We start from the raw sequence: 57671 nt of genomic DNA on the forward strand, positions 1-57671 counted from the left end.
GGATCTCCGGTGGATTCACAATGTGCATCGAGCGCAGTTCCTCTGTGGGAGCTAGCCTGCTAGCGATGGCGATCTGTCAGGCGCCCAATCAACATCAACCAATAATTATCGGCTTCCCCCGTAGGCCATTTCCCACTGTTACCCGCCACCCTTCAAGTAACCGAATGTGTAACCGCTCGCGCCGATACGGGGCATTGAGAAACGCCATAAGCCTGCAACGGTGCGTTTCAGCTCGGAAAAAAAATAAGAACCCACGCTACGCTTGCCGGATTAGAAGGCTTTGCCAATAATAGGCCCGCAATTTGCAATATAGATCGGTTCACTGTCTTTTGCTCTTGCATGAAATTGCAAGGCTGTCAACGTGCCCAAACGGCTTTCTCGGTGCTTCTGTAATTTGTTGTCGCATTGAAGAAATATCGGCTTCGGGCCTGTCGTTAGAATGCCGATCACTCGCTCGTCGTTGCCTGTGTTGAAAATTCGCACACGCACTGTAGGACGCAGCAACGCTTTCCGGTTCCACTCATCCGCATATTGGGCTGTCGCTCACTCTGCCGTTTTAGCCCTTTACCGATGGAGTCCCAAGATGAAGAAACTCGTGCTGCTTGGCGCCCTGGCACTGTCCGTGCTGTCCCTGCCAACCTTCGCCGATGAAAAGCCTCTGAAAATCGGTATCGAAGCGGCTTACCCTCCGTTCGCTTCCAAGGCGCCGGACGGCAGCATCGTTGGTTTCGACTACGACATCGGCAACGCCCTTTGCGAAGAGATGAAGGTCAAGTGCACCTGGGTCGAGCAAGAGTTCGACGGTCTGATCCCGGCACTCAAAGTGCGCAAGATCGACGCGATCCTGTCGTCCATGTCGATCACTGAAGACCGCAAGAAGTCCGTGGACTTCACCAACAAGTACTACAACACCCCGGCTCGCCTGGTCATGAAGGCCGGCACTCAAGTCAGCGAAGGCCTGACCGAGCTCAAGGGCAAGAACATCGGCGTGCAACGTGGTTCGATCCACGAGCGTTTCGCCCGCGAAGTCCTGGCCCCGCTGGGTGCCGAGATCAAGCCGTACGGTTCGCAGAACGAAATCTACCTCGACGTGGCTGCCGGTCGCCTCGACGGCACCGTGGCAGACGCTACGCTGCTGGATGACGGTTTCCTGAAAACCGACGCCGGCAAAGGTTTCGCCTTCGTTGGCCCGGCCTTCACCGACGTCAAATACTTCGGCGACGGCGTAGGTATCGCGGTTCGCAAGGGTGACTCGCTGAAAGACAAGATCAACACTGCGATCGCCGCCATTCGCGAGAACGGCAAGTACAAGCAGATCCAGGACAAATACTTCGCCTTCGATATCTACGGCAAGTAACACGTCCAGGCGACAAGTCCGAAATGGCGCAAGCAGCAGGATCTCTGAGGTTTGCGCCATTTTTTCATCCCAACTTTCGAGGACCTGAATCATGTTGAAAGGCTACGGGGCTGTCATCCTCGATGGCGCATGGCTGACGCTTCAGCTCGCCTTGTCGTCCATGGCCCTGGCCATCCTTCTGGGGCTGATCGGCGTTGCGCTGCGTCTTTCCCCGGTGCGCTGGCTGGCCTGGCTGGGCGATCTGTATTCCACGGTCATCCGCGGGATTCCCGACCTGGTGCTGATCCTGCTGATTTTCTACGGTGGTCAGGACCTGCTCAATCGCGTCGCGCCGATGCTGGGCTATGACGATTACATCGACCTGAACCCGTTGGCCGCCGGTATCGGCACCCTGGGCTTCATCTTCGGTGCGTACCTGTCGGAAACCTTCCGTGGCGCGTTCATGGCGATCCCGAAGGGGCAGGCAGAGGCCGGCATGGCGTACGGCATGAGCAGTTTTCAGGTGTTCTTCCGGGTGTTGGTGCCGCAGATGATTCGTCTGGCGATTCCGGGCTTCACCAACAACTGGCTGGTGTTGACCAAGGCCACCGCGCTGATTTCGGTGGTGGGACTGCAAGACATGATGTTCAAGGCCAAGCAGGCGGCAGATGCCACCCGCGAGCCTTTCACCTTCTTCCTCGCAGTGGCGGCGATGTACCTGGTGATCACCAGTGTCTCGTTGCTGGCATTGCGTCACCTTGAGAAGCGCTACTCGGTAGGCGTAAGGGCGGCTGATCTATGATCTTCGACTACAACGTCATTTGGGAGGCCTTGCCGCTGTACTTCGGCGGCCTGGTGACCACCCTCAAATTGCTCGCACTGTCGCTGTTTTTCGGTCTGCTGGCGGCCTTGCCCCTGGGCCTGATGCGCGTCTCGAAGAACGCAGCCGTCAACATGACGGCCTGGCTCTTCACCTACGTGATCCGCGGCACGCCGATGCTGGTGCAGCTGTTTTTGATCTACTACGGGCTGGCGCAATTCGAAGCGGTACGCGAAAGCTTCCTGTGGCCGTGGCTGTCCAGCGCGACGTTCTGTGCGTGCCTGGCCTTCGCGATCAACACCAGCGCCTACACCGCGGAAATCATCGCCGGCAGCCTGCGCGCTACGCCGAACGGTGAAATCGAAGCGGCCAAGGCCATGGGCATGTCGCGCTTCAAGATGTACAAACGCATCCTGCTGCCGTCGGCCCTGCGCCGTGCGCTGCCGCAGTACAGCAACGAAGTGATCATGATGCTGCAGACCACCAGTCTGGCCTCCATCGTGACCCTGATCGACATCACCGGTGCCGCGCGCACGGTCAACGCTCAGTTCTACCTGCCGTTCGAGGCTTACATCACCGCTGGTGTGTTCTACCTGTGCCTGACCTTCATTCTGGTGAAGCTGTTCAAACTGGCCGAGCGCCGCTGGCTGGGCTATCTGGCCCCGCGGAAGCACTGATATGGAACGCATCGATCATCCATTGCCGTGGAGCCACCTCGGAAGCGAACGCCAGATTTCGGTGTTCCGCTTCGGCAGCGGCGAGCGCAAGGCTTACATCCAGGCCAGCCTGCACGCCGATGAACTGCCGGGCATGCGCACCGCCTGGGAGCTGAAAAAACGCCTGACCGAACTCGAAGCCAAGGGCTTGCTCAACGGCGTGATCGAGCTGGTGCCGGTGGCCAATCCACTGGGCCTCGGTCAGCTGCTGCAAGGCAATCATCAAGGACGTTTCGAAGCGGGCAGCGGCAAGAATTTCAACCGGGATTTCGTCGAGCTGAGCGCGCCGGTGGCCGCTGAGCTGGAAGGGCATCTGGGCGACGATCCACATGCCAATATCCGCTTGATCCGTCAGGCCATGAGCGATCATCTGGCCGCATTGCCTGAGGCGAGCAGCCAGTTGCAAGGCATGCAGCGCGTGCTGCTCAGCCACGCCTGCACCGCCGACGTCGTGCTGGATCTGCATTGCGACGCCGAAGCTGCGCTGCATATGTACGCCTTGCCGCAACACTGGCCGCAATGGCGTTCGCTTGCCGCGCACCTGAATGTGAAAGTGGGCCTGCTGGCGGAAGATTCCGGCGGCAGTTCCTTCGACGAAGCCTGCTCGTTGCCGTGGCTGCGTCTGTCGCGTCAGTTCCCGGACGCGCAGATTCCGCTGGCCTGCCTGGCGACCACCATTGAACTGGGTGGTCAGGCCGACACCGGTCGCGCTGATGCCGAGGCTTACGCCGAAGGCATTCTGGCGTTCCTCGCCGAACAAGGCTTGATCAGCGGCGAATGGCCGAAACCGGCGCAAGAAGCTTGCGAAGGCATGCCGTTCGAAGGCACCGAATTGCTGTTCGCGCCGCATCCGGGCGTGATCAGTTTCTTGCGTAAACCCGGTGAGTGGATCGAAGCCGGCGACGAGATTTTCGAAGTGATCGATCCGTTATCGGATCGGGTCAGCACGGTGTGTGCTGGTACGTCCGGGGTGCTGTTTGCCATTGAACGGCTGCGTTATGCCCAACCCGGTTTCTGGCTGGCCAAGGTGGCGGGGCGCGAAGCGCTGCGTCACGGGCGCTTGCTCAACGACTGACTGACTGTTTTTGTGAGAACCGACCGCATGTACAAACTTGAAGTCCAAGACCTGCATAAACGCTATGGCAGTCACGAAGTGCTCAAGGGCGTGTCCCTGAAAGCGGCGGCTGGTGATGTGATCAGCATCATCGGCTCCAGTGGCTCCGGCAAAAGTACTTTCCTGCGCTGCATCAACCTGCTGGAGCAGCCGCACGCGGGCAAAATTCTGCTCAACAACGAAGAGCTGAAACTGGTGGCCAACAAGGACGGCGCGCTGAAGGCCGCCGACCCGAAACAGCTGCAACGCATGCGTTCGCGCCTGTCGATGGTGTTCCAGCATTTCAACCTGTGGTCGCACATGACCGCGCTGGAAAACATCATGGAAGCGCCGGTTCACGTGCTGGGCATGTCCAAGGCCGAGGCCCGTGAAAAAGCCGAGCACTACCTGAACAAGGTTGGCGTGGCGCATCGTAAGGATGCCTACCCGGGCCACATGTCCGGCGGCGAGCAACAGCGCGTGGCGATTGCCCGTGCCCTGGCGATGGAACCCGAGGTGATGCTGTTCGACGAACCGACCTCGGCCCTCGACCCGGAACTGGTCGGCGACGTGCTGAAGGTCATGCAGGCCCTGGCGCTGGAAGGCCGGACCATGGTGGTGGTCACGCACGAAATGGGCTTCGCCCGTGAAGTGTCGAACCAACTGGTGTTCCTGCACAAAGGTGTCGTCGAAGAAAGCGGCAACCCGCGTGAGGTGCTGGTCAATCCACAGTCCGAACGCTTGCAACAATTCCTCTCGGGCAGCCTGAAGTAAACCGAACTCCCGTTGCGCACCGGGATAGTGCATGCTTCGCAACCTGAAGGCCGGCTCCGATCCCTGAGGGAGCTGGCCTGCCAGCGATAGCGGTGGGACAGTTTACATATCTGGCACCGACACGCCGCCATCGCTGGCAGGCCAGCTCCCACAGTTTGATCTGTGCTGGTTTTGAGATATGCGTTCATTTACGGGCTAGCATTGGCCCATGCCTTCATCACTGTTTTCGTTTCGGATTGCCCGCCATGACTGCCCATCGAATTGGTTTCCTGATTTGGCCCAGCACTAAAGCACTGACGCTTGCGCTGGCTGAGGAGGCCTTGCGTGTTGCCCAGCGTGTGCATCCGGACGTGGTCTACGAATTGTCGTTCTTGCAGGCCGAACCGCCGACCGAGGGCGCCTGGCAATTGCCGGGTGAACCCTGGGCCGGCAAGCTCGAACATTTCCAGAAGCTGTTCCTGCTCGCCGATGAGCCGCCGACCGCACTTGCGCCGGCGCTCAGCAGTTCGCTGAAACAATTGGTGCGTGCCGGTTGTGTGATTGGCGGTCTGTCGGCCGGTGTCTACCCATTGGCCCAACTCGGTTTACTCGACGGTTATCGCGCTGCCGTGCACTGGCGCTGGCAGGACGATTTCGCCGAGCGTTTCCCGAAAGTCATCGCCACCAGTCATCTGTTCGACTGGGATCGCGATCGCCTGACCGCGTGCGGCGGTCTGTCGGTTCTCGATCTGTTGCTGGCCGTGCTGGCCCGTGATCACGGCGCCGAACTCGCTGGCGCCGTGTCGGAGGAGCTGGTGGTCGAGCGCATTCGCGAAGGCGGCGAGCGCCAACGCATTCCGCTGCAGAACCGCCTCGGTTCCAGCCACCCGAAGCTCACCCAAGCGGTGTTGCTGATGGAAGCCAACATCGAAGAACCGCTGACCACCGACGAAATCGCCCAGCATGTGTGCGTGTCCCGTCGGCAGCTGGAGCGCATCTTCAAGCAATACCTCAACCGGGTGCCGAGCCAGTACTACCTGGAACTGCGTTTGAACAAGGCCCGGCAGATGTTGATGCAAACCAGCAAGTCGATCATTCAGATCGGCCTGTCGTGTGGCTTCTCTTCGGGGCCGCATTTCTCCAGTGCCTACCGCAACTTCTTCGGCGCCACGCCGCGGGAAGATCGCAACCAGCGGCGCAGCAGCAGTCCGTTCGAGTTGTCGTCGGTGCCATCGGAACGAGGCTGACGGCGGCCTTACTCGTCGACTTCGGACCCCTCCGTGGATGAAACCTGAATCTCACCTCGATTGATCACTTCTTCCACACCGAAATCCGTGCCTGTGCTCTGGTAGTAGTCGATCAGCCGTAACACGCTTTCCTCGGAAAAAGGATTGCCTCGAAGACTGATGTTCTCTGCCACTTCCACGGGCACTTCCATGATGTCGCTCGGGATGTCGGTGATGGCGTTATCGCTCAGGTCGGCCCAATCCAGTTCCTCCAGCTGCAGCAGGCCACGGGGCAATTCGGTGATGCCGGTCTCGGCAAGGAGGACGGTGGAGAGCTCCTTCATTTGACTCAGATCGGGTGCTCGACCCAAAGGGTTGAGGCTCAGGTCCAGATAGTCCAGCTGCTCCATTCCCGCCAATGCGTTTGCCGATTCCGCTGACAAAGTGATGCGGCAGTCAGACAGTGACAGTGACCGCAGTCGACCCATCTTGAACACGGCCTCGGGAAGGGTGCCGAGGTCACACTCACGCAGTCTCAGGCTTTTGAGATTGGGGAAGGCGTCGAGAAAGTGGCCGATCCGGGTCACGCCATCGACACTTTGCAGTTCCAGCGTCGAGACATGGCTGAAGTCGGCGCTGAGGGTGGGCAGCTCTCCCGTTATCCGGGAACTGATGATCAGATCAAACGTGGGCTCGAGCGCTTCATTGAAGTCGTCCAGTTCGCTCTGATGCCGCCAGCATTGCTGCAGCGTTTGCATGAATTCATTGCGGTTGGTGTGCTCGACAGATACCTGGCGTTCGTTGAACGGTTCGCCCGTGCGTGGGTGACGCGGCGGCAGGTCGGTGGTCCATGCCGCCAGGTCGCTGCTCAATTGAGCGAGCTCTGTTTCCAGCCTGGTCAGTTCTACCCGGCCATCCTCCAGGGTTCCCGGCAATTCGTAGACGAAATCGCTGGCCTGCTCGATCTCCATGTTCGGGTATAGCGCCCTGACACGCACGATATCTGCCTCGGGGGCATAGACACCCAGATCGTATGAGGTTTCGAGGTAATGCAGCTTGATGAGATGTCGATCGCTGTCGACGAGCGGATTGTCCGCGAGGTGGATGCCACGCTTGTCGTAGACCTTGCTGTCGAACAACCCGGCAGGCAGCTCGGTGATTCGGTTGCCGATCAGCATGAGCGCGTCGAGCCCGGGGTGCGTGATGGCGCTGGCGGGGAATTCCGTCAGACCTGTTTCGCTCAGGTCCAGGTGCACCAGTTCCGGCATGAACTCGATGCTGGGTGTCGTGGTGAATGGGTTCCGGAACAGGTCCAGCATCACCAGTTTTTTCAATGACGTCAGCCTTGTCCAGGTGGCGGCGTCGAACGTGATTGCACAGTCGTTGAGCAGCAACGCATCGAGGTTGGCCATCCGTGGAATCGCCTCGGGCAGGGTGGTCATCGAAAACTGGCGCAAATCGAGGCGACGAAGGTCATTGAAACGTTGCAGAAACCCGTGAATGCCTTGCTCTGCACGACTGCCTTCAAGGGCCAGCAGGGAAACGTGGCTGAAGTCCGCCGTCAGAACCGGCAGATCACCCAGAATCGGTTCCGCGAACCGCAGTATGTATCGGTCACTGCTGTCCGCAGCGCCCAGGTCCCGGTCTGACTGCCTGCGCCAGCTGCGCTGGATTTCATGGGCCAGCAACCGTCGGTTGTGCTGCTGGGCCTGTTGTTCCAACTCGCTCAGTGGAAGCCTGGTTTCGGGGTGCACGGTGGGCGCTTCGTTTATCCAGCGGCCCAGATCCTCGTGCAGCCGTTCCATTTCATTGCGCAGGCGCGAAAGCTCCACGCGAGCACCATCGGGGTGGCGTTGCAGGCGGGCAACGATGGCGCTGAGTTCATCCTGGGGCAGGCCTGGATACACCTCGCGAACCCTGTCATTGAGTGTCGGTGTCGGGCGACCGATGCGTTGGTAACCCGCCGTTCCTCCGGGCAGGCGCATGGTCGTCGGGTCATAGAAGGGTTTTCGGTTGGGGTGCTTGGCCAGAAGCGCGCGCAACTCCGGTTTGTGCTGTGCTTGCCGGACAATGCGTTGTTTGAGTATCGGCCCGTCGTCGACAGAAAGGCCCATCGCGTTGCGCTCCGTTTCAGGCAATGCCTGAAGGATGGCCTGATAAAAGTCGCCCGGCAGTTCTGTGTTGTCATGGACCTTGTAAGTGCCGTCCTCGGCGTACACCAATGTCCTGAGGAGGGGCGCGTCGGGTTCGCCGATGCTGTCGCGCAACGTCCCTTCATGGGAAAACTCCCTGACCTCGATGCGCAGGCGAGCGGGCCAGCCGGGCAGTGACTCAAGCGTGTGCAGGGCCAGACGATGGGTATCCGCCGTTTCCATGCCCTCCAGATAAAACCCCTCGTAGGCTCTGGCGACACGCACCGCGTCCATGGCTTTCAGTGCTACATCCTTGAGCCGTTGCGGCAAGCGCCCGCTGTGCATTTGTTTCAGCTCGGTGCCGGTTGCGTTGCTCACCAGTTCTTGCGCGATATCCGTGGGCAGTCCGCGCACTTCGCCTTGCAGCAGTTGAACATGGCGGTCGTCGGTTTTTTCGAGTTCGCGGTAGCGAGACTGGAACAACGATGAGCGCTGATTCAACGCCTGATAGCGATCGGGATGTTCGCTGCCGGTCTGCTCGACCAGTGCCTGAATGTCGCGGTCGATGTTGAGGCGCTTGATCGTGTCGGTCAGAAGCGAAGGCGGGCGCTGATTCTCGACATGCATCTCGCGCAGCACGTTGTCGTGAAAACCGCTGATCTGCAGGATTTGCTCGCGCTCGGCAGTGTTGAACGACTCGACGCTCTGGCCAAGTCGGCGCAGTACGGTTTCCCGGTCCCATGTCAGCGGTCGCTCCAGCAGGGTCTGCCAGGCGCCATGATGGTTGTGGCGCAGAGCGGGCTGATAGGCATCGGCCCGGTTCGGATGTTGAATCTGAAAGCGGCCAGTCTTGCTGTCCAGCTTGACCGAGTAGAGCTTGTCTTCAACGCGAGCCAGGGTTTTGCCCTCGTGCTGATATAAACCGAGATGATCGCGTGGGGCAGGGGCCGGCAAATCAACGGATTGTTCGTAAGGGGTCAGGTCCTGTTTCCAGTATCGGGTTTTGCCTGGGGCTGTTTCGACCGGTTTGAGCGGGGAAATCAGCGTCACCGCCTCGCGAGACATAAGGCCGTTGAACGCATTGGCTGCCATGGCGCCGCCCACCACGAACGTGCCGAGTTCCACCACCGTCTCAACGATCGTCATCAAGTGCCCGAACGCTTCGGTTTTCAGGCCTTCGGCCCAGTCAATGATGCCTTCGAAGGCGTCGTCGAGCACTTGGTAGGCCATGTAGCCCAGCATTATCTCGCCCAGAAACGGAACAAAAGGCAGGGCAGCGAACGACGCCACTTCAAGGATCTTTTTGGCGACATTGCTGAAGGCGTCCCATGCCGCCCACCGTGCCGCTCGGTCGGCACTGGCGGTAGAGACCGCAAGCGTGCGCCCGTCATTGAGGATCTTGTTCAGTTGCTGCTGGTAGAGGTGTGTCCCCAGGTCGTGACTGATCTGACTGACCGAGAACTGCAGGTTGGGCGTGTCGATGGGGGTATCGCGCCAGCTCGGCAGCGGATCACCGCGCTGGTGTTCATGCCAGGTGACCGCGCTGAGACGGCTGTTGAGGTCGGCGAAAAAGTGTCCTCGTTCCTGATGATCGATGAACCGGCTGAAGAACGCCTGATAAGCCGGGGCGCGCAGTTTGCGGGTCAGCTCGGTCATGAACGCCAGGGTATCGGGGTACTGTTTGAGCGGATGTTCCGGGTCGTCGGGGATGTAGGCGATGATCCGCGAGCGCTGGGCGGTGAGCTCAAGCCTCGGCGCGAAAATGACGATGCCCGTCAGCAATGAAGACATGATTTTCAGGTCGTGGCAGTGCAGTCGCCAGTTGTCCAGACCCACGTTTTCCCGGCCCTCGAGAATGTCGAGAATCGACTGGCAGGCGTCCTGCGGCAGGTCGGCCCGGAGCTGGGCCAGTTGCAGGGCTGAAAGCAGGGCGGCTTTGTGTGTCTTGATCACGCTCGACTTCAACACGGCAGCCGCCACCGGGTTGGTAAATCCCAGGTTTTCCTTGAGGTATGTCTCGTATCGAGCGCCGATATCCAGCTCTCTGCATAACCGGGTGAAGTGCTGAATGGAGAGTTGGCGCTTGATCGCCGGTAACGTCTCGAATTGCCCCGTGGGCGAGGGTTCGGTGATGAACGTCGAGGCTGATTCGTAGGCCTCGGTTTCGGTTTCCGACTCCTGAAAGTTGTGCAGGACGGCGTCGAGCAGCGATACCGTCCAGGTGCGCGCTGCACCGGTCTTGATCGGGAACCATGGAATGGTCTGCGGGATGTACAGGCGCAGGAAGGTCGTCTTGACGTCCAGTTCCAGTCCGTACCGGGTTCTCAATGCGTCTTGCAGAAGCGGTTCGGCAAAGTCCCGGGCGTTCTGCAATTTATCCAGCATGGATTCCAGGTGGTTGCGCTGGGTCAGGTAGTGCGTGTTGGCTGTTTTCAGTGCCTCATGCTGCTGGCGGGTTGCTGTGGTGTGCCAGCCAGGAATATCCAGCGGTGCGCTCTTGAGCGCGCGCCGGGTGGTGGGCGATGCTGTTATTACCCAATCGGGCAGATTGTGGAATACATGCTGAAAATGCGTGTCTGGCTGAGCCGTGAGCTCGGGGTGATGCTGGGTCATTGCGCTAATCCCTTAGCGTTTGGATGGACGCGCAGCAAAACAGACGATGACGCATGGCGTGCGGTACATAATTACCGCACCGCTTCACAAGCCTGCCTATAACCTGTGCCGCCGGTTTAAACTGCGCCTTTGCGACGCTATATGTCGCATTGCCGTAAACCCGGCTAAAACCGGGGTTTGCGCTATAAGAAGTTGTCGCTTGGCGGCAAGGCCGGGCTGAAAACTGTCCTTACAATCCCCCCATCGCTCGCCAGTTTCAGGCGAGTGTTCCTTTTCAGGAGACTCCGATGTCCGTTGAGCACGCTGCGGTAGAACGCGCCGATTTCGACCAGGTAATGGTTCCCAACTATGCGCCTGCCGCCTTCATTCCTGTGCGTGGCGCCGGTTCCCGCGTGTGGGACCAGTCTGGCCGCGAGCTGATCGACTTCGCTGGCGGGATTGCCGTTAACGTACTGGGCCATGCGCACCCGGCGCTGGTCAGTGCCTTGACCGAACAGGCGAACAAGCTGTGGCACGTGTCCAACGTGTTCACCAATGAGCCGGCCCTGCGCCTGGCGCATAAGCTGATCAACGCGACCTTTGCCGAGCGTGCGTTCTTCTGCAACTCCGGCGCCGAAGCCAACGAGGCCGCGTTCAAGCTGGCCCGTCGTGTCGGTTTCGACCGGTTCGGCAGCGAGAAGTACGAAATCATCGCCGCGCTCAACAGCTTCCACGGCCGCACCCTGTTCACCGTGAACGTCGGTGGTCAGTCGAAGTACTCCGACGGTTTCGGTCCGAAAATCACCGGCATCACCCACGTGCCGTACAACGATCTGGCCGCGCTGAAAGCCGCCATTTCCGACAAGACCTGCGCCGTGGTCCTGGAGCCGATCCAGGGCGAGAGCGGTGTCATCCCGGCCGAACTCGAATACCTGCAAGGCGCCCGTGACCTCTGCACCGCACACAACGCGCTGCTGATCTTCGACGAAGTGCAGACCGGCATGGGCCGCACCGGCAAGTTGTTCGCCTACCAGCAATACGGCGTGATCCCGGACATCCTGACCAGCGCCAAGAGCCTGGGCGGCGGTTTCCCGATCGCAGCCATGCTGACCACCGAAGACCTGGCCAAACATCTGGTCGTCGGCACCCACGGCACCACCTACGGCGGCAACCCGCTGGCGTGCGCAGTGGCCGAAGCGGTGATTGACGTGATCAACACCCCTGAAGTGCTGGCCGGCGTCAACGCCAAGCACAACAAGTTCAAGGCGCGCCTGGAACAGATCGGCGAGAAATACGGCCTGTTCACCAAGGTCCGCGGCATGGGCCTGTTGATCGGTTGTGTGCTGAGCGATGCCTGGAAAGGCAAGGCCAAGGACATCTTCAACGCTGCCGAGCGCGAAGGCCTGATGGTCCTGCAAGCCGGCCCGGACGTGGTGCGTTTCGCGCCAAGCCTGGTGGTAGAAGATGCTGACATCGATGAAGGCCTGGACCGTTTCGAGCGCGCTGCGGCGAAACTGACGCAAGCCTGATAGACCCTTCGACGCCTGACATTTTCAGGCGTCGAACCAAATTTTTGTTTCGGGCTGGATCAAACGTGTGGGAGCTAGCCTGCTAGCGAAGAGGGCCTGATAGCCAACATCATTGTTGCCTGACAGGACGATATCGCCAGCAGGCTAGCTCCCACAGTTGACTCTGAGTTGTTTCAGGGGCAGCCCGGGATTTTTTCTTCTGTAAGTTCTGAGATTAAGGAGTGACACCATGCTGGTGATGCGCCCCGCGCAAATGGCTGATCTGGGCGAGGTACAGCGTCTGGCTGCGGACAGCCCGATTGGTGTCACTTCCTTGCCGGATGACGTTGAACGCCTGAGCGACAAGATCGCCGCGAGCGAAGCTTCGTTCTCCGCCGAAGTCAGCTTCAACGGTGAAGAGAGCTATTTCTTCGTCCTCGAAGACTCCACCACCGGCAAACTGGTGGGCTGTTCGGCCATCGTGGCGTCGGCCGGTTATTCGGAGCCGTTCTACAGTTTCCGCAATGAAACCTTCGTGCACGCTTCCCGCGAGCTGAAGATTCATAACAAGATCCACGTGCTCTCCCAGTGCCACGACCTGACCGGCAACAGTTTGCTGACCAGTTTCTACGTGCAGCGCGAGTTGGTGGGTTCGCCCTGGGCCGAACTCAACTCCCGTGGTCGCTTGCTGTTCGTGGCCAGCCATCCGGAGCGCTTTGCCGATTCCGTGGTGACCGAGATCGTCGGTTACAGCGACGAAAACGGCGACTCACCGTTCTGGGATGCCATCGGCCGTAACTTCTTCGACCTCAACTACGCTGAAGCCGAGCGTCTGTGCGGTCTGAAGAGCCGGACCTTCCTCGCCGAGCTGATGCCGCATTACCCGATCTACGTGCCGTTGCTGCCGGACTCCGCGCAAGAAGCGATGGGCCAGGTGCATCCACGGGCGCAGATCACTTTCGACATCCTGATGCGCGAAGGCTTCGAGACCGATCACTACATCGACATTTTCGACGGCGGCCCGACCCTGCATGCACGTGTCTCGGGGATCCGTTCGATCGCCCAGAGCCGTGTGGTCCCGGTGAAAATCGGTGAGCCGGTCAAAGGCGCCGGTCGTCAATATCTGGTGGCCAATGCCCAGTTGCAGGATTACCGCGCCGTGTTGCTCGAGCTCGATTACGCGCCGGGCAAACCGGTGACCCTGGACCTGGAAGCAGCCGAAGCCCTGGGCGTCGGTGAAGGTGCCAGCGTGCGCCTTGTAGCGGTTTGATTGCCTAGAAAGCAGCGAAGTTTCGCGGGTGGCGTTGGCGGCCCGTTTGAGGAGATAGCATGATCGTTCGTCCCGTACGCAGCAGCGATTTACCCGCTCTGATCGACCTGGCCCGCAGCACCGGCACCGGCCTGACCACCTTGCCGGCCAACGAAGAGCGTCTGGCCCATCGGGTCGGCTGGGCCGAGAAGACCTTCCGCGGCGAAGCCGGGCGCGGCGATGCGGACTACCTGTTCGTGCTCGAAGATGACAACGGTCGTGTGGTGGGGATTTCCGCCATTGCCGGTGCCGTCGGTCTGCGTGAGCCCTGGTACAACTTCCGGGTGGGCCTGACGGTCAGCGCGTCCCAAGAGCTGAACATCTATCGCGAAATCCCGACGCTGTTCCTGGCCAACGACCTGACCGGCAACTCCGAACTGTGCTCGTTGTTCCTGCACGCCGACTACCGCACGGGCCTCAACGGTCGCATGCTGGCCAAGGCGCGGATGCTGTTCATCGCCGAGTTCCCGCAGCTGTTCGGCAACAAGATCATCGCCGAGATGCGCGGCGTGTCCGACGAAGCCGGGCGTTCGCCGTTCTGGGAAAGCCTGGGCCGCCACTTCTTCAAGATGGAATTCAGCCAGGCCGATTACCTGACCGGCGTGGGCAACAAGGCGTTCATCGCCGAACTGATGCCGAAGTTCCCGCTGTACACCTGCTTCCTGTCGCCGGATGCGCGCAACGTGATCGGTCAGGTTCACCCCGACACCGAGCCGGCGCTGTCGATGCTCAAGAGCGAAGGTTTCAGCTACCAGGGCTACGTCGACATCTTCGACGCCGGCCCGGCGGTGGAATGCGAAACCGGCAAGATCCGCGCGGTGCGCGACAGTCAGGCGCTGGTGTTGGCCATTGGCACGCCGGGTGACGACGCCACGCCGTTCCTGATTCACAACCGCAAGCGCGAAGACTGCCGGATCACTGCCGCGCCAGCACGCTTCGCCGCCGGCACGCTGGTCGTCGATCCGCTGACCGCCAAACGTCTTCAACTCAACGCCGGCGATCAGGTTCGCGCCGTTCCGTTGTCTGCTGCTCGGGAGTCGAAATAATGAATTCGCTATACATCGCAGGTGAATGGCTGGCCGGTCAGGGCGAAGCCTTCCAGTCGCTGAACCCGGTGACCCAGCAAGTGCTGTGGGCCGGCGAGGGCGCTACCGCTGCTCAGGTTGAGTCCGCCGTGCAAGCCGCGCGTCAGGCGTTTCCGGGTTGGGCCCGGCGCACCCTGGATGAACGCATCGCCGTGCTGGAGGCTTTTGCCGCCGCGTTGAAAAACAACGCTGACGAACTGGCGCGCTGCATCGGTGAAGAAACCGGTAAACCGCTGTGGGAATCGGCGACTGAAGTGACCAGCATGGTCAACAAGATCGCGATCTCGGTGCAGAGCTACCGTGAACGCACCGGCGAGAAGAGCGGCCCGCTGGGCGACGCCACCGCCGTATTGCGCCACAAGCCGCATGGCGTGGTCGCGGTGTTCGGTCCTTACAACTTCCCCGGTCACTTGCCCAACGGTCACATCGTACCGGCGCTGCTGGCCGGTAACAGTGTGCTGTTCAAGCCGAGTGAACTGACCCCGAAAGTCGCCGAATTGACGGTCAAGTGCTGGATCGAAGCCGGCCTGCCGGCAGGCGTGTTGAACCTGCTGCAAGGCGCTCGCGAAACCGGTATCGCCCTGGCGGCGAACCCGGGCATCGACGGTCTGTTCTTCACCGGTTCGAGCCGCACCGGCAATCATCTGCACCAGCAGTTCGCCGGTCGTCCGGACAAGATTCTGGCATTGGAGATGGGCGGTAATAACCCGCTGGTGGTCGATGAGGTCGCTGATCTCGATGCTGCCGTTTACACCATCATCCAGTCGGCGTTCATCTCCGCCGGTCAGCGTTGCACCTGTGCGCGCCGCTTGCTGGTGCCGCAGGGCGCCTGGGGCGACACACTGCTGGCGCGTCTGGTGGCGGTCTGCTCGACCATTGAGGTCGGTGCCTTCGATCAGCAACCGGCGCCGTTCATGGGCTCGGTGATTTCTCTCGGTGCGGCGAAAGCGCTGATGGATGCCCAAGAGCATCTGCTGGCCAATGGCGCCGTGGCGCTGCTGGAAATGACTCAGCCTCAGGCGCAAGCCGCGTTGTTGACCCCTGGCATTCTGGATGTATCGGCCGTGGCCGATCGTCCTGACGAAGAGCTGTTCGGCCCGCTGCTGCAAGTGATCCGCTACGCTGATTTTGAAGCGGCGATCGCTGAAGCCAACGACACCGAATACGGTCTGGCCGCCGGTCTGCTGTCGGATTCCGAAGCGCGTTATCAGCAGTTCTGGCTGGAAAGCCGTGCCGGTATCGTCAACTGGAACAAACAGCTGACCGGTGCTGCGAGCAGCGCTCCGTTCGGCGGCATCGGCGCCTCGGGCAACCATCGCGCCAGCGCCTATTACGCGGCAGATTACTGCGCGTACCCGGTGGCTTCGCTGGAAACGCCGAGTCTGGTGTTGCCTGCGGCCCTGACGCCCGGCGTGAAGATGGCGTGATGCCCATCGCCAGCAGGCTGGCTCCCACAGTGATTGGGTCGTACACCAAATGTGTGGACACCCCCGAACCTGTGGGAGCCAGCCTGCTGGCGATGGCTGCGCCTCGGTCTCAAATTTAGTTACTGAAGCCTATAACAACAGATTCTCGTGGAGCCTCGCTGATGAAATCCTATGAAGTCAATTTTGACGGTCTAGTGGGGCCGACCCATAACTACGGTGGCCTGTCCTACGGCAACGTAGCGTCCCAGAGCAACAGCCAGCAGTCTTCGAACCCGAAGGAAGCCGCGCTGCAAGGCCTGGCGAAAATGAAAGCGCTGATGGAAATGGGCTTTCAGCAAGGCGTGCTGGCGCCACAAGAGCGTCCTGACGTGGCCGCCCTACGTCGCCTGGGCTTCAGCGGCACCGACGCGCAAGTGATCGAGCGAGCTGCCAAAGACGCAATGCCGTTGCTGGTCGCCAGTTGCTCGGCCTCGAGCATGTGGGTGGCCAACGCCGCCACCGTCAGCCCAAGCGCTGATACCGCTGACGGCCGCGTGCATTTCACCGCCGCCAACCTCAACTGCAAATACCACCGCAGCATCGAACACCCGACCACCAGCCGCGTGCTGGGCGCGATGTTCGCGGACCAGAAACACTTCGCTCACCACGCCGCGTTGCCGGCCGTGGCGCAGTTCGGTGATGAAGGCGCGGCCAACCACACCCGTTTCTGCCGTGAATACGGTGAAGCCGGCGTCGAGTTCTTTGTGTTCGGTCGCAGTGCGTTCGATACCCGCTATCCAGCGCCGCAGAAGTACCCGGCGCGCCAGACGCTCGAAGCGTCGCAAGCGGTTGCCCGTCTGCACGGCTTGAGCGACGACGGCGTGGTCTACGGGCAGCAGAACCCTTTGGTGATCGATCAGGGCGTGTTCCACAACGACGTGATCGCGGTGGGTAACGGCGAAGTGCTGTTCTATCACGAGGACGCGTTCCTCGACACCGACCAGATGCTGGCCGAGCTGCAAGGCAAACTGGCCAAGGTCGGCGGGAATTTCCAGTCGATCTGCGTTCCGCGTTCTGCGGTCACCGTGGAAGACGCGGTGCGTTCCTACCTGTTCAACAGCCAACTGCTGTCGCGTCCTGATGGCTCGATGCTGTTGATCGTGCCGGAAGAGTGCCGTGGCAACGAGCGCGTCTGGCAGTACCTGCAAGGCCTGACCAGCTCTGGCGGCCTGATCCGCGAAGTCAAAGTTTTTGATTTGAAGCAAAGCATGCAGAACGGCGGTGGCCCCGCGTGCCTGCGCCTGCGCGTCGCATTGAATGAAACCGAACTGGCGGCCGTCAACCCAGGGGTTATCATGACGGCACCGTTGTACGGCACGTTGACCGAATGGGTCGACAAGCACTACCGCGACCGCATGACCGAAAACGATCTCGCGGACCCGCAATTGCTGCTTGAGTGCCGGACGGCACTGGATGAACTGACGCAAATCCTTAAACTGGGCGCGGTTTATCCATTCCAGATCAATTGAAAGCCGAGAGCGTAAAACACATGAGCGATACCCTGCAGCTGATCCTTGAAGACACCGACGGCACGCAACTGGAAACGTCCTGCACCCGCGTCGCGGTCCTGTGGCAAGGCAAAGAGCTGTGGATTCAGCAAGATGGCCGCGGCCAACTGCTGATCGGCGTGGACGTCGAAGAAGGTGACGCTGAATACGCCAACCTGCTGCTGCGCCCATTGGCGACTAATCTGGTAAGTCTGCAACTGGAAATGGAACCGGCTGAAGTCGGTGACGAAGACCACGTGCACGGCCCGGATTGCGCACACGACCACTAAGGAAACCGCTCTATGCTCGCCCTCGGCAAACTGCTTGAACTGACCCTCGCCGGCCGCGAACCGGCGGAGAAGACTCAACTGACTGTCGAAGGCGTGCGGATGCGCTGGTTGAGCGAAGGTGCGCTGGAAGTCCGGCCACCTGAAGCTCGGGATAACGGCCTGGACCTGCTGCTGTCAGCCGGGATCCATGGCAACGAAACAGCGCCGATCGAGTTGCTTGATCGCCTGTTGCATGACATCGCCCGCGGCGACTTGAAGCCGCGTGCACGCATTCTGTTCCTGTTCGGCAACCCGGACGCGATTCGCAGAGGCGAGCGTTTTATCGAGCAGGACGTCAACCGGCTGTTCAACGGCCGTCACGAACAAACCAGTGGCTCCGAGGCTTTGCGCGCCTGTGAACTCGAGCGGCTGGCGGCCAGTTTCTTCAGCCTGCCGGATCGTGAGCGACTGCACTACGACCTGCATACGGCGATTCGTGGCTCGAAAATCGAGCAGTTCGCCCTGTATCCATGGAAAGAAGGTCGCCAGCATTCCCGTCAGGAGCTGGCACGCCTGCGCGCCGCCGGTATGGAAGCGGTGCTGCTGCAAAACAAGCCGTCCATCGTTTTCAGTTCCTACACCTACGACAAGCTCGGCGCCGAGTCTTTCACCCTGGAGTTGGGCAAGGCGCGGCCGTTCGGGCAGAACGATGGCGTCAACGTCTCATTGCTGGAAACCCGCCTCAAACAGATCATCGAAGGCTCCGAGCCGGAACCGAACGATGCGGCGCTGGATGGGTTGCAGTTATTCAGTGTGGCGCGGGAAATCATCAAGCACAGCGACAGCTTCCGCTTGAACCTGCCAGCGGACATTGAAAACTTTTCGGAACTGGAAGTGGGCTATCTGCTGGCCGAAGACATCGCCCAGACGCGCTGGATCATCGAGGAAGAGGGCGCCCGGATCATCTTCCCGAACCCCAAGGTGAAAAATGGTCTGCGCGCCGGCATCCTGATCGTGCCGACTACCGACGAAAACCTCGCCTGAATTCACCGCAGAACCAATGTGGTGGGTTTACACAGCTAGCCTGCTAGCGATTGCAGTGTGTCAGTCACTCTGGTTGTCGACTGATACACCGCTATCGCCAGCAGGCTGGCTCCCACAGTTGTGTCCGGTGTTTAGACCGCTACTGCGCGGTGTTCACTGCGACGCAAGGCTCGCATCTTCTGCAGCGTATCCGCACACGTCTTCGCCGCTTCCTGACCCTTGTGCACAAAGTGATCGAAGAAGAACTTCTGGTGTTCTTCACCGGCGTGGAAGTGATGCGGGGTCAACACCACCGAGAACACCGGCACTTCAGATTCCAGCTGAACCTGCATCAGCCCGCTGATGACCGACTGGGCGACGAATTCGTGACGGTAGATCCCGCCATCGACCACCAGGCCAGCGGCAACAATGCCGGCATAGCGACCAGATTTGGCCAGCAGTTTGGCGTGCAAAGGAATTTCAAAGGCGCCGCCGACTTCGAAGAAATCGATCTCCGACTCCTGATAACCCTGGGCAATCATTTCGGCGACGAAGCCCTTACGGCTCTGGTCGACGATTTCCTTGTGCCAGCAGGCCTGAATGAACGCAACGCGCTCGCCCTGATGGTTTTTGCTTTTGCTGTCGATTGCGGTGGGTTGCATGTTCTGACTCCTGTTTATGTAAAAAACAGGGCATATGAATCGAATGGGATTTAAGGGTACGCACGCTCGCACGAATGCCGGCGGACGGCCCTTTGGCGCCAATCCCGTTCTCTCTTCATCCGGACTATGACCGTCGGCCCCGGGATCACACCGGGTCTGCTGACCTTGTCGCCAGTCACCGCCAAAGCCGTGCTGTCGCCAAGCGCTCGCGGGCTATGCGCATTGCGCGCAATTACCGCCGGTGGGGAGTTGCACCCCGCCCTGAGAACGTTTTGCCGTCAGATTGTCTGGCGGCGCAGCGTTTTTAACACATATTTCGCCCCTGTGCATTGCGGCTATCTGATGATTGTTATCAACTTTTTCACTCGCTTGAGCGGCCTTTTCCTCGCCCAAGGGTTGATTATTCGTCGTCAAGGCCGCAGTAATTCCCCCCTGAACGGGATTTTCCCCTGCTTACCGAGGCCAGATTCATGAGCGTTATCGATCTTCGCAGCGACACCGTCACCCAGCCGACTCCAGGGATGCTCGACGCGATGGCCAGGGCGGCCACCGGTGACGACGTCTACGGCGAAGATCCGACGGTCAATCGACTGGAAGCCGAGCTTGCCGATCGGTTGGGTTTTGCCGCGGCGCTGTTCGTGCCGACGGGCACCATGAGCAACTTGCTGGGCTTGATGGCGCACTGTGAGCGCGGGGACGAATACATCGTCGGCCAACAGGCTCACACCTATAAGTATGAAGGGGGCGGTGCGGCAGTGCTCGGTTCGATCCAGCCTCAGCCGCTGGAAGTGCAGGCCGATGGCTCGCTGGATCTGGAACAGGTCGCCGCAGCGATCAAGCCGGACGACTTCCATTTCGCTCGTACCCGCTTGCTGGCGCTGGAAAACACCATGCAGGGCAAGGTCTTGCCGCTGGAGTATCTGGCCCGGGCTCGCAGCTTCACCCGTGAACACGGTCTGGCCCTGCACCTGGACGGCGCCCGGCTGTACAACGCAGCGGTGAAACTGGGCGTTGATGCCCGCGAGATCACCCGGCATTTCGATTCAGTGTCGGTCTGCTTGTCCAAAGGCCTGGGCGCGCCGATCGGCTCGGTGTTGTGCGGCTCGGTCGAGTTGATCGGCAAGGCGCGCCGCCTGCGCAAGATGGTCGGCGGCGGGATGCGTCAAGCGGGTCTTCTGGCCGCGGCGGGTTTGTACGCGCTGGATAACAATGTCCAGCGTCTGGCCGACGACCATGCCAACGCGCAATTCCTGGCGGACGGACTTCGTGACGCCGGTTACAACGTCGAACCCGTGCAGACCAACATGGTTTACGTGCAAATGGGCGACAAGGCCGAAGCGATCAAGGCCTTTGCCGCTGAGCGCGGGATCAAGCTCAGCGCCGCCAGTCGTCTTAGAATGGTCACGCACATGGACGTCAGCCGTGCGCAAATCGAGCAAGTCATCGCGACATTCGTCGAGTTTTCGCGCAACTGACCGCGTTAGCCGTCCAATTGACCGTTTCTATCGTATAAACACGCTGTACCCCGCGCGCAGGGCCGATATAATGCGGCCCTTTGCCGTCGCTTCGTCTGTTGACGTTTCGCACAGGCCTTTGGCCGCAGCCTCCGTGGAAGAACCTAATGAAAAGCGCAGAAATCCGTGAAGCCTTCCTTCGCTTCTTCGAAGAGCAAGGCCACACCCGTGTAGCCTCCAGCTCTTTGATTCCGGGCAACGACCCAACCCTGCTGTTCACTAACGCGGGGATGAACCAGTTCAAGGACTGCTTCCTGGGCCAGGAAAAGCGCGCGTACACCCGCGCCGTCTCCAGCCAGAAATGCGTGCGCGCCGGCGGCAAGCACAACGACCTGGAAAACGTCGGTTATACCGCCCGTCACCACACCTTCTTCGAAATGCTGGGTAACTTCAGTTTCGGTGATTACTTCAAGCGCGATGCGATCACCTACGCCTGGAACTTCCTGACCTCCGACAAGTGGCTGAACCTGCCGAAAGAAAAGCTCTGGGTCACCGTCTACGCCAGCGATGACGAGGCCTACGACATCTGGACCAAGGAAATCGGTGTTCCCGCCGAGCGCATGGTTCGCATCGGCGACAACAAAGGCGCGCCATACGCGTCCGACAACTTCTGGACCATGGGCGATACCGGCCCGTGCGGCCCTTGCACCGAGATTTTCTACGATCACGGCGCCGACATCTGGGGTGGCCCGCCGGGCTCGCCGGAAGAAGACGGCGACCGCTACATCGAAATCTGGAACAACGTGTTCATGCAGTTCAACCGCACCGCCGATGGCGTGTTGCACCCGCTGCCAGCACCGTCGGTCGACACCGGCATGGGCCTGGAGCGGATCAGTGCCGTGCTGCAGCACGTTCACTCGAACTATGAAATCGACCTGTTCCAGAGCCTGCTGAACGCATCGGCCAAGGCCATCGGTTGCACCAACGACGCACAGGCTTCCCTGAAAGTCGTGGCCGACCACATTCGTTCCTGTGGTTTCCTGATTGCCGACGGCGTGTTGCCGTCCAACGAAGGCCGCGGTTACGTGCTGCGCCGGATCATCCGTCGCGCCTGCCGTCACGGCAACAAGCTGGGCGCCAAGGGCAGCTTCTTCTACCAGATCGTTGCGGCCCTGGTCGCCGAAATGGGCGAAGCGTTCCCTGAGCTGAAATCCCAGCAGGCTCACATCGAGCGCGTGCTGAAAGCCGAAGAAGAGCAGTTCTCCAAGACCCTGGAGCATGGCCTGAAAATCCTCGAGCAGGATCTGGCCGAACTCAAAGGCGACGTGGTGCCGGGCGACGTGGTGTTCAAACTCTACGACACCTACGGTTTCCCGATGGACCTGACCGGCGACATCGCTCGCGAGCGCAGCCTGACCATCGACGAAGAAGGCTTCGAGCGCGAAATGGAAGCCCAGCGCGTCCGTGCGCGTTCCGCCAGCTCGTTCGGCATGGACTACAACAGCCTGGTCAAGGTTGACGTGGCCACCGAATTCACCGGTTACAAAGCCACCAGCGGTTCGGCGAAAGTCGTTGCTCTCTATAAAGACGGGCAGTCGGTCGACGTTCTGAGCGAAGGCGAAGAGGGCGTGGTCGTTCTCGATCAGACCCCTTTCTACGCGGAATCCGGTGGTCAGATCGGCGATTGCGGTTACCTGCAATCGAGCAACGGCCGTTTCGACGTGCGCGACACCACCAAAACCGGCGGCGCGTTCCTGCACCACGGCGTACTGGCCTCGGGCAGCCTGTTGATTGGTGCTCCGGTTGAAACCCACGTTGAAGCCGACGTGCGTCACGCCACATCGCTGAACCACTCGGCAACGCACTTGCTGCACGCCGCTTTGCGTAAAGTCCTGGGCGATCACGTTCAGCAGAAAGGCTCGTTGGTCGACAGTCAGCGCCTGCGCTTCGACTTCAGCCATTTCGAAGCCATCAAGCCTGAGCAATTGAAGGCCCTGGAAGACATCGTCAACGCCGAGATTCGCAAGAACTCCGCCGTTGAAACCGAAGAAACCGACATCGAAACCGCCAAGAAGAAAGGCGCCATGGCGCTGTTCGGCGAGAAATACGGCGACAACGTGCGCGTGCTGAGCATGGGCGGCGATTTCTCCGTTGAGCTGTGTGGCGGCATCCACGCCAACCGTACCGGCGACATCGGCCTGCTGAAAATCATCAGCGAAGGCGGCGTGGCTTCTGGCGTGCGTCGTATCGAAGCGGTCACCGGCGCAGCAGCGCTGGCATACTTGAACGCTGCCGAAGAACAACTCAAGGAAGCGGCCAACCTGGTCAAGGGCAGCCGCGACAACCTGATCGACAAGCTGTCGGCTGTGCTGGAGCGCAACCGTCTGCTGGAGAAGCAACTCGAGCAGTTGCAGGCCAAGGCTGCCAGCGCGGCGGGCGACGATCTGTCGGCCTCTGCCCTGGACGTCAAGGGTGTGAAAGTGCTGGCCGTGCGTCTGGACGGTCAGGATGCCAAGGCGCTGCTGGCGCTGGTCGATCAACTGAAAAACAAACTCGGCCGCGCAGTGATCCTGCTCGGCAGTGTCCATGAGGAAAAGGTCGTTCTGGTTGCAGGCGTAACCAAAGACCTGACTGGCCAACTCAAAGCCGGTGATTTGATGAAGCAAGCCGCTGCGGCAGTGGGCGGGAAGGGCGGTGGTCGTCCAGACATGGCGCAGGGCGGTGGTACTGACGCTGGCGCACTGGATGCCGCATTGGCCCTGACCGTTCCATTTGTAGAGCAGGGTCTATAAGGCAGCGTCTCCGGCCCGCAGTCTAGTGGTGGGCCGGAACGCTGTTTGAGTGATTATTTGGGCGCCCTTCATGGGCAGAGGCGGCTTTGAAATGGCTTTGATCGTACAGAAATTTGGAGGCACCTCGGTCGGCACTGTCGAGAGAATCGAGCAGGTCGCCGACAAGGTTAAGAAATTCCGCGATGCCGGCGATGACCTGGTGGTTGTGCTGTCTGCAATGAGCGGCGAAACCAACCGTCTGATCGATCTGGCCAAGCAAATCAGTGGCGACGGCCAGCCGGTTCCGCGTGAGCTGGACGTGATCGTTTCCACCGGTGAGCAGGTGACGATTGCCCTGTTGGCCATGGCGCTGATCAAGCGCGGTGTGCCAGCGGTGTCCTACACCGGCAACCAGGTGCGGATTCTGACGGACAGCGCACACAATAAAGCGCGTATCTTGCAGATTGATGACCAGAAGATTCGCGGTGATCTGAAAGCAGGTCGCGTGGTGGTTGTCGCCGGTTTCCAGGGCGTCGACGAGCACGGCAACATCACCACCCTCGGTCGTGGCGGTTCCGACACCACCGGCGTGGCGCTGGCGGCGGCCTTGAAGGCTGACGAATGCCAGATCTACACCGATGTCGACGGCGTCTACACCACCGACCCGCGTGTGGTGTCCGTGGCTCAGCGCCTGGACAAGATCACCTTCGAAGAGATGCTGGAAATGGCCAGTCTCGGTTCCAAGGTGTTGCAGATCCGTGCGGTCGAGTTCGCCGGCAAGTACAACGTTCCGCTGCGCGTACTGCACAGCTTCAAGGAGGGTCCGGGCACCCTCATTACTATTGATGAAGAGGAAACCATGGAACAGCCGATCATTTCCGGCATCGCTTTCAACCGCGATGAAGCCAAGCTGACCATCCGTGGCGTGCCAGACACCCCGGGCGTTGCATTCAAGATTCTCGGCCCGATCAGCGCCGCGAACATCGAAGTCGACATGATCGTGCAGAACGTTGCGCACGATAACACCACCGACTTCACCTTCACCGTCCACCGCAATGACTTCCAGGCCGCGCAAACCGTGCTGGAAAACACCGCTCGCGAGATCGGTGCCCGTGAAGTGGTTGGCGACATCAAGATCGCCAAGGTCTCGATCGTCGGTGTCGGCATGCGCTCCCACGCAGGCGTGGCCAGCCGCATGTTCGAATCCCTGGCGAAAGAAAGCATCAACATCCAGATGATCTCGACCTCGGAAATCAAAGTCTCCGTGGTGATCGAAGAGAAGTACCTGGAACTGGCTGTGCGCGCTCTGCACACGGCTTTCGAACTGGACGCGCCGGCCCGTCAGGGCGAGTGATGCGTTTGCTGAAGGGCGCGGTCTGACCGCGCCCTTTTGTTTTTTGAATGGTGCGGCTCGAAACTGTTCTTTTGTCCGCGCTAGTCAATACTCAGGCATGTAGGGCTGCGACCGCTCAGGTTGTAGGTCGAGTGCCTTTTTTTTGCAGACTGTTGTCCCTGAAATGAAATGCGTGAGGAGAAAGGTATGCTGATTCTGACTCGTCGGTGCGCAGAAAGCCTGATTATTGGTGATGGCGAAATCACCGTGACCGTGCTCGGCGTTAAAGGAAATCAAGTGCGTATCGGTGTCAACGCCCCGAAAGAGGTTGCGGTCCACCGTGAGGAAATTTACCTGCGTATAAAGAAAGAGAAGGACGAAGAACCAAGCCATTAATTTTTATCGTTTTTTATGTTTGCAAACGGGGAAGAAGCTGGTTAATATACGCCCCGTGTTGCGGAGAGCTGGCCGAGTGGCCGAAGGCGCTCCCCTGCTAAGGGAGTACACCTCAAAAGGGTGTCGGGGGTTCGAATCCCCCGTTCTCCGCCATTATTTGCGTAGTACGTTGTAATCTGGCTTCTTCGGTAAGTTGTTGAAATTACTAGAAAAAGCGCTTTACAAAAAGATTCAACGGCCTATAATGCGCGGCAACAAATGCACTCGTAGCTCAGCTGGATAGAGTACTCGGCTACGAACCGAGCGGTCACAGGTTCGAATCCTGTCGAGTGCACCATTTAAGAGTTGTTTGCAGTAATGTGAGCTACTCTGCTTCAACCAGTTGTGATCTGGTCTAAAAACACAAATTGCACTCGTAGCTCAGCTGGATAGAGTACTCGGCTACGAACCGAGCGGTCACAGGTTCGAATCCTGTCGAGTGCACCAAACACCAAAAAGCCCGCGTTTAACGCGGGCTTTTTGCCGTCCGGGATTTGGCTTTTCCCTTGGTGCATCCTTTCTCATCGAACTCGACCTGAGCACTGCGGCCCCGCTTGGTGTCGTAACGGTAGCTTGTGGTCGAATTGCGAACCGTGATCTTGTCAGGTTTGCCGAGTGCGCTTTCGACATCCTGCTGGCTCATGCCGGCAACCACCCGTTGATTGATGATCGCTTCCCGTCGCTCCCGTGCGTTAATCACGTTCCCGCATTTATCCTCGGTCTGGCCGACGACCGTCGGCTCCCTCCTTTTGTTTTTCATACCTGATGTTTCGCGCGCGTCCGCTTCCGGCATAAGGGCCACCGTGCTGCCAGGAGTAAAGGTGCGCACATCCTGGAGCGAAAGGCTGTCATCCGTCGCACAGCCCAATGTGGTGAAGGTAATGCGGCCATTGGCTGCTTCGCATCGGTGAACGGTCGTAGCAATTGCCTCGAGCGGCAGGCAGAGCAGGGCGATCAGCAAAAAATACTGTGTACTCAATAGCATCAAACGTCCTCCATGACGGTCTGACTCAAGGGTAGCCGCTACATTTTTCAGTGGTGGTGTGTTTTCTTTTCGGAATGAGTCGTCGCATTTTCATGGATCAGGATGGCGCTCAGGTTTGTCTCGCAAGCGCTTGTTTCAGCCGAGATTTTTTAACGTTTAAAACCGTCGGGCGGTGTATCATTGCGCCCGTCAGCCCCGCCGGGGCTTGTGGAATACCTCCATGGACTTACCCAGTAGTAACTCAGTAAACCGTTTTTCCAATCATGAATTGACTGATTGATCCTTCCGGCGTGCCCCGCTGCTGGGAGTGGAGTTCGCCTATGTCCGAAGTTGAAGTAAAGAAAACGCAAGAAAGCCTGCAGGACCGCCTCGCTCAAGTCGTTGAGCTGTTGCAGCGTCAGCGGGTGGTCGAAGACCTGACTCATCGCCAGGAAGGCCCGCATCATGACCGGGTCGAGAACCTGGTCCACCGGCAAAACCTCGTCGAGCTGCAACGCAAGCTCGATGACCTGCACTCCGCCGACGTCGCCTACATCCTTGAAGCCTTGCCGCTGGACGACCGTCTGACGCTCTGGCAATTGGTCAAGGCTGACCGCGACGGCGACATCCTGCTCGAAGTTTCCGACTCGGTGCGTGAAACCCTGATCGCCGACATGGACGATCACGAACTCCTGGCTGCCGCCAGGGACATGGATGCCGACGAACTCGCTGACCTGGCCTCCGAGCTGCCGCGAGACGTCGTCCACGAGCTGATGGAAACCCTCGATGGCCAACAGCGTGAGCGCGTTCGCTCCGCGTTGTCCTATGACGAGGAGCAGGTCGGTGCGCTGATGGACTTCGAGATGGTGACGATCCGTGAGGATGTCAGTCTCGAAGTGGTCTTGCGCTACCTGCGCCGCCTCAAAGAGCTGCCAGGCCACACTGACAAACTGTTTGTGGTCGATTACGACGGCGTGCTCAAGGGCGTGTTGCCAATCAAGCGTCTGTTGGTCAACGACCCGGAAAAACAGGTTTCGGAAGTCATGGCCAGTGATCCGGTGAGTTTTCACCCGGACGAAGATGCCTACGATGCCGCACAGGCGTTCGAACGTTACGATTTGATCTCGGCGCCCGTTGTCGACAAGAACGGCAAGCTGATCGGCCGTCTGACCATCGATGAAATGGTCGACCTGATTCGTGAAGAGAGCGAAAACGAAGTTCTCAACATGGCGGGTCTGCGCGAAGAAGAAGATATTTTCGCGTCGGTCTGGAAATCCCTGCGTAACCGCTGGGCCTGGCTGGCGGTGAACCTGATCACCGCGTTCATTGCCTCCCGCGTGATCGGTTTGTTCGAAGGCTCGATCGAGAAGCTGGTGGCGCTGGCGGCTTTGATGCCGATCGTGGCGGGCATCGGTGGTAACTCGGGTAACCAGACCATCACCATGATCGTTCGCGCCATGGCGCTGGACCAGGTGAGCACCGGCAACACGTCACGCCTGATGCGCAAAGAGTTGGCCGTAGGCCTGATCAATGGCCTGGTGTGGGGCGGGGTGATCGGTGTTGTCGCCTACATGCTGTATGGCAGCTGGTCGCTTGGCGTGGTGATGACCGCCGCCATGACGCTTAACCTGTTGCTGGCGGCGTTGATGGGAGTGTTGATCCCCATGACCCTGGCGAAGATGGGGCGCGATCCGGCGATGGGCGCCAGCGTGATGATCACCGCCATGACCGACAGTGGCGGCTTCTTCATCTTCCTGGGGCTGGCGACCATCTTCCTGCTCTGATTTCCAGACGTAAAAAAACCCGCCATCGGCGGGTTTTTTTTGCCTGAATTTTAGGCAAAAAAAAGCCAGCAATCAGCTGGCTTGAGCTTTCGGATGAATCAGGAGGCGTCTGCGGCCATTTCGGCGTCATGGGCAATCAGCGAAACAAGTGCGTTTTGCTGACGATGGGAAAGTTGGCGGAAGCGTTGCAGCAGTTCGCGTTCGTGCAGTGACAGCTCCGGGCTGTCCAGGCGCATGCTCAACTCTTCGCCCAGTGCGCCTTCCTGAATAAGACTCTGCTCAAGGCGCGCAATGATTTCGGAGTTCATGCTGCGATGATGATTGCGAGCCACCTCGGCAATGCGTTCACGCATTCCGTCTGGCAGACGTACGACGAACTTGTCAGCCGTACGGCTGGAATAAATTGCCTGTTTCAATGGGCGCATATATTTAACCGGTTAGTTCAGGGGAGCGGTTCTCGGGATTGGCCGCAGATGTCTGATAGGACAAGGACTCTGGCCAAATGTTCAACCTGAATTGATAGAGGCTCGCATCATGCCTCAAAGTAGCCAGTTCATTGGCGTCAATTCTGTGACAAATATTGAACTGGATGCCGGCGTTATGCCAGCACCAATTATCAGAAATGCGGACTGGTTTGAAAAGTCTGCCCCGTCCGTATCGCTGGCCGCGTCCTGTTACCCGACAGGTAATATCAAAGACACCTGAAGGTACATGTCATGCGGAGTCGATCACGATTCCTTGCCTTGTACAGGATAGTGGCAAATGGCCGATTTACTAGTGGCATCCACTGCATGGAGGGCTATTTCAGGATGGATGGCAAACTGATTTACCTGGTGGGCCGTACGGGTCCGGCCGGGACAGTCTCATTGAGGTAGCTCAAAGGCGTCTGCACGCTTAATGTTGCGAAGGGGGGGCGGATGATGAAGAAGGACGGCTTCGCGCTGGCCGGCCCTTGTGCTGAATCTGCTGAGAGTCAGCGCAAGACCGGGTCAAACTTGATCTTGCGGCCAGCGACCAGCGCCAGCAGGAACAGCGCGCTGAAAACGCCGCAGGCGATCAGGGGCAGGGTGACCACCGAGTCCTGGACCAGTGACAAATGAAGAATGCCACTCAGTAGGGCAAGGACGAAAAATCCTGCGGCTGATTTGGACATGCTGTGCTCCTGATGGGGGTTGTTCAAAATACCAGGCGTTCGGAAGACTGCGCCGGCAGCAGGATATTCTCCTGGCTCACTTCCTGACCGACAAAGCCGTGCTGATCACTCAGCACCGCCAATTGCGGCGCCCTTTGCACTTGAAGGTAATGGGGCATGCGTTGGGCGACCATCTCGGCGCTGCTCTCGGGGAAAAAGTGAAAACCCAGCAAGACCGCCAGAGCGATCGCATTCGAGAGTAAAAGGGCGCGGTTCATGAGGCTGGCCTCCGTTGTTCTTTGAGAACAGCTAAAGCAGCCGACGTGCCAAGAGTCTAACGTCTATTAAATCCTTTAAAAACAATAAATTAGGATATCTGTCAGGGGCGCCTTCATTGCAATTTGCAATGATGGCTTTTTGCGGTGATGCAATTTGCACGGTAAACAAATCCCTCGCGTTCAAGGGGCGCCTGCCTACACTTAAAAAGCGCTAAGGACGACATGACAAACGCAGACCCGCCCGTTAACATGCACGCCGTCCATCGCGCCGCGTTTTCTCGCGGACGACTTGTGTCTCAGTAGCTCAATTGGATAGAGCATCCCCCTCCTAAGGGGAAGGTTGGCAGTTCGAACCTGCCCTGGGACACCATCCTATTCCAGCCCTTCGGCTGTCAAAAAGCCCCGCCAGGATCTTGCATCCGGCGGGGCTTTTTCATGGGCAATCACCCGACGATCGACATTGGAAAGGCGCGCGTTGCTGTGCCTTACTCCAGAGACCACTCAAGGAGCGAAATCGATGCGACGCAGAGGCGCCCAGTTCTGGTTATGGACCAACACGAGACTCCCTCTGCACACCCACGAAGAGGTGCTGGGCAATGGCGTGCAAATCGAGGTGCATGCGCGGGTTAGTGTTGAAGGGGTTACCCAGGTTTTTCTAGGTATCTATGGCGCTGATGGCTGGCCGATCTGCGAGGAGCATCATGAACGCAGCGTCGGTGAGCATTACTGCGCAGCATTGAAGTGGGGCACCCAGCGGGCGAGGGAGGTTGTGGCGGACACTCAGGCGTTCGTTGCGCCGCACCGTGTGCAGCTGACGTTGAGTCCGGTGATTACCGATGAGTCGGTCATCGCATTGCGCCGGATGGAGATGACCGAGCGTGAGCGCTTGAAGCTCAGGTCTGATGATGCCTGGTCAGAGTACCTGGCCGCCAAGGAGGCCATGCTCGCATTGATGCGCTCCAACAAGGTCGATCCCGGGGTCTGGGCCGATCACAAGGAACGGCTCAGGCAGGCGATCGACCGGCGCGCCTGTGTGCAGCGCGCCTATCTGAACTGAGCGCGACTCAGCGCTGGCGTCGGAGCGTCTCGATGGTGCTGATCAGGTCATCGTAGGACACCGGTTTGCCGATGTGCTGGTCAAAGCCTGATTGCCGCGATTTCTGAATGTCGCTGTTGGCGCCATAGCCGGTCAGGGCAATGGCCGGTACATCCTTCGCGAGCGGCAACTGACGCAGTGCACTCATCAGCTCGTGCCCGTTCATGACCGGCATGCCGAGGTCAGAGATGATCAGGTCGAACCGCGTGCTTTTCGCCGCGTCCAGCGCTGCCACTGGCCGGTCAAAGGCAATCACCTGCGCATCTTCCATCTCCAGCAGCATTTTCAGGGTTTCCAGCACGTCCGCGGAGTCGTCCACCAACAGGATCGTCAAGCCGCTGAGTCTTCCGGAAACATCTTCCGCGCACGCAGCGGGCTGTACTTCGCCTTGGGCCCTGGCCAAGGGCAAGTAGACGGTGAACGTACAGCCTGTGCCGCTCCCGCCAGAGCTCACCTCGACCGAGCCGTGTTGCGCCTCGGTCAGCTGACGCACCAGTGACAGGCCAATTCCCAGCCCTTCACGGTTGTGAGTGATGTGTTGTTTTTCAGCCTGGCTGAACAGGTCAAACACATGTTCGAGGTTTTCCGGGGCGATGCCGGCGCCGTTGTCTTTGATATCGAGCCGCGCCATGTCCCCGGACTGGCTGGCGATCAGTTGCACGCGGCCCTTGGGTGGAGTGAATTTCAGGGCGTTGTTCACCAGGTTCCAGATGATTTGCTCAAGGCGCGTCGGGTCGGCCTGGACCATTAACGCGTCGGACGGCACCAGCAGTTCAACAGTGACGTCATGCTGGTCATTCAGCACGACGGTATGGACATCGCGCAGCACACTGGCGAGGTCGACGGCGACCGGTTGCAGCTTGAGCTTGCCGGTCCGGACCCGGGCGACATCCAGCAGATCGTCGATGATCCGCGCCTGGCTGGTGACCGCGTCGCAAATGGTGTTCACCGCCTTGGCCGCCGGAGCCAGTGACTTGGTCACCGGCAAGCGCCGCAGCAGCTCGGCGTTGAGCTGGATCAGGTTCAGCGGATGCTTGAGTTCGTGGGACATGACCGCGAAGAACTCATCCTTGAGGTAATTGGTGTTGCGGGTTTCCGCCAATTCCTGGCTTTGTGCTTCGTGCTGGCGTTTGTGACCGGTCAGGTCACGGGCAATTTTCACATAGCCCTGAAGGTTGTCGCCCCTGAGCAGGGTCACTTCGCCGCTACAAAAGAAGCGGCTGCCATCCTTGTGTTGATGCCAACGTTCATCTTCGCTGCGGCCATGGGTGCGCACGGCCAGCAATTCGTTTTCCGGCACGCCCGCCGCGCGGTCCTCGGGGGAGAAGATGAAGTCGTAGTAAGCGCCCTCGGCCTCGGCCTTGCTGTAGCCGAAAATCAACTCGGCGCCTTTGTTCCAGCTGGTGATCACGCCCTGTTCATCGAGGGTGATAATCGCGTAGTCGCGGGTGCTTTCGGCGACCAGGCGCATGCGCTCTTCGCCCTGGCGCAACTCTTCCTCGGCCGCTCGACGTTTGGTGATGTCGATGAAGGTCAGCACGGTGCCGTCGATGTGGTCTTCGCTGGAGCGGTAGGGCAACAGACGGGCGATGTACCAGCGGTTGTCGGTACTGCTGACTTCGCGTTCGATCATTTTTAGCGATTCGAACACCTGCGTCGCGTCACTGGCCAGGTTGTCGTAATCCAGACGATGGGTGATGTCGAGCAGGGAGCGCCCGGTGTCCACCGGCAACATGCTGAAGATGTCGGTGGCGCGCGGGGTGAACCACTTGATGCGCATGGCGCGGTCGACAAACACCGTGGCAATGTCGGTGGAGGCGATCAGGTTGGTCAGGTAGTCGTTGATCTTGTCGGTTTCTTCGACTTTGGTTTTCAGCTCGAAATTGACCGTCAGCAACTCTTCGTTGATCGATTGCAGCTCTTCCTTGCTGGTTTCCAGTTCTTCGGTGGCCGAGCGCAGTTCTTCGTTGATCGCCTGCATTTCCTCGTTGGACGCCTTGAGCTCTTCGCTGGAGACTTCCGACTGTTCGATGGTGTCCTGCAGGTGCAGCTTGGTGCGCTGCAGTTCGCGCTCAAGGTTGGACAGCACCTGGTTTTCGTTCTGCAGCACGGTGGTCGCTGCCAGCTCGGAAGGGTCGACTTCGACCTCCTCGAAAATCACCAGCACGTACTCGCTGTCCGAACCTTCATCCTTGTAGGGATGAGCGACCAGATTGATCAGGTAACGCCGCTCATCACGCTTGATCGGCACCTCACGGGATTTGACCGGCAGCGCGCTTTGCTGGACCTGGAACAGCGTGGTGCGCAGCTCCAGACGCAGGTCCGGCAGGATCAGCGTCAGCAGGTTGCGCGACAGCTCGCCACCGACATGCCGCAGGAAACGCCCGGCACTTTCGCTCATGTGCAGAATGTCGGCGTTGGCATCGACGATCACACTCGGTGGCGCAGACTGCTCTAAGGCGCGTTGATGGATATCAGCGAAAGACAATTTACGCTGCACGCTGTTTTGCGCAGGCTGTTGGGAAATGTTGGTTCGCACATAGCCGCCGCGGGGCATGGTCGGGGTGCGACGGCTGTTGGCCGTGCCGGTCTTGGCACGGAAGATCCGGTTACGCTTGTCCACCGGGGCGAACAGTTCGTGGCAGGCATCTGCGCTCTCGGAGGAGCCGAGAAACAGGAAGCCGCCAGGGCGCAGGGCAAAGTGGAACATCTGCAGGATTTCACGCTGCACTTCGCGATCCAGGTAGATCAACAGGTTGCGGCACACGATCAGGTCGATCTGCGAGAACGGCGGATCGGACAGCAGGCTGTGTTTGGCGAACAGGACTTTTTCGCGGATTTCCTTGCGGATCCGATAGTGGTCATCTTCCTTGAGGAAGTAATGCCGCAGTCGCGTTGGCGGCACGTCGGTCACGATCGCTTGCGGGTACAGGCCGGCCCGACCGACGCTGATGGCGCGTTCATCGATGTCGGTGGCAAACAGCTGCATCGACGCCGCGCTGGCATCGAGTTGCAGCTGATCACTGAGCAACATGGCCAGGCTGTAGGCTTCTTCACCGGTGGAACAGCCGGCGGACCAGACTCGAATTTCTTCTTTTTCGGGGTGCGCTGACACGGCGGCGCTGACCAGTTGCGGCACGACATCGCGCTCTAGCGCTTCGAAGGCTTCCCGGTCGCGGAAAAAGTTAGTCACGCCGATCAGCATGTCGCCGAGCAAGGCCTTGGTTTCTTCCGGGTTGTCTTGCAGGTAACGGTAGTAGGCCGCCAAGTCCGGCTGGGCCGTGACCTGCATCCGCCGTTCGATCCGGCGCAACACCGTGGCGCGTTTGTAGTGCTTGAAATCATGGCCGGTGCCGGTGCGCAACTGGATGAGAACGTCGTGCAGCAATTGTTCGGCTATCAGCGCTTCACGTTCGGAAACGGCGGCAATGGTCTGAAGTTCGGGGTCGTTGGCGGTGGGCAAGCTGATTTCCTGGGAGTTGCGCCACAGCTCCAGCAGCTTTTGCGGCATTTCAACGACCGGCAAGACCAAGTCCACCATCCCGGTGTCGATGGCGGCGCGGGGCATGCCGTCGAACTCGGCGTCTTGCGGCGCCTGGGCCAGCGTGACGCCGCCCTGTTCCTTGATCCGCGACAGGCCGACAGCACCGTCGGAACCGGTGCCCGACAGCACCACGCAGAAAGCCCGTTCCCGGTGCACATTCGCCAGGTCGCGGAAGAACAGGTCAATCGAGGCATGACGCGATTCCCGGGTCTCGCAGGCACTGACTTCCAGTAAACCGTCGTTCATCGACAGGCGTTGCGCCGGTGAAATGACGTATACGTGGTTTTTCTCGATGGACACCGTTTTGCTGACCTGCAGGACTGGCATCCGCGTCGATTCCTGGATGATCCGGTCAGCGATGCTCTGGTGATCGGGGGACAGATGCAGAATGATCACGAACGCCATACCGTTGTCCTGCGGCATGTTTTCGAAGAACAACTTGATAGCTTGCAGACCGCCCGCCGACGCGCCAATGCCCACCACCGGAAAGTCCAGGGTGCTGGGACGCGAGGCCTTTTGCTCTTTATGAGATGCCGGGCGATTGGGGGTGGTGGTCATAACTTCTGCCTGTACCAACGACGGGAGCGTCCTGATCCGAAGCGGAGGCTGACGCTATGCAATAAATCAGGATAATCCCGTTTCTCGATATCGCCTTCAATTATTTAGCGCGCCTGCATAAGCCTTTGAGATTTGGACTCCGGGCGCGTAATAGCATTCCCTTTTCTTCAAGTGAATGGCCCTGCTGGCCGATAACCCGGACAGTCATAATCTTCTTCTTAAAATTGCCTGGAAATCTTCGATGCTGTCGTATCACCAAAAGCGCTTTCTGATCGTCGATGATTTCTCCGATTTCCGCAGTTCGGTCCGTTCCATGCTGCGTGAGCTGGGCGTCAAGGACGTGGATACCGCCGACACCGGCGAGCAGGCGCTGCGCATGTGTTCGCAGAAGTCCTACGATTTCATCCTGCAGGATTTCCACCTCGGCGACGGCAAGAAGAATGGTCAGCAGGTACTCGAAGACCTGATGGTCGAGAAGCTGATCAGCCATGAAGCCGTGTTTGTCATGGTCACCGCCGAGACCAGCCAGGCGATGGTGCTCAGCGCCCTGGAGCATGAGCCCGATGCCTACCTGACCAAACCGTTCAACCGTTCGGGCCTGGCCCAGCGCCTTGAGCGTCTGGAGCAGCGCAAGACCCTGCTCAAGCCGATCCTGCAGGCGCTGGATCGCGGCAAGCCGGTTGAAGTGCTCAATGCCTGTATCGCGCTGTGCAAACAGGACATCCGCTATTCGCCGCTGTGCCTGCGCTACCGCGCCGATGCCCTGCGTGACTTGAATCAGAATGAGGCGCTGGAGCGTCTCTACGACAGCATCATTGCTGATCGGCCTTTGCCGTGGGCGTTTGCCGGGTTGGGCCAGTTGCTGTTCAAGCGCGGTCAGGTCAGTCAGGCCAAGGGCGTCTACGAAAAAGCCCTGAAAGTGTTCCCGATGATGCCGGCGCTGTACGACGGTATGGCGGATGTGCTGGTCGCCGAAGGCGACACCAAGGCCGCGCAGCAAGTATTGGAGGAGGCGATTCGCTTATCGCCGCTGGCCGTGCGTCGCCAGGCGTTGCTGGGCAAGTTGGCGATGACCAACGAAGATTTCGACACGGCGTCCAAGGCTTATCGGCAGGCGGTCAGCCAAGGTGCGCAGTCACGCTTCAAGGACGCTGAAAGCAACCTCGGCCTGGCACACGCCTTGATCAGCAAGGGCAGCGAAAAAGGCCTGGATACCCGCACGCGGCTGGAGATCAACACCACGCTGAGCGCCGTGGCCAAGGAAAACCCTTCCGACCCGGGCCTGCAGATTCGTGCGCGGTTGATGAAGGCCACCAGTCTCTTGCTCAACGACGCCGAAACCGCGGAAAAGCTCACCGAGCAAGCGATGTTGCGCCTCGATGGCATGGAGCAGTTCATGAGTGCCGAAGCCGCACTGTTGGTGGCCAAGCAGTTGCAAATGCTCGGGCAGGCCGATGCCGGCGCCTCGATGCTGAAAAACTGCGTGGAAATCTACGGCGACGATCCGACCGTGATGAAAAGCATTGCCAAACTGACCGACGACCCGACCATCCTCAACTCCGGCAACGATGCGGCGGAGCTCAACCGTCAAGGCGTGCGGGTGTACAAGACCGGCAACCTGGTGGAGGCGCGGGCGGCGTTCCGCAAAGCCCTGGCGATGCAACCGAAAAACATCAGTATCGCGCTGAACATGGCGCAGTCGCTGCTGCACGGCACCGACACCAGCGTTCCGTCGGCGGAGCTTGAAGAATGTCGGGCCTGCCTGAAAACGGTCGGCCTGATGCCTGACACTGACGCGCGGTATGCGCGTTATCAGAAACTGAAAATCAAGGCGTTCAGCGGATGAACCAAGACAACCCTGCACTGGATTTCTCCACGGTGATCGCTTCCACCGTGCACGACATGAAGAACTCGCTGGCGATGTTGATGCAGGCCCACAGCCAATGGCTGGCGCGCTTGCCCGACCCGGCGCGGCACACCCCGGAGCAGGGCGTGATCGAATTCGAGTTCGCCCACCTCAACGGCATGCTCGTGCAGTTGCTGGGGCTATACAAACTCGGCGTCAATCAGATGCCGTTGCAACCGGCCTATCACGAGCTCGATGACTTTATCGAAGCGCAACTGGCCTGCCACCAGGACGTTTTCGCCAGTCGCGGCATCATGGCGACTTACGAAGTGGACCCGCTGAGCCCGCTGGGTTTCTTCGACCGGGAACTGATTGCGTCGGTGCTGGGCAATTGCATCACCAACGCCATCCGTTATGCCCGCCATGCGGTGTTGATCAGCGTCAGCGATGAGGCCGGGCAACTGGTGCTGACGATCAACGACGACGGCGAAGGCTACCCGGCCCAGATGATCGAGCGTCAGGCCGACTACGTGCAGGGCATCAACCACAGCAGTGGCAGCACCGGGCTGGGTCTGTATTTCGCCGGGCGGATTGCCGCGTTGCATCAGCGCAACGGCATCGGCGGGCGCACCGAAATCAGCAATGGCGGCCCGTTGGGCGGCGGCGTGTTCAGCCTTTATCTCCCCTGAATGCACGCCCTGCAGGCATTTTTGTGTACGGTGCTTGATATTCCGAACAGGCGGAGCCTATTTTGTACGGTCGCCGTTCGCGGCTTGCACAACAACAAAGGATTGCGTCATGACAACCGATGGCCAGCGCTCACTCGCACAGCGACTGACGGGCATTGATGAGATTGAATGTGTTACGCCGGACCTGAACGGCGTGCCCCGTGGCAAGGTCATGACAGCCGAGGGGTTTCTCGAAGGACGGCGGTTGCAGATGGCGCGGGGTGTGCTGCTGCAATGCATCATGGGCGGATATCCGCCAGCACGTTTCTACGGCAGCGATGATGGCGACCTGGCGCTGGTGCCTGATCCTGCGCAGATTCACCGCTTGCCGTGGAGCCAGCAACCACGAGCCCTCGCCATTTGCGACGCCGACGAACTGACGGGCGAAAGCTCGAGCCTGTCGACCCGTGGCCAACTCAAGGCGGTGATCGCCCGTTACGCGGCACGTGGTCTGGCGCCCGTGGTCGCGACCGAACTGGAATTCTTTGTCTTCGCGCCCAATACCGACCCGACGCAACCCTTCCAGCCACCGCTGGGCCTGGACGGTCGGCGCGAGGACGGTTGTTCGGCGTTCAGCGTCAGTTCCAATAACGGCTTGCGACCGTTCTTCAGTGAAGTCTACGAATGCATGGCTGCGCTCGGTTTGCCGCGCGATACGTTCATGCACGAGATGGGCGTCAGCCAGTTCGAGATCAATCTGCTGCACGGCGATCCGCTGCTGCTGGCCGACCAGACGTTCCTGTTCAAGCATCTGCTCAAGGAAGTTGCGCTCAAGCACGGCCTGACCGTGGTCTGCATGGCCAAGCCGCTGGCGCACACGCCGGGCAGTTCGATGCACATTCACCAGAGCATCGTCGAGATCGGCAGCGGACGTAACGTGTTCAGCGACGAGGCCGGTGAACCGACCGCGACCTTCCGTCACTTCATCGGCGGCCAGCAGGCCGGCATGGCGGATTTCACCGCGTTGTTTGCGCCGAACGTCAATTCCTATCAGCGCTTGTGTCATCCGTTCGCATCACCCAACAATGCCTGCTGGTCCCACGACAATCGCGCGGCCGGTTTGCGTATTCCGGCCAGCTCGGCGGCCGCTCGTCGGGTTGAAAACCGCTTGCCGGGGGCGGATGCAAATCCGTATCTGGCGATCGCCGCGAGCCTGGCCGCGGGGTTGTACGGCATTGAAAACGAGCTGGAGCCAAGCGCAGCGATCCAGGGCGAGTTCGAGGTGCCGGATAATCTTTCATTGCCGTGTACCTTGCATGCCGCTCTCGAACGTCTGAAACGTAGCCAATTGGCGAAGGAACTGTTTGGCAAGGAGTTCATCGAAGGCTACGTCGCTTCGAAGACCCTGGAGTTGACCAGCTTCTTTGATGAAATTACGCCCTGGGAGCGCCGTGTCCTGGCCGCCCAGGCCTGACGAACCTTCGTCTTCGGGCTATCTTCTCGGATAGCCCGTTTCTCACCGCAAGGAGCCGCTCGGAACGCCGATGCGCCAAATCTGGAAACCCTTTCGAGCGCTGTATTTTGCCTCGCTGATGATGTTGATCGGCTCGGGCCTGCTGAGTACTTACCTGGGCTTGCGCCTGGCGGCCGACCATGTCGACAGCCTGTGGGTCGGTGCGTTGATGGCGGCCAACTATTTTGGTCTGGTGCTGGGGGGCAAGATCGGTCACCGGTTGATTGCCCGGGTCGGGCATATCCGCGCCTATTCGGCCTGTGCCGGGATTGTCGGGGCGGCGGTGCTGGGCCATGGCCTGGTGGACTGGCTGCCTGCCTGGATCTTTTTGCGGGTCATCGTCGGCCTCGGCATGATGTGCCAGTACATGGTCATCGAAAGCTGGCTCAATGAGCAGGCCGAAGCCTCGCAACGCGGCACGGTGTTCAGCGGCTACATGATTGCGTCCTACCTGGGGCTGGTGCTGGGGCAATTGATTCTGGTCATGCACCCGGCGCTCGGTCTGGAACTGTTGATGCTGGTCGCCCTGTGCTTTGCCCTGTGCCTGGTGCCGGTGGCCCTGACGCGACGGATTCACCCGGCGCCTCTGCACCCGGCGCCGATGGAGCCGCGGTTCTTCATCAAGCGCGTGCCGCAGTCGTTGAGTACGGTGCTGGGGGCGGGACTGATCATCGGTTCGTTCTACGGTCTGGCGCCGCTGTATGCCTCGCAGCAAGGGTTGTCCACGGAGCAGGTCGGTCTGTTCATGGGTAGCTGCATTTTTGCCGGCCTGCTGGTGCAGTGGCCGTTGGGCTGGTTGTCCGACCGTTATGACCGGGCGCTGTTGATCCGCTGTTTTGCGCTTTTCCTGGCCGTTGCCGCCTTGCCGCTGGCGATCATGAAGCAGGTACCGCTGGAGGTGCTGTTTATCGCCGGCTTCCTCTGTGCATTGGTGAAGTTTTGCCTGTACCCGTTGGCGGTGGCGTTCTCCAATGACCACGTCGAGGGCGATCGCCGGGTGTCGCTGACGGCGATGTTGCTGGTGACCTATGGTGTCGGTGCCAGTATCGGGCCGCTGGTCGCGGGGGTGCTGATGAAGCTGTTCGGCAGCCAGATGCTCTATGCCTTCTTCAGTTTCTTTGCGTTGGTGCTGGTGTGGCGCATCCGCCCGAAAGCGGTGACCAACCTGCACCAGGTCGACGATGCGCCGCTGCATCACGTTGCCATGCCGGACAGCATGTCGAGTTCGCCGCTGGTGGCTTGCCTTGACCCGCGTGTCGATGAACAGGTGGTGCAGGACCAGATGCAGAGCCCGGTCAATCCTGAGCCGAGCCCTGAGCCGGAGACTGAGACTGAGACACCCACCACACCGTCTCCAGAAGACCCTGACACGGGGCGTGAGCAAAGCTTCACCGAGGCCAGGCCTTAAAACCCGGGCATAAAAAAAACGGGCAGTCACCGCAAAGGGACTGCCCGTTTTTTATGCCGCTTCGAATTACATGTCGTCTTTGTCGAAGCGTCGAGCTTCGCGCTGGAGCTGATAGACGAAGCGCTCGACCTGACGCTGCACCAGGCCGCTCATGTTGTGAAAGCGGATGCCGGCGAAGGTGGTGGAGATTTTTTCTTCGAAGTGCAGGTAGCGCAGTTCGACCGGTGCCGTCATCTTGCCAAAGGGCAGGGCGGCGGAGAAACGGTCGTAGACCTGGCCCAGTTGCAGGCTGCCGGTAATGTCGCCGTCGAAGCGCAACTTGCAGCCGGTGGCAGAGATATCCAGCAGCTTGCCGCTGATCGGTGCCTTGAGCTTTTCACCGTCCAGATCGACGTTGACCAGTTGGGCCAGCTTCAATGCCGCGCGAAAGGCATTGCGGCGCTGGTGATAGACCACTTCATCCGGCAGCGGGCCGCGATAGCAGCGACTGTCACCGGATTCATCGATGGTCAGTTGACCGTTGCTTTCCCAGGCGATGCGCACGCCTTCGTGGAAGCCTTCGACCTTGAACGGTTCGCCCGCCAGCATGAAGCGTTCGCCGTCACGCGGGATCATTTCGTCGAGCGCGATGGTGCGACCTTCGCGGTCCACGTCCACCAGATAGCTCTGAAAGCGCTGAGTGCGCTCATGGAACGTGATGATCAGCGGATCATGGCTTTCTTGCAGTTGGCGCAGGTTGCCGGAGATTTCCAATGGCGTGGTAAGCACCTTGGGTGGCTGCGGGGCATCTTCCGCGGTTAAGGCATTGGACACGGTTCATCAATCTCCAGACAAAATATGACTACGGCTGGCCAGTATATTGCCAGCATGTTGCGAGTCTTGATAGGGCGTGGTCATCGGAAGGCTCAAGCCTGACTGAGCGGGCGTGGCTTCGCAAGCTTGGCGGTTGATCCGCGGGCATCATAAAGGGCTGGCGGTTCGCCGCCGGTGAGGATTTTCAGCTGGTTGGCCGTGGCGGCCTGCTGGACCAGGATCGACTGGCCATTATTGGCGTTCGCCGCCTGGCATTGAGCCAGAAGGTCGGTCAGCACATCGCTCTGCGCCAGCAACTCTTCGCCGATGCTCGAGTGGCTGGCCAGTTGCTCCAGACCGTTGCGATTCAGCGGAAGATTGAGGCTGGCGAGGATTTCACTGCGCTTGCGGCCATGCTGTTCGAGCAGAATGATCAATGCCTGTTTCTGCGCCAGAATATCTTCGAGCAGTGGCATGTCACGACCGTGCAAGGCGATGGACTCGGTTTGCAGTAACTCCAGCAAATGTTGCGCTGGAGCAAAGTCGTCGGTGATCAGTTGCAGTAAGTTAGTGTCGTGCATGGCTGGCCTTGGGTTTTAAGCGTCCAAAAGCCTGGCGCGGGCCGTAGCCTAGCGCTGGGCTTCGAAGTTGAGCAGTTTGCTGGCTACACGGTTGCTGTCGACTTTGTAGCTGCCATCGGCAATCGCTGCTTTCAACTCGGCCACGCGGGCTTTGTCGACGGCAGGCTGATCGCGCAGCTTGTCAGTGACCTGTTGCAACTGTTGAGCCTCATTGCTGAGGTGTACCGATTCCCCGCTTTTGACGGTACTGGCCTGTTCGGCCGGGGTATTCAGCGGCGCGGATTTGCCGGCTTCGGCGGTTTCCTTGGCAACGCTGGTACGTGTACTGCCCGTAAGTGACGAGGAGCTGTTCAAACGGCTGAAATCGATGACCATGGTAAAAAACCTCTGAGTATTTGGACGCTTGCCATGTTTTCGGCTCTCCCTGCGAAAACTTTAGACCCATTTATCAATGAGCCTGCATGCGCCAGCACTTCTCCTGCATGCGGCACAGTTTAGGGAACAGTCCCGGGCAACGCCACTTCTTCAGGAACAGGGTGCCTACATAGACACTTCCACCTGGCCCGGCGCGGTGACCTGCGCCTTGATGACCCGCTTGGAGTTGAGGTTTTTCACGCGAATCTGCTCGCTCATACCGCCATTGGACAAGGCTTCGCCGGGCATTCGCACGCTGAGCGTGCCACTGCGGGCGGTAATCACCACTTGATCGCCCTTGCGAATGACTTCCGCCTGTTCGAGGTGTACGAGGGTAATCACCTGGTCGGCGACCATTGGTCGGGTAAGTCGCTGGCCGATCGCCTGGTCGAGGGTCGTCAGGTAGCCCTGGTTGATCAGGCTGATATCGCGTTCACGCAGGAGCACGTCAGCGGGCTCGACAATGTCGGCGCGCCGCAGCGGGCGGGTGGTGGTCACGACATCGCGAAACAGGCGGACTTGAGCGGGTACGAACACCGTCCAGGGGGAGGTTCCTTCACAGCGAACCTTGACCGTGACCCGGCCCAGCGGCTTGGCCGGGCTCTCGAGACTGGCTGTCAATTCCTTGTCGCACATAGGCATGCGCAGTCGCGGATCGAGCTGGTTGACCTGGATTTCGTAGCGACCTTCCGTTTGACTGGTTGCCAGATAGTCCTCTACGGTGAATTCAAGAAAGCCCTGGGTGACGCCGATAAGCATGTCAGGCAAGGTAACCGCGTCAGCAAGGGCAGGGCTGCCAGCGTTGAACAGGCAAACGGCCGACATTGCACAGAGCAGTCTGCGGAAGGGTGATGTCAGGCGTCGGAAAAATGTCGGTTCTGTGTTCATAAGAGTTAAAAAGCAAGCGCCGTGCCGTTTAGTGATGAATGTGCGTCGCAACACACTTAGCGTTGGTGTAGGAGTCTGGGCATGGCTGGTGTAATGGATTCGGTAAACCAGCGCACGCAACTGGTAGGGCAGAATCGCCTGGAGCTGTTGTTGTTCCGTCTCGACGGCCAGCAGCTGTACGGGATCAACGTGTTCAAGGTTCGCGAGGTGCTGCAATGCCCCAAGCTGACCCTGATGCCCAAGTCCAGTCCTGTCGTGTGCGGTGTGGCAAATATCCGGGGGGCGACCATTCCGATCCTTGATCTGGCAATGGCGACCGGTTCCGGAGCGCTGAAAGATCAAAGCAATCCCTTCGTGATCATCACGGAGTACAACACCAAGACCCAGGGTTTCCTGGTGCGCTCGGTGGAACGTATCGTCAACATGAACTGGGAGGAGATTCATCCGCCTCCCAAGGGTACCGGGCGCGATCATTACCTGACGGCTGTGACTCGGGTCGACAATCAGTTAGTCGAAATCATCGACGTCGAGAAGGTCCTGGCGGAAGTGGCGCCGACACCGGAAGCGATTTCTGTCGGTGTGGTCGATGTCGAGACCCAGCACAAGGCGCTGTCGCTGCGGGTGCTGACGGTCGATGATTCGTCGGTGGCGCGCAAGCAGGTCACGCGTTGCCTGCAGACGGTTGGTGTCGAAGTGGTGGCGTTGAACGACGGACGGCAAGCGCTGGATTACCTGCGCAAACTGGTCGACGAGGGCAAGAAGCCGGAAGAAGAGTTCCTGATGATGATTTCCGACATCGAGATGCCGGAAATGGACGGGTACACCCTGACGGCGGAAATCCGCAACGACCCTCGCATGCAAAAGCTTCATATCATCCTGCATACTTCGTTGTCGGGTGTGTTCAATCAGGCGATGGTCAAGAAAGTCGGTGCCGATGACTTCCTGGCCAAATTCCGTCCTGATGACCTGGCATCCCGGGTAGTCGACCGGATCAAAGCAGCAGATATCAGCTAGGGGCCTTCTGCCCCTGGTGGTTAACACGATTTAAGAGGCGGCATCATTGTCTACGGGTAATTTGGATTTCGAACAGTTCCGGGTCTTCCTGGAAAAAGCCTGTGGCATTTTGCTCGGTGAAAACAAGCAGTACCTGGTCTCGAGCCGTCTCAACAAACTGATGGAACAGCAAGGCATCAAGTCCTTGGGTGAGCTGGTCCAGCGCATCCAGACTCAGCCGCGCAGCGGTTTGCGCGAGCTGGTGGTCGATGCCATGACGACCAACGAAACCCTGTGGTTTCGTGACACCTATCCGTTTGAAGTCTTGAAGAACAAGGTACTGCCCGAAGCAATCAAGGCTGCTCCCGGCCAGCGTCTGCGGATCTGGTCGGCGGCGTGCTCGTCGGGGCAGGAACCGTATTCGCTGTCGATGTCCATCGACGAGTTCGAGCGGGTCAACATGGGCCAGTTGAAGATGGGCGTGCAGATCGTTGCCACTGATTTGTCCAGCACCATGCTGACCAACTGCAAGACCGGCGAGTACGACAGCCTGGCCATCGGTCGCGGTCTGTCGCCCGAGCGCCTGCAGCGTTACTTCGACCCGAAGGGGCCGGGGCGCTGGGCCATCAAGGCACCGATCAAGAGCCGGGTGGAGTTTCGCTCGTTCAACCTGCTGGACAGCTACGCGAGCCTCGGCAAGTTCGACATCGTGTTTTGCCGCAACGTGTTGATCTACTTCTCCGCCGAGGTGAAGAAGGACATCCTGTTGCGCATCCACAGCACGCTGAAGCCGGGCGGTTATCTGTTCCTCGGCGCATCCGAAGCGCTGAACGGTTTGCCGGATCATTACCAGATGGTCCAGTGCAGTCCGGGGATCATTTACCAGGCGAAGTGATGGGTTGGCAGTATCAAAAAACGGGAGTCCTCAGGAGCTCCCGTTTTTTTATGCCCGATGATTGCCCTGACATCGCCACGATCCCACAGGGGATGGTGGTGTTCTTTAGAGGGTGATAAGCGGCAGAAAAGCGGCAGGCGGCGGAAACCCGTTGCCGCTTTTCTGGCATTGCCGCCTTGCCCCTGCCCGCAAAGCCCCGGTTTCCGGGCTTTTTTAAATTGGCACGCCGCTTGCTATGTCCATCGTACGAAAAATCAGGTCACCCGAAGGTTTCCCGACATGAGCATCAGCTTCGATAAAGCGCTCGGTATCCATGAACAAGCCCTGGGCTTCCGCGCCCAGCGTGCCGAAGTCCTGGCCAACAACATCGCCAACGCCGACACCCCGAACTACAAGGCTCGGGATCTGGACTTCTCGAAAGTGCTCGCCGAGCAGAGCGAGAAAACCAAGAACGGCACTTTCGCCTTGAACATGACCAACAACCGTCATATCGAAGCCGAAGGCCTGGGCAATGGCGACGAGTCGCTGCTGTATCGCACGCCGATGCAACCGTCGATCGACCAGAACACCGTGGACGCCCAACTGGAACAGTCGAACTACGCGGAAAACGCGGTCAACTTCCAGGCCAGCTTCACCCTGCTCAACAGCAAATTCAAAGGGCTGATCTCAGCCCTGCGCGGAGAGTAAGTCATGTCTCTATCCAGTGTTTTCAACATTGCCGGTAGCGGCATGAGTGCGCAAACCACGCGCTTGAACACCGTGGCCTCGAACATCGCCAACGCCGAAACCGTCTCGTCGAGCATCGACCAGACCTATCGCGCCCGCCACCCGGTGTTCGCCACCATGTTCCAGGGCGGACAGAGCGGCGGCAGCGATTCGCTGTTCCAGAACCAGGACGCCGCAGGCCAGGGCGTGCAAGTGCTGGGCGTGGTCGAAGACCAGAGCAACCTGGAAGCCCGCTACGAACCGAACCATCCGGCGGCTGACGCCAAGGGCTACGTCTATTACCCGAATGTGAACGTGGTGGAAGAAATGGCCGACATGATTTCCGCGAGCCGTTCGTTCCAGACCAATGCCGAAATGATGAACACCGCCAAAACCATGATGCAGAAGGTCCTGACCCTCGGTCAGTGATAAGGGGCGACTCAGATGAGTGTTACCGATACCACCAGCGGCCTTAGCCTCAATGACATCCTGGCCAACTCTTCGATCAAGACCAACACCAGTGCCGATGGCCTGGCGTCCGCGACGAACAGCGCGACCGGCAAAAAGGCCTTGGGCAAGGACGCGTTCCTGCAACTGCTGGTGACACAGCTGAAGAACCAGAACCCGCTGGAGCCGCAGGACAACGGCGAGTTCGTTGCCCAGCTGGCGCAGTTCAGCAGCCTGGAAGGCATTACCACGCTCAACGACACCGTGGGTGGTCTGGCGAACAACCTGGCGGGCAGTTTGAGTTCGTCCCAGGCGTTGCAAGCATCGTCGCTGGTGGGCCGTTCGGTCATCGCGCCGGGCGACAAGGCGGTGGTCGACACCACCAAGAGCTTCACCGGCACAGTCGCCGTGCCTGCAGCCGCCGATCCGGTCAAGGTCAAGATCACCGATGCCGATGGCAAGTTGATCCGCACCATCGACCTGGGCAGCCAGAAAACGGGCAGCGCCAGCTTCATCTGGGACGGCAAGAACGATGCCGGCGAAGTGGCCAAGGCGGGTACGTACACCTTCTCCGCCACTGCGACTTACGACAGCAAGGCGACTTCGCTGGTCACTTACCTGCCGGCCACTGTCACCAGCGTGACCATCAGCCAGACCGGCGGTGAGTTGATGCTCAATCTGGCCGGCCTGGGCAGCGTTGCCCTGTCCAAAGTACAAACCATTGGTATGTAGAGCCGACTAACACGGCACAAAGGAGTGGAATATGTCTTTCAATATCGGCCTTAGCGGTCTCTATGCAGCCAACAAACAACTGGACGTGACCGGCAACAACATCGCCAACGTCGCGACCACCGGTTTCAAATCGTCCCGTGCGGAATTCGAAGACGTTTACTCGGCCACCAAGCTGGGTTCCGGCAGCAAAGTCATCGGTAACGGTGTGCGCCTGGCCAACGTTTCCCAACAGTTCACCCAGGGCGACGTCAACAACACCGGCAACGTGCTGGACATGGGCATCAACGGTTCCGGCTTCTTCGTACTGAGCGACAACGGCTCGCTGTCCTATACCCGTGCCGGTACGTTCAAGGTCGACAAGGACGGTTACGTCACCAACAGCGATGGTTCTGCGCGTTTGCAGGGTTATGGCGTGGATGCCAATGGCAAGATCCTCAATGGCGTTTTGACTGACCTGCGCATTGATACATCAAACCTGGCACCGAAAGTCACCACCACCGTTTCGTCGACGATCAACCTGAAATCCACTGAGCCGAACATCGACCAGGTTGCCAATCCGTTCGACCCGAGCAAGCAAGAGACCTTCACCAAGCAATTCAGCACCCGGGTTTACGATACTCAGGGTAACGAGCACATCATGGATCAATTCATGGTGAAGACAGGTGCGAACACCTGGAAAGCCTACACCCTGATCGATGGCCGCAACCCCAATGGTACAGACCCTAGTCCTACCGCAGTTCCGCTGAACCTGCCGGTCGCTTCGACCATGGTGTTCGACACCTCGGGCAACCTGGTATCGGTGACTACCCCTGCCGTCCCATTGCCTATCGTTAGCCCTGACCTGAAGATCACTGGCTGGGTTCCCGGTACCGTGACCAACGGCGTGTGGGCAGCCAACGGCGCCGCCGCCGACCCGGCCGGTATAACTGTCTCCATGGCCAAAACCACACAGTACAACGCCGACACCGCGCGTTCGATTCCTGCGCAGAACGGTTACGCCACCGGCCAGATCACCAACCTGACCATCGACAGCAGCGGTATCATGCTGGCCAACTTCAGCAACAGCCAGACCAAGGCGATCGGCCAGATCTCGCTCGCCAGCTTCACCAACGAGCAAGGTCTGCAGCCAGTGGGCGGCACCAGCTGGAAAGAAACCTTCGCGTCGGGTATCCCGGGCTACGATGCGCCGAACACCGGCACCTTGGGCGAGATCCACTCCAACTCTCTGGAAGAGTCCAACGTCAACCTGACCAGCGAACTGGTCGACCTGATCAAGGCGCAGAGCAACTACCAGGCGAACGCCAAGACCATCTCGACTCAAAGCACCATCATGCAGACCATCATTCAGATGACCTGATGCGGGTTGCCTGATTGCTGCAAAAAGAACCCCTCGCAAGAGGGGTTTTTTTTGGGCTGGGGTTTGTCTCGGGTGCAGGATTTTGTGTTGTCAGGTCGGGCCTCTTCGCGGGCTTGCCCGCGATGGCGTTAGACCGGCCACCACATTTCCATGGGCAAAAGAAAACCCCCGACCAATCCAGAGGACTGATCGGGGGTTGTCGAGTAAGCGCCTTTCAGCGCCTACCGGCTCGGCTTATTGGCAAGCTTCGCAATCCGGCTCGTCGATGGCGCACGCCTTCGGCACTGGAGCCGGGCCGGCAGGAGCAGCCAGGACCGAATCTTCACCGTGGTTGCCGCCGCTGGAAACAGCGTTCAGCTTGCCGGTGTTGATGGTCGACTTCTCGGTGCTGGTCGCGGCCAGGGCACGGAGGTAGTAAGTGGTTTTCAGACCACGGTACCAGGCCATGCGGTAGGTCACGTCCAGCTTCTTGCCCGAAGCGCCGGCGATGTACAGGTTCAGCGACTGAGCCTGGTCGATCCACTTTTGACGACGGCTTGCCGCGTCGACGATCCACTTGGTGTCCACTTCGAACGCGGTCGCGTAGAGCTCTTTGAGTTCTTGCGGGATGCGCTCGATCTGCTGCACCGAACCGTCGTAGTACTTCAGGTCGTTGATCATGACCGCGTCCCACAGACCGCGAGCCTTCAGGTCGCGAACCAGGTACGGGTTGATCACGGTGAATTCGCCCGACAGGTTCGATTTCACGTAGAGGTTCTGGTAGGTCGGTTCGATCGACTGCGATACGCCGGTGATGTTGGCGATGGTCGCGGTCGGTGCGATGGCCATGATGTTGGAGTTACGAATGCCTTTCTGAACACGGGCGCGAACCGGTGCCCAGTCCAGGGATTCGTTCAGGTCAACATCGATGTACTTCTGGCCACGCTGCTCGATCAGGATCTGTTGCGAATCCAGCGGCAGGATGCCTTTGGACCACAGCGAACCCTGGAACGTCTCGTAGGCGCCGCGCTCATCGGCCAGGTCGCAGGACGCCTGGATCGCGTAGTAGCTGACCGCTTCCATCGACTTGTCGGCGAACTCGACGGCCGCATCGGAACCGTAAGGAATGTGCTGCAGGTACAGCGCGTCCTGGAAGCCCATGATGCCCAGACCGACCGGACGGTGCTTGAAGTTGGAATTCTTCGCTTGTGGCACCGAGTAGTAGTTGATGTCGATCACGTTATCGAGCATGCGAACAGCGGTGTTCACGGTGCGTTCCAGCTTGGCGGTGTCCAGCTTGCCGTTGACGATGTGGTTCGGCAGGTTGATCGAGCCCAGGTTGCAAACGGCGATCTCGTCCTTGTTGGTGTTCAAGGTGATCTCGGTGCACAGGTTCGAGCTGTGGACCACGCCGACGTGCTGCTGCGGGCTGCGCAGGTTGCACGGGTCTTTGAAGGTCAGCCATGGGTGGCCGGTTTCAAACAGCATGGAGAGCATTTTGCGCCACAGGTCTTTGGCCTGGATGGTCTTGAACAGCTTGACCTTGCCCGGGTACTCGGTCAGGGCTTCGTAGTACTCGTAACGCTCTTCGAAAGCCTTGCCGGTCAGGTCGTGCAGGTCCGGAACTTCGGACGGCGAGAACAGGGTCCACTTGCCGTCATCGAAGACGCGCTTCATGAACAGGTCAGGGATCCAGTTGGCGGTGTTCATGTCGTGGGTACGACGACGATCATCACCGGTGTTCTTGCGGAGTTCGATGAACTCCTCGATGTCCATGTGCCAGGTTTCCAGGTAGGCACACACAGCGCCTTTGCGCTTGCCACCCTGGTTGACGGCAACGGCGGTGTCGTTCACCACTTTCAGGAACGGCACGACGCCCTGGGATTTGCCGTTGGTGCCCTTGATGTAAGAGCCCAGCGCACGAACCGGCGTCCAGTCGTTGCCCAGGCCGCCGGCGAATTTCGACAACATGGCGTTGTCGTGGATCGCGTGGTAGATGCCCGACAGGTCATCCGGCACGGTGGTCAGGTAGCAGCTCGACAGCTGTGGACGCAGGGTGCCGGCGTTGAACAGGGTCGGGGTCGAGGACATGTAGTCGAAGGACGACAACAGGTTGTAGAACTCGATCGCACGGTCTTCTTTCTGCTTCTCTTCGATCGCCAGGCCCATGGCCACGCGCATGAAGAAGATTTGCGGCAGTTCGAAGCGGATACCGTCCTTGTGGATGAAGTAACGGTCGTACAGGGTTTGCAGGCCCAGGTAAGTGAACTGCTGGTCACGCTCGTGGTTGATCGCCTTGCCGAGTTTTTCCAGGTCGAAAGTAGCCAGGACCGGGTTCAGCAATTCGAATTCGATACCCTTGGCGATGTACGCAGGCAGCGCCTTGGCGTACAGGTCGACCATTTCGTGGTGGGTCGCGCTGTCGGCGACGCCCAGGAAGCCCAGGCCTTCGGCACGCAGGGTGTCCATCAGCAGGCGGGCGGTCACGAACGAGTAGTTCGGCTCACGCTCGACCAGGGTGCGGGCGGTCATGACCAGGGCGGTGTTGACGTCAGTCAGGGCCACGCCGTCGTACAGGTTCTTCAGGGTTTCGCGCTGGATCAGGTCGCCGTCGACTTCTTCCAGGCCTTCACATGCTTCGGTGACGATGGTGTTCAGGCGACCCATGTCCAAAGGTGCAAAGGTGCCATCGGCGCGGGTGATGCGGATCGAAGGATGAGCGTTGACCGTTTCTTCTGCCGGGGCGTGGGCAGCGCGTTGTTTCGAACGACCGTCACGGTAGATCACATAGTCGCGGGCCACTTTCTGCTCGCCGGCACGCATCAGGGCCAGTTCGACCTGGTCCTGGATTTCTTCGATGTGGATGGTGCCGCCCGACGGCATGCGACGCTTGAAGGTTGCGGTGACCTGTTCGGTCAGGCGGGCAACGGTGTCATGGATTCGCGACGAAGCGGCAGCGGTGCCGCCCTCAACTGCGAGAAACGCTTTGGTGATCGCGACGGTGATCTTGTCATCGGTGTAAGGAACGACAGTGCCGTTACGCTTGATCACGCGCAGCTGGCCAGGCGCGGTGGCGGACAGATCCGAAGTCGAATCAGCGGCCTGCGGCAAGGTGCCCTGCGGGTTCTCGCGAGTTGTGTCGGTTTGCATGGGGGGTTGTCTCCACATTCTCTATGTTTGTTTGGGCACCATCACGGTGCCCACCGTTCCGTCCTGAAGCACTACAACCGGCGGGGCCGGGCATACCAACTTCGGGACAGATCAGGAAGGGGGCTATTGGGGCGCCGCTTCCATGCCGAAGTCTTTGGTCCCAGGCCTTGAGCCTGACACCGGAATCCTTTTGGGTGACAGTAATTGACTGCAACACCCGTACCGTTAACGCCGTTTTCGGCTCAAAAACAGTAGCCATCCGCACGCGCGGTTTGGTCTTTCGAAAATACGTTTGGTTCAACCGGACAGAGGCAATAAAAGCGCTTGAAATCGGTGTCCGGTTTGTGTTTGGTTTTTGGCGTAAAACCCTACATGTAGGGTTTTTTTTGCGCCGGGGTACAAGATAATGCGTTTTGGAGGGTGTTGCAACGTACTGCCTGTGGATAAACCTGTGCGTAAATTGTGTGTGAAACAGGGAACCGGCGTGCAGGCCGCGACGCTGCGGGATCGGACCTTTCTTCACCGGTTTTCAATGATCGAAAACGCCTGATCAGATTTTTAAGGGCGCGAACCCTATCACAAAAAACCGGCGTGTCCGAACGCATTTGCCGGCTTGTGTTCTGGACGAGTGACGTTTATACAATCGGCCGGTACATACGCATTCTTATCCTCCCCAATCATTACAAAAAGACGGGCGGATCCTTCCTTATAAGTGTTGTTGGCAAGCAGAGGTCACCGTGGAGCAAGAAGCCTGGCAGGTATTGATTGTCGAAGACGACCAGCGTCTGGCCGAACTGACCCGCGATTACCTGGAAGCCAACGGCCTGCGCGTGTCGATCGAGGGCAATGGCGCCTTGGCCGCGGCCCGCATCATCAAGGAAAAACCGGACCTGGTGATCCTCGACCTGATGCTGCCGGGCGAAGACGGCCTGAGCATTTGCCGCAAGGTCCGCGACAAGTTCGACGGCCCGATCCTGATGCTCACCGCCCGCACCGATGACACCGATCAGATCCTCGGTCTCGACCTGGGTGCCGACGACTACGTGTGCAAACCGGTACGCCCGCGCTTGCTGCTGGCCCGTATCCAGGCGTTGCTGCGCCGCAGTGAAACACCTGAGCCGGTCACGGAAAAACAACGGCGTCTGCAATTCGGCCCGCTGGTGGTCGACAACGCGCTGCGTGAAGCCTGGCTGCATGACAACGGTATCGAATTGACCAGTGCCGAGTTCGATCTGCTGTGGCTGCTGGTGGCCAACGCCGGACGCATCCTGTCTCGCGAAGAAATTTTTACCGCCCTGCGCGGCATCGGCTACGACGGCCAGGATCGCTCCATCGATGTGCGCATTTCGCGCATCCGGCCGAAGATCGGTGACGACCCGGACCATCCCCGGCTGATCAAGACCATTCGCAGCAAAGGTTATCTGTTCGTGCCTGAAGCCTGCGTAGATCCCTCGCTGTGAATTCGATCTTCCTGCGCATCTATGGCGGCATGTGCGCGGCGCTGATTCTGGTGGCGGTGCTCGGCGTGCTGGCCTTGCACCTGCTCAACCAGGTGCGCAGCGAGCAATACCGAGAGCGCCTGGCCCACGGCACGTTCTCGTTGATGGCCGACAACCTGCAACCCATGAACGAAACCCAGCGTCATCGTGCCTTGCTGGTGTGGGAGCGGCTGCTGGGTATTCCCCTGGCGCTGAAAACCTTCGCCCAGACCGACCTCGATCTGACCCAGCGCACCCGCGTGCTGCGCGGCCAGGCGCTGGTGGAACAGACCGGCCCCCATGCGGCGAAGGTATATCGACTGGTCAGCGACAAGGAACAGTTGGTGCTCACCGGCGAGGTGCAGCAGATCAGCGAGCAACTGGCCCGGGCGACGATTTACTTGCTCGCCGATGAGCTGGTGCGGGTGCCGGTGGCCGAGCAGCCCAGGCGCCTGGCGCAGATAAAGGAAGAGAAAGGCTTCGGTTTCGATCTGCGGCTGGTCACGGTGGGGGAGGCCGACATGGATGAAGACCAGAGCCGCCGCGTGGCCGAAGGCGATACGGTGATGGCGCTGGGCAAGGAGGGTGATTCGATCCGGGTGTTTGCCGGCATGGTCGGCACCCCGTGGGTGCTGGAAATCGGTCCGCTGTACCAGATGAATCCTTACCCGCCGGAATGGCTGGTGCTGATTGCGGCCCTCGGCTTGAGCCTGATCGGTTTGATCGTCTATTTACTGGTGCGTCAACTGGAGCGCCGTTTGCGTGGCCTCGAAGCGGCCGCCACGCGCATCGCCAAAGGCAGCCTGGAAACCCGCGTGCCGGCCCGTGGTGCGGATTCGGTCGGGCGCCTGGCGTCGGCGTTCAATGACATGGCCGAGCACCTGCAACAGTTGCTGGCGGTTCAGCGGGAACTGGTGCGCGCGGTGTCACACGAGTTGCGCACGCCGGTGGCGCGCCTGCGGTTTGGCCTGGAGATGATCGGCTCGGCCACTACCCCCCAGGCTTTGGAGAAATATTGCGAAGGCATGGACCACGACATCGAGGATCTCGACCGGTTGGTGGATGAGATGCTCACCTACGCGCGGCTGGAACAGGGTTCGCCGGCGCTGAATTTCCAACGTATCGATCTGGATGCGCTGGTCAATCAGGTGATCGAAGAGTTGGCGCCACTGCGCGCCGACGTCACGGTGCAGCGCGGGTTGTGCCTGTCGGCGGCCGATTGTGACGACGCCTGGGTCGAAGCCGAGCCTCGCTATTTGCACCGGGCGATTCAGAACCTGGTGAGCAACGCCATGCGCCATGCTCAATCGCGGGTGACCGTGAGTTATCAGGTGGGGCAGCAGCGGTGCCGGGTGGATATAGAAGACGATGGGCCAGGCGTTCCCGAATCGGCGTGGGAGAAAATCTTTACGCCGTTCCTGCGACTGGATGACAGCAGAACCCGCGCGTCGGGCGGGCATGGGTTGGGCTTGTCGATCGTACGGCGGATCATCCATTGGCATGACGGCCGGGCGTTGATCAGCAAGAGCAAGAGTCTGGGCGGGGCTTGCTTTAGCCTGAGCTGGCCGCGCAATCAGGAAAAGCGTTGAGATCCCGAACACCGAAAAACCTCAGGCCTTGATACTGACCAGACTCAACAACTGCCCATCCATCATGCCAAACTGCGCATTCAGTTCAGTACCGTCGCGCCACTCACTGGACAGGTCGGTCAGCAACCGCAACCGCACCTCACCGCCCTCGCTCCACTCCAGCACTTCGGCATGCTCAAAATAAAACCGCTGCTGCACGATCGGGTAGAGCGCCTTGAACAGACTTTCCTTCACTGAAAACGTCAGTGTCACCAGCATCGCCAGTTGATCCCGAGGCCCGGCGGCCATGCGCCGTATTTCCGCTGGCGTCAGAATCTCCCCGGCCAGGCGTTCCGCACGTTCAGGGGTGAGCAGGTTTTCCAGGTCCATGCCCAAGCCGCGCCAATGGGTTTTCCGCGCGACAATCGCCGCCGCCCGGCCGGTGGTGTGGGTGATCGAGCCGCTGATGTGCGCAGGCCAGACCGGCGCCCGATCGTCACCAATGGCCGGCACGACATTCAGCCCTTCCAGCTGTTGCAGTGCGGCTCGCGCGCAAATCCGCCCGGCCAGGAATTCTGCCTGACGCTTGGCGACTGAGCGCTGGATAGTCGCGGGTGGCTCAATGGCACTGCGCTGGAAATCATCAATGGCCAGTTGCGAAGTGTCGAATTGCGTGCTGAGCATCACCGTATCGGGCAGCGCAAACGGCAGCGGCCAATGGGCATCGAGCGGGGTGCAGCAAGCGGGCAGGGCGGGGAGGGCATTCATGTCGGGCATTTTGCCGGGTTGGCTGGGTACTGGGTAGTAGCAGTGGGCTTTTGTGGTGAGGGGATTTATCCCCTCACCACAAAAGCCCACTGCTACAGGGTTTACCTACTCAGCTAAAAATCTTCTTGAAGAACGCCTGCATGTCCGCCCACGACTTTTCATCCGCGGCCTTGTTGTAACCAATATCCGGACCGCCATGATCGCCATGGCCCAGGCGATCCGCGTCCGGGTTGCTGAACCCGTGCTTGGCCCCCTCAAGGCTGACGAATTGGTAATCGGCCCCGGCCTTGTCCATCTCGGCCTTGAACGCCGCCACGTTATCTGCCGTGACCATGCTGTCCAGCGCCCCGTGCTCGACCAGGATTTTTGCCTTCACGCTGCCCGGGGTCGCCGGCGCTTTTGTCGCCAGCGCGCCGTGGAAACTCACGACGCCCGCCAGTGGCAAGCCTTGACGTGCCGCATTCAGTACCACCGCGCCGCCAAAGCAATAACCAATGGCAGCCACTTTGTCCGGATCGGTTTGCGCCTGTTTCTTCAACAGATCGAGCCCGGCCTGAAAGCGGGCGCTGGACGCAGCGCTGTCTTTCAACGCGGCCTGCATGAACGCCATGGCGTCCTTGGGATGTTCGGTGTTCTTGCCGTCGCCGTACATGTCGATGGCCAGCGCGCTGTAACCCAAACCGGCCAGATCACGGGCGCGACGCTTGGTGTAGTCGTTGAGCCCCCACCACTCGTGCACCACCACCACGCCCGGGCGTGGGCCTTTGATCGCGTCGTCGTAGGCGTAATAACCGATCAGCTTCGTGCCGTCGGGGCTCTGATAAGGAATCTCCTGAGTCTTGATGGCGGCCTGACTGAGCCCGCTCAAGGCCAGTAACAGCAAAGCGAGGAATACGCGCATGGTCGGATCTCCTGCAAAAAGTGGTTAAAACAGCCGGTGCGATTCGGTTCAGCTCAGGTTCAGAGTGCGTTCAGGGGGAGTTCAGGGCCAGGTGAGTAACCTTGCGCCATACCCGAAAAGCACAAGCGCATGAGGAAACTTCCCGATGACTACCTTCAAGAAACTGCTTCTGGCTTTCACCGTCTTGGGTGCAAGCGTAGCCGCCCACGCGGCGGACGATAACTTTGCCAGCCTTACTTTTGGACAGACCAGCGACAAGGTCAAAAAGTCCAACGCCCTGAACACCAACCTCAACAACCCTAACGCCGACGGCGTGATCGGCAAGGACAACACCTGGGGATTGCGTCTGGGCCAGCAAAACAGCCAGGGCCGCTACTACGCCACTTACGACAACGTGTCGGGCTCGCACAATGGCATTAAACTGCGTCAGGAAAACCTGCTGGGCAGCTACGATCTGTTCTATCCGGTGGGCGGCAGCACCCAACTGTTTGGCGGCGCCACGGCCGGTCTGACCAAACTGACCCAGGATTCCCCAGGCTTCAGCCGCGACAGCGACATCGGTTACGCCGTCGGCGGCCAGTTGGGTGTGTTGCAACAGGTTTCGCAAAACACCTCGGTCGAACTGGGTTACCGTTACCTGCGCAGCAATGCCAGCACCGAGATGAACGAGCGCGGTGGCAGCAAACAGGGCTCGCTGGACCTGACCAGCAGCGCCCAGACATACCTGTCCGCCAACTACGCTTTCTGAGAGGCATTGCCAGTCAGATAAGCGCAATCCATGTGGGGGCGGGCTTGCCCGCTCCCACATATTCCGCGGCTTAACTGCCTGACGAAACCAGCTGTTGGAGATATCGATTTGCGTAGGAGAGCGTCATGAAACTGCTGGTCGTCGAAGATGAAGCGCTGTTGCGCCATCACCTGCAAACCCGCCTGACGGACAGTGGCCACGTGGTCGAGTCCGTGGCCAACGCCGAAGAGGCGCTGTACCAGACCGAGCAGTTCAACCATGACCTGGCGGTGATCGACCTCGGTTTGCCGGGCATGGGTGGGCTCGATTTGATCCGCCAATTGCGTTCACGGGGCAAGGCCTTCCCGATCCTGATCCTCACCGCGCGCGGCAACTGGCAGGACAAAGTCGAAGGCCTGGCCGCCGGTGCCGACGATTACGTGGTCAAGCCGTTCCAGTTCGAAGAGCTGGATGCGCGCCTGAATGCGTTGTTGCGCCGCTCCAGCGGCTTCACCCAGTCGACCATCGTCGCCGGGCCGTTGCTGCTTGACCTCAACCGCAAACAGGCGTCCCTCGACGAACAGCCGCTGGCGCTGACCGCGTATGAGTACCGGATTCTCGAGTACCTGATGCGTCACCACCAGCAAGTGGTGGCCAAGGACCGCTTGATGGAGCAGCTCTACCCGGACGACGACGAGCGCGATCCGAACGTGATCGAAGTGCTGGTCGGCCGTCTGCGCCGCAAACTCGAGGGGCCGGCCGGGTTCAAGCCGATCGACACCGTGCGAGGCCTCGGCTACCTGTTCAATGAGCGCTGCACTTGATTCGTTCTCTTCGTGTCCGTTTGATGCTTGCCGCCACCCTGTTGGCGGTGTTGTTCATGCTGGCGTTGTTGCCGGCGATGCAGGGCGCGTTCAGTCTCGCGTTGCAGGATTCCATCGAGCAACGCCTGGCGTCGGACGTCACCACGCTGATCTCCGCCGCCCGGGTCGAGGGCAATCACCTGCAGATGCCGGCGCAGTTGCCCGATGAGCG

Annotated in this window: 48 protein-coding genes, 4 tRNA genes and 1 riboswitch (1 of these 53 running past the window's edge); of the genes, 38 read left to right on the plus strand and 14 right to left on the minus strand. The window is 59.6% G+C overall.

Annotated features, from left to right (window positions below; translation table 11 throughout):
* Positions 1 to 583: 583 nt before the first annotated feature.
* The 6 genes from ACM6IQ_RS13605 to argR all read left to right on the plus strand — a co-directional run bounded on the left by ACM6IQ_RS13605 (position 584) and on the right by argR (position 5965).
* Positions 584 to 1357, plus strand: a complete 774-nt coding sequence (locus ACM6IQ_RS13605; protein ID WP_414879067.1) for an ABC transporter substrate-binding protein — start codon at positions 584 to 586, stop codon at positions 1355 to 1357.
* Between the two features lie 91 nt (positions 1358 to 1448).
* The gene (locus tag ACM6IQ_RS13610) at positions 1449 to 2138 is read left to right on the plus strand and encodes an ABC transporter permease (protein ID WP_017340229.1); all 690 of its coding nucleotides are present in this window, start codon (positions 1449 to 1451) and stop codon (positions 2136 to 2138) included.
* Entirely contained in the window at positions 2135 to 2833 is a 699-nt protein-coding gene (locus ACM6IQ_RS13615; RefSeq protein WP_017340228.1) for an ABC transporter permease, read from the plus strand. The genes ACM6IQ_RS13610 and ACM6IQ_RS13615 overlap by 4 nt, the downstream gene beginning before the upstream one ends.
* Position 2834: 1 nt before the next feature.
* Positions 2835 to 3947: a M14 family metallopeptidase gene (locus ACM6IQ_RS13620; protein ID WP_017340227.1), complete on the plus strand. Its 1113-nt coding sequence runs from the start codon at positions 2835 to 2837 to the stop codon at positions 3945 to 3947.
* Between the two features lie 27 nt (positions 3948 to 3974).
* Entirely contained in the window at positions 3975 to 4739 is a 765-nt protein-coding gene (locus ACM6IQ_RS13625) for an ABC transporter ATP-binding protein (protein WP_008154324.1), read from the plus strand.
* Between the two features lie 245 nt (positions 4740 to 4984).
* The gene (gene argR / locus ACM6IQ_RS13630; RefSeq protein WP_017340226.1) at positions 4985 to 5965 is read left to right on the plus strand and encodes a transcriptional regulator ArgR; all 981 of its coding nucleotides are present in this window, start codon (positions 4985 to 4987) and stop codon (positions 5963 to 5965) included.
* 8 nt (positions 5966 to 5973) lie between these two features.
* Here the strand turns inward: argR and ACM6IQ_RS13635 are convergent, their stop codons facing one another.
* Positions 5974 to 10689 (minus strand): dermonecrotic toxin domain-containing protein, encoded by a 4716-nt coding sequence (locus ACM6IQ_RS13635; RefSeq protein WP_414879068.1) that lies wholly within the window; start codon positions 10687 to 10689, stop codon positions 5974 to 5976.
* 287 nt (positions 10690 to 10976) lie between these two features.
* Here ACM6IQ_RS13635 and ACM6IQ_RS13640 point away from each other — a divergent pair, with 287 nt between their 5' ends.
* From ACM6IQ_RS13640 to astE, 7 genes are all read left to right on the plus strand, one after another.
* Positions 10977 to 12197: an aspartate aminotransferase family protein gene (locus tag ACM6IQ_RS13640; protein ID WP_017340224.1), complete on the plus strand. Its 1221-nt coding sequence runs from the start codon at positions 10977 to 10979 to the stop codon at positions 12195 to 12197.
* Positions 12198 to 12426: 229 nt separating this feature from the next.
* Positions 12427 to 13446: an arginine/ornithine succinyltransferase subunit alpha gene (aruF, locus tag ACM6IQ_RS13645; protein ID WP_414879069.1), complete on the plus strand. Its 1020-nt coding sequence runs from the start codon at positions 12427 to 12429 to the stop codon at positions 13444 to 13446.
* Between the two features lie 59 nt (positions 13447 to 13505).
* Positions 13506 to 14531, plus strand: a complete 1026-nt coding sequence (astA, locus tag ACM6IQ_RS13650) for an arginine N-succinyltransferase (RefSeq protein WP_017340222.1) — start codon at positions 13506 to 13508, stop codon at positions 14529 to 14531.
* A complete protein-coding gene (gene astD / locus ACM6IQ_RS13655; protein WP_193393037.1) occupies positions 14528 to 15997 on the plus strand; it encodes a succinylglutamate-semialdehyde dehydrogenase in 1470 nt (489 codons plus the stop codon). The genes astA and astD overlap by 4 nt, the downstream gene beginning before the upstream one ends.
* Positions 15998 to 16158: 161 nt before the next feature.
* Complete coding sequence (astB, locus tag ACM6IQ_RS13660) at positions 16159 to 17505, plus strand: N-succinylarginine dihydrolase (protein WP_017340220.1); 1347 nt, start codon at positions 16159 to 16161, stop codon at positions 17503 to 17505.
* Between the two features lie 20 nt (positions 17506 to 17525).
* Positions 17526 to 17813, plus strand: coding sequence for a hypothetical protein (locus ACM6IQ_RS13665; protein ID WP_010457234.1), 288 nt, complete (start codon positions 17526 to 17528; stop codon positions 17811 to 17813).
* Between the two features lie 12 nt (positions 17814 to 17825).
* Positions 17826 to 18836 (plus strand): succinylglutamate desuccinylase, encoded by a 1011-nt coding sequence (gene astE / locus ACM6IQ_RS13670; protein ID WP_414879070.1) that lies wholly within the window; start codon positions 17826 to 17828, stop codon positions 18834 to 18836.
* A gap of 131 nt (positions 18837 to 18967) precedes the next feature.
* Here astE and ACM6IQ_RS13675 read toward each other — a convergent pair whose 3' ends face one another.
* Entirely contained in the window at positions 18968 to 19477 is a 510-nt protein-coding gene (locus ACM6IQ_RS13675; RefSeq protein WP_414879071.1) for a 6,7-dimethyl-8-ribityllumazine synthase, read from the minus strand.
* A gap of 102 nt (positions 19478 to 19579) precedes the next feature.
* A riboswitch (FMN riboswitch) is annotated at positions 19580 to 19750 on the minus strand.
* A gap of 197 nt (positions 19751 to 19947) precedes the next feature.
* On the opposite strand from ACM6IQ_RS13675, the gene ltaE reads away from it, so the two are divergent.
* The 7 genes from ltaE to ACM6IQ_RS13710 all read left to right on the plus strand — a co-directional run bounded on the left by ltaE (position 19948) and on the right by ACM6IQ_RS13710 (position 25917).
* The gene (gene ltaE, locus ACM6IQ_RS13680) at positions 19948 to 20952 is read left to right on the plus strand and encodes a low-specificity L-threonine aldolase (RefSeq protein ID WP_017340217.1); all 1005 of its coding nucleotides are present in this window, start codon (positions 19948 to 19950) and stop codon (positions 20950 to 20952) included.
* Positions 20953 to 21098: 146 nt separating this feature from the next.
* Positions 21099 to 23723, plus strand: coding sequence for an alanine--tRNA ligase (gene alaS / locus ACM6IQ_RS13685; RefSeq protein ID WP_017340216.1), 2625 nt, complete (start codon positions 21099 to 21101; stop codon positions 23721 to 23723).
* Between the two features lie 91 nt (positions 23724 to 23814).
* Positions 23815 to 25056: an aspartate kinase gene (locus ACM6IQ_RS13690; RefSeq protein ID WP_031319071.1), complete on the plus strand. Its 1242-nt coding sequence runs from the start codon at positions 23815 to 23817 to the stop codon at positions 25054 to 25056.
* Positions 25057 to 25242: 186 nt separating this feature from the next.
* Positions 25243 to 25431 (plus strand): carbon storage regulator CsrA, encoded by a 189-nt coding sequence (csrA, locus tag ACM6IQ_RS13695; RefSeq protein ID WP_002554426.1) that lies wholly within the window; start codon positions 25243 to 25245, stop codon positions 25429 to 25431.
* Positions 25432 to 25493: 62 nt separating this feature from the next.
* Positions 25494 to 25584, plus strand: a tRNA-Ser gene (locus ACM6IQ_RS13700).
* A gap of 107 nt (positions 25585 to 25691) precedes the next feature.
* Positions 25692 to 25768, plus strand: a tRNA-Arg gene (locus ACM6IQ_RS13705).
* 72 nt (positions 25769 to 25840) lie between these two features.
* A tRNA-Arg gene (locus tag ACM6IQ_RS13710) sits at positions 25841 to 25917 on the plus strand.
* Between the two features lie 19 nt (positions 25918 to 25936).
* On the opposite strand, the gene ACM6IQ_RS13715 is transcribed toward ACM6IQ_RS13710, so the two are convergent.
* Positions 25937 to 26455: a cell envelope protein SmpA gene (locus ACM6IQ_RS13715; protein ID WP_414879072.1), complete on the minus strand. Its 519-nt coding sequence runs from the start codon at positions 26453 to 26455 to the stop codon at positions 25937 to 25939.
* A gap of 320 nt (positions 26456 to 26775) precedes the next feature.
* On the opposite strand from ACM6IQ_RS13715, the gene mgtE reads away from it, so the two are divergent.
* Positions 26776 to 28218, plus strand: a complete 1443-nt coding sequence (mgtE, locus tag ACM6IQ_RS13720; RefSeq protein WP_017340213.1) for a magnesium transporter — start codon at positions 26776 to 26778, stop codon at positions 28216 to 28218.
* A gap of 98 nt (positions 28219 to 28316) precedes the next feature.
* Here mgtE and ACM6IQ_RS13725 read toward each other — a convergent pair whose 3' ends face one another.
* From ACM6IQ_RS13725 to ACM6IQ_RS13735, 3 genes are all read right to left on the minus strand, one after another.
* Positions 28317 to 28643: an Arc family DNA-binding protein gene (locus ACM6IQ_RS13725; protein ID WP_003178899.1), complete on the minus strand. Its 327-nt coding sequence runs from the start codon at positions 28641 to 28643 to the stop codon at positions 28317 to 28319.
* Between the two features lie 548 nt (positions 28644 to 29191).
* Entirely contained in the window at positions 29192 to 29371 is a 180-nt protein-coding gene (locus ACM6IQ_RS13730; RefSeq protein ID WP_414879073.1) for a PA3371 family protein, read from the minus strand.
* Between the two features lie 23 nt (positions 29372 to 29394).
* A complete protein-coding gene (locus ACM6IQ_RS13735; protein WP_017340211.1) occupies positions 29395 to 29628 on the minus strand; it encodes a hypothetical protein in 234 nt (77 codons plus the stop codon).
* A 293-nt stretch (positions 29629 to 29921) separates the two neighbouring features.
* On the opposite strand from ACM6IQ_RS13735, the gene ACM6IQ_RS13740 reads away from it, so the two are divergent.
* Together ACM6IQ_RS13740 and ACM6IQ_RS13745 are read left to right on the plus strand one after the other, a co-directional pair.
* Positions 29922 to 29998 (plus strand) — tRNA-Arg (locus ACM6IQ_RS13740).
* A 147-nt stretch (positions 29999 to 30145) separates the two neighbouring features.
* Complete coding sequence (locus tag ACM6IQ_RS13745; protein ID WP_414879074.1) at positions 30146 to 30685, plus strand: hypothetical protein; 540 nt, start codon at positions 30146 to 30148, stop codon at positions 30683 to 30685.
* A 7-nt stretch (positions 30686 to 30692) separates the two neighbouring features.
* Here the strand turns inward: ACM6IQ_RS13745 and ACM6IQ_RS13750 are convergent, their stop codons facing one another.
* A complete protein-coding gene (locus ACM6IQ_RS13750; protein ID WP_414879075.1) occupies positions 30693 to 34826 on the minus strand; it encodes a CheR family methyltransferase in 4134 nt (1377 codons plus the stop codon).
* A gap of 241 nt (positions 34827 to 35067) precedes the next feature.
* On the opposite strand from ACM6IQ_RS13750, the gene ACM6IQ_RS13755 reads away from it, so the two are divergent.
* The 4 genes from ACM6IQ_RS13755 to ACM6IQ_RS13770 all read left to right on the plus strand — a co-directional run bounded on the left by ACM6IQ_RS13755 (position 35068) and on the right by ACM6IQ_RS13770 (position 40261).
* Positions 35068 to 36672: a tetratricopeptide repeat-containing response regulator gene (locus tag ACM6IQ_RS13755; RefSeq protein WP_017340208.1), complete on the plus strand. Its 1605-nt coding sequence runs from the start codon at positions 35068 to 35070 to the stop codon at positions 36670 to 36672.
* The gene (locus tag ACM6IQ_RS13760) at positions 36669 to 37361 is read left to right on the plus strand and encodes a sensor histidine kinase (RefSeq protein ID WP_017340207.1); all 693 of its coding nucleotides are present in this window, start codon (positions 36669 to 36671) and stop codon (positions 37359 to 37361) included. The genes ACM6IQ_RS13755 and ACM6IQ_RS13760 overlap by 4 nt, the downstream gene beginning before the upstream one ends.
* A 211-nt stretch (positions 37362 to 37572) precedes the next feature.
* Positions 37573 to 38814, plus strand: a complete 1242-nt coding sequence (locus ACM6IQ_RS13765) for a glutamine synthetase family protein (RefSeq protein ID WP_414879097.1) — start codon at positions 37573 to 37575, stop codon at positions 38812 to 38814.
* 70 nt (positions 38815 to 38884) lie between these two features.
* A complete protein-coding gene (locus ACM6IQ_RS13770) occupies positions 38885 to 40261 on the plus strand; it encodes an MFS transporter (RefSeq protein ID WP_017340205.1) in 1377 nt (458 codons plus the stop codon).
* A 66-nt stretch (positions 40262 to 40327) separates the two neighbouring features.
* Here the strand turns inward: ACM6IQ_RS13770 and ACM6IQ_RS13775 are convergent, their stop codons facing one another.
* From ACM6IQ_RS13775 to flgA, 4 genes are all read right to left on the minus strand, one after another.
* Complete coding sequence (locus ACM6IQ_RS13775) at positions 40328 to 41074, minus strand: flagellar brake protein (RefSeq protein ID WP_017340204.1); 747 nt, start codon at positions 41072 to 41074, stop codon at positions 40328 to 40330.
* A gap of 92 nt (positions 41075 to 41166) precedes the next feature.
* Positions 41167 to 41634, minus strand: a complete 468-nt coding sequence (locus tag ACM6IQ_RS13780) for a flagella synthesis protein FlgN (protein ID WP_017340203.1) — start codon at positions 41632 to 41634, stop codon at positions 41167 to 41169.
* Between the two features lie 48 nt (positions 41635 to 41682).
* Entirely contained in the window at positions 41683 to 42009 is a 327-nt protein-coding gene (gene flgM / locus ACM6IQ_RS13785; protein ID WP_017340202.1) for a flagellar biosynthesis anti-sigma factor FlgM, read from the minus strand.
* 165 nt (positions 42010 to 42174) lie between these two features.
* Positions 42175 to 42936 (minus strand): flagellar basal body P-ring formation chaperone FlgA, encoded by a 762-nt coding sequence (gene flgA, locus ACM6IQ_RS13790; protein ID WP_414879076.1) that lies wholly within the window; start codon positions 42934 to 42936, stop codon positions 42175 to 42177.
* An 81-nt stretch (positions 42937 to 43017) separates the two neighbouring features.
* Here flgA and ACM6IQ_RS13795 point away from each other — a divergent pair, with 81 nt between their 5' ends.
* The 6 genes from ACM6IQ_RS13795 (at position 43018) to flgE (ending at position 48065) form a co-directional block, all read left to right on the plus strand.
* The gene (locus ACM6IQ_RS13795) at positions 43018 to 43950 is read left to right on the plus strand and encodes a chemotaxis protein CheV (RefSeq protein WP_010457160.1); all 933 of its coding nucleotides are present in this window, start codon (positions 43018 to 43020) and stop codon (positions 43948 to 43950) included.
* 46 nt (positions 43951 to 43996) lie between these two features.
* The gene (gene cheR, locus ACM6IQ_RS13800; RefSeq protein ID WP_017340200.1) at positions 43997 to 44824 is read left to right on the plus strand and encodes a protein-glutamate O-methyltransferase CheR; all 828 of its coding nucleotides are present in this window, start codon (positions 43997 to 43999) and stop codon (positions 44822 to 44824) included.
* Positions 44825 to 45103: 279 nt separating this feature from the next.
* Positions 45104 to 45511 (plus strand): flagellar basal body rod protein FlgB, encoded by a 408-nt coding sequence (gene flgB, locus ACM6IQ_RS13805; protein WP_017340199.1) that lies wholly within the window; start codon positions 45104 to 45106, stop codon positions 45509 to 45511.
* Positions 45512 to 45514: 3 nt separating this feature from the next.
* Positions 45515 to 45958: a flagellar basal body rod protein FlgC gene (gene flgC / locus ACM6IQ_RS13810; protein ID WP_007937507.1), complete on the plus strand. Its 444-nt coding sequence runs from the start codon at positions 45515 to 45517 to the stop codon at positions 45956 to 45958.
* Positions 45959 to 45973: 15 nt separating this feature from the next.
* Entirely contained in the window at positions 45974 to 46708 is a 735-nt protein-coding gene (flgD, locus tag ACM6IQ_RS13815; protein ID WP_017340198.1) for a flagellar hook assembly protein FlgD, read from the plus strand.
* Positions 46709 to 46739: 31 nt separating this feature from the next.
* A complete protein-coding gene (flgE, locus tag ACM6IQ_RS13820; protein ID WP_017340197.1) occupies positions 46740 to 48065 on the plus strand; it encodes a flagellar hook protein FlgE in 1326 nt (441 codons plus the stop codon).
* A gap of 234 nt (positions 48066 to 48299) precedes the next feature.
* Here flgE and ACM6IQ_RS13825 read toward each other — a convergent pair whose 3' ends face one another.
* Positions 48300 to 51194, minus strand: a complete 2895-nt coding sequence (locus tag ACM6IQ_RS13825; RefSeq protein ID WP_017340196.1) for a ribonucleoside-diphosphate reductase subunit alpha — start codon at positions 51192 to 51194, stop codon at positions 48300 to 48302.
* 737 nt (positions 51195 to 51931) lie between these two features.
* Between ACM6IQ_RS13825 and ACM6IQ_RS13830 the strand changes: the two genes are divergently transcribed.
* Positions 51932 to 52654: a response regulator gene (locus tag ACM6IQ_RS13830; protein ID WP_017340195.1), complete on the plus strand. Its 723-nt coding sequence runs from the start codon at positions 51932 to 51934 to the stop codon at positions 52652 to 52654.
* A complete protein-coding gene (locus ACM6IQ_RS13835) occupies positions 52651 to 54261 on the plus strand; it encodes an ATP-binding protein (protein WP_017340194.1) in 1611 nt (536 codons plus the stop codon). Before ACM6IQ_RS13830 ends, ACM6IQ_RS13835 begins: the two co-directional genes overlap by 4 nt.
* Positions 54262 to 54282: 21 nt before the next feature.
* On the opposite strand, the gene ACM6IQ_RS13840 is transcribed toward ACM6IQ_RS13835, so the two are convergent.
* Positions 54283 to 55008 (minus strand): 4'-phosphopantetheinyl transferase family protein, encoded by a 726-nt coding sequence (locus ACM6IQ_RS13840; protein ID WP_414879077.1) that lies wholly within the window; start codon positions 55006 to 55008, stop codon positions 54283 to 54285.
* A 109-nt stretch (positions 55009 to 55117) separates the two neighbouring features.
* Positions 55118 to 55909: a dienelactone hydrolase family protein gene (locus ACM6IQ_RS13845; RefSeq protein WP_017340192.1), complete on the minus strand. Its 792-nt coding sequence runs from the start codon at positions 55907 to 55909 to the stop codon at positions 55118 to 55120.
* Between the two features lie 145 nt (positions 55910 to 56054).
* On the opposite strand from ACM6IQ_RS13845, the gene ACM6IQ_RS13850 reads away from it, so the two are divergent.
* From ACM6IQ_RS13850 to ACM6IQ_RS13860, 3 genes are all read left to right on the plus strand, one after another.
* Positions 56055 to 56657: a hypothetical protein gene (locus ACM6IQ_RS13850; protein ID WP_414879078.1), complete on the plus strand. Its 603-nt coding sequence runs from the start codon at positions 56055 to 56057 to the stop codon at positions 56655 to 56657.
* Positions 56658 to 56782: 125 nt separating this feature from the next.
* Positions 56783 to 57460, plus strand: coding sequence for a response regulator (locus ACM6IQ_RS13855; protein WP_017340190.1), 678 nt, complete (start codon positions 56783 to 56785; stop codon positions 57458 to 57460).
* On the plus strand, positions 57457 to 57671 hold the start of the coding sequence (locus ACM6IQ_RS13860) for an ATP-binding protein (RefSeq protein WP_017340189.1). It continues 1132 nt past the right edge of the window; 215 of the gene's 1347 nt are visible here — the first part of the coding sequence; the start codon lies at positions 57457 to 57459; the stop codon falls past the right edge of the window. The genes ACM6IQ_RS13855 and ACM6IQ_RS13860 overlap by 4 nt, the downstream gene beginning before the upstream one ends.

It is taken from the genome of Pseudomonas sp. IT-P100 (assembly GCF_949767185.1).
In the GTDB taxonomy this organism is placed as follows: domain Bacteria; phylum Pseudomonadota; class Gammaproteobacteria; order Pseudomonadales; family Pseudomonadaceae; genus Aquipseudomonas; species Aquipseudomonas fluorescens_B.

Coding starts and splice junctions, on each gene's coding strand:
- ACM6IQ_RS13750 (WP_414879075.1), bottom strand. CDS start 34,826: ATGACCACCACCCCCAATCGCCCGGCATCTCATAAAGAGCAAAAGGCC.
- ACM6IQ_RS13845 (WP_017340192.1), bottom strand. CDS start 55,909: ATGCGCGTATTCCTCGCTTTGCTGTTACTGGCCTTGAGCGGGCTCAGT.
- ACM6IQ_RS13625 (WP_008154324.1), top strand. CDS start 3,975: ATGTACAAACTTGAAGTCCAAGACCTGCATAAACGCTATGGCAGTCAC.
- ACM6IQ_RS13620 (WP_017340227.1), top strand. CDS start 2,835: ATGGAACGCATCGATCATCCATTGCCGTGGAGCCACCTCGGAAGCGAA.
- ACM6IQ_RS13760 (WP_017340207.1), top strand. CDS start 36,669: ATGAACCAAGACAACCCTGCACTGGATTTCTCCACGGTGATCGCTTCC.
- ACM6IQ_RS13735 (WP_017340211.1), bottom strand. CDS start 29,628: ATGAACCGCGCCCTTTTACTCTCGAATGCGATCGCTCTGGCGGTCTTG.
- csrA (WP_002554426.1), top strand. CDS start 25,243: ATGCTGATTCTGACTCGTCGGTGCGCAGAAAGCCTGATTATTGGTGAT.
- ACM6IQ_RS13850 (WP_414879078.1), top strand. CDS start 56,055: ATGACTACCTTCAAGAAACTGCTTCTGGCTTTCACCGTCTTGGGTGCA.
- ltaE (WP_017340217.1), top strand. CDS start 19,948: ATGAGCGTTATCGATCTTCGCAGCGACACCGTCACCCAGCCGACTCCA.
- ACM6IQ_RS13840 (WP_414879077.1), bottom strand. CDS start 55,008: ATGAATGCCCTCCCCGCCCTGCCCGCTTGCTGCACCCCGCTCGATGCC.
- mgtE (WP_017340213.1), top strand. CDS start 26,776: ATGTCCGAAGTTGAAGTAAAGAAAACGCAAGAAAGCCTGCAGGACCGC.
- ACM6IQ_RS13675 (WP_414879071.1), bottom strand. CDS start 19,477: ATGCAACCCACCGCAATCGACAGCAAAAGCAAAAACCATCAGGGCGAG.
- alaS (WP_017340216.1), top strand. CDS start 21,099: ATGAAAAGCGCAGAAATCCGTGAAGCCTTCCTTCGCTTCTTCGAAGAG.
- astA (WP_017340222.1), top strand. CDS start 13,506: ATGATCGTTCGTCCCGTACGCAGCAGCGATTTACCCGCTCTGATCGAC.
- flgD (WP_017340198.1), top strand. CDS start 45,974: ATGAGTGTTACCGATACCACCAGCGGCCTTAGCCTCAATGACATCCTG.
- argR (WP_017340226.1), top strand. CDS start 4,985: ATGACTGCCCATCGAATTGGTTTCCTGATTTGGCCCAGCACTAAAGCA.
- ACM6IQ_RS13855 (WP_017340190.1), top strand. CDS start 56,783: ATGAAACTGCTGGTCGTCGAAGATGAAGCGCTGTTGCGCCATCACCTG.
- ACM6IQ_RS13605 (WP_414879067.1), top strand. CDS start 584: ATGAAGAAACTCGTGCTGCTTGGCGCCCTGGCACTGTCCGTGCTGTCC.
- flgE (WP_017340197.1), top strand. CDS start 46,740: ATGTCTTTCAATATCGGCCTTAGCGGTCTCTATGCAGCCAACAAACAA.
- ACM6IQ_RS13780 (WP_017340203.1), bottom strand. CDS start 41,634: ATGCACGACACTAACTTACTGCAACTGATCACCGACGACTTTGCTCCA.
- astB (WP_017340220.1), top strand. CDS start 16,159: ATGAAATCCTATGAAGTCAATTTTGACGGTCTAGTGGGGCCGACCCAT.
- ACM6IQ_RS13615 (WP_017340228.1), top strand. CDS start 2,135: ATGATCTTCGACTACAACGTCATTTGGGAGGCCTTGCCGCTGTACTTC.
- ACM6IQ_RS13755 (WP_017340208.1), top strand. CDS start 35,068: ATGCTGTCGTATCACCAAAAGCGCTTTCTGATCGTCGATGATTTCTCC.
- ACM6IQ_RS13765 (WP_414879097.1), top strand. CDS start 37,573: ATGACAGCCGAGGGGTTTCTCGAAGGACGGCGGTTGCAGATGGCGCGG.
- flgB (WP_017340199.1), top strand. CDS start 45,104: ATGAGCATCAGCTTCGATAAAGCGCTCGGTATCCATGAACAAGCCCTG.
- astE (WP_414879070.1), top strand. CDS start 17,826: ATGCTCGCCCTCGGCAAACTGCTTGAACTGACCCTCGCCGGCCGCGAA.
- ACM6IQ_RS13730 (WP_414879073.1), bottom strand. CDS start 29,371: ATGTCCAAATCAGCCGCAGGATTTTTCGTCCTTGCCCTACTGAGTGGC.
- ACM6IQ_RS13715 (WP_414879072.1), bottom strand. CDS start 26,455: ATGCTATTGAGTACACAGTATTTTTTGCTGATCGCCCTGCTCTGCCTG.
- ACM6IQ_RS13745 (WP_414879074.1), top strand. CDS start 30,146: ATGCGACGCAGAGGCGCCCAGTTCTGGTTATGGACCAACACGAGACTC.
- ACM6IQ_RS13690 (WP_031319071.1), top strand. CDS start 23,815: ATGGCTTTGATCGTACAGAAATTTGGAGGCACCTCGGTCGGCACTGTC.
- ACM6IQ_RS13640 (WP_017340224.1), top strand. CDS start 10,977: ATGTCCGTTGAGCACGCTGCGGTAGAACGCGCCGATTTCGACCAGGTA.
- ACM6IQ_RS13725 (WP_003178899.1), bottom strand. CDS start 28,643: ATGCGCCCATTGAAACAGGCAATTTATTCCAGCCGTACGGCTGACAAG.
- flgA (WP_414879076.1), bottom strand. CDS start 42,936: ATGAACACAGAACCGACATTTTTCCGACGCCTGACATCACCCTTCCGC.
- flgM (WP_017340202.1), bottom strand. CDS start 42,009: ATGGTCATCGATTTCAGCCGTTTGAACAGCTCCTCGTCACTTACGGGC.
- ACM6IQ_RS13825 (WP_017340196.1), bottom strand. CDS start 51,194: ATGCAAACCGACACAACTCGCGAGAACCCGCAGGGCACCTTGCCGCAG.
- ACM6IQ_RS13795 (WP_010457160.1), top strand. CDS start 43,018: ATGGCTGGTGTAATGGATTCGGTAAACCAGCGCACGCAACTGGTAGGG.
- ACM6IQ_RS13610 (WP_017340229.1), top strand. CDS start 1,449: ATGTTGAAAGGCTACGGGGCTGTCATCCTCGATGGCGCATGGCTGACG.
- aruF (WP_414879069.1), top strand. CDS start 12,427: ATGCTGGTGATGCGCCCCGCGCAAATGGCTGATCTGGGCGAGGTACAG.
- ACM6IQ_RS13665 (WP_010457234.1), top strand. CDS start 17,526: ATGAGCGATACCCTGCAGCTGATCCTTGAAGACACCGACGGCACGCAA.
- ACM6IQ_RS13635 (WP_414879068.1), bottom strand. CDS start 10,689: ATGACCCAGCATCACCCCGAGCTCACGGCTCAGCCAGACACGCATTTT.
- flgC (WP_007937507.1), top strand. CDS start 45,515: ATGTCTCTATCCAGTGTTTTCAACATTGCCGGTAGCGGCATGAGTGCG.
- ACM6IQ_RS13770 (WP_017340205.1), top strand. CDS start 38,885: ATGCGCCAAATCTGGAAACCCTTTCGAGCGCTGTATTTTGCCTCGCTG.